Here is a 51,156-nt window from a genome sequence, read left to right on the forward strand (position 1 = left end):
GAACGCCCACCATGACCCCACCGCCCAGCCATGACTCCCAGCCCAAGCCGGGTGAGAGCGCCGTCTACATCGTCAAGGACAGTGGCGTGCGCTGCTTCGCCCCGCCCTGCCCCACCTACAACGCCTTCCCCGTGGACAAGCCGGACGCGGAGCCCATCCCCGTGCACGAGCTGGAGCTGTCGGCGGTGACGAAGGGCTCGGACGAGCAGACGGAGGCGTTGATCCGAAAGACGCTGGACGGCACCGGGCTCAAGATTCAGGGCACCTTGGAGACGCGGCCCAACGCGGGCCCCGCGGGCGCGGCCACGGTCCTGCGCGCCAGCAAGGTCGAAAACTGAAGCCACCCTTCCGGGCGGGCCTCAGATGTGGAGGCCCACCTGGATGCCGGGCCAGTGCTGGAGGCGTTGATCCGGCTCCGGGTTGCTCTCCCGGAAGGACAGCCGGGTGATGGAGTCGAAGTCCGACTCGCCCCAGGAGAACCACGCGTTGTAGGTGGGCCCGGCGAACACGGCCATGCGGGGCATGAGCTGGAAGCCCAGCATCAAGCGGGCCTGCCCCAGCACATTGCCACCGTCCCCCTCCAGCGGGTTGCGCACCGGCTGGACGGCGCCGCCCGTCACGTCCAGGTCCACCCAGAGCCGCTGGGACAGCGTCATGTGCGCGCCCACGCCCGCCGCGAAGCTGAAGCGCGCGTCGCGGCCCGGCTCCAGGCCCGCCATCAGCGTGAAGTAGACGGCCCCGCCGCCCAGCTTCACCCCCATGTTGGCGACCTGGATGTCGCTCAACCAGAACTCCATGTGGGTGGAGCCCCGGCGCAGCCCTCGCGAGGAGGACTCGGAGACATCGTCCGCCGGCTGCAGGGCGAAGGCCCCCCGCTCACTCATCAGCGAAAGGCGGGGTGCGTACCGGGACTCAGCGGTGGCTGTCCCCGCCCACAGCCCGAATGCGAGGAGCGCAAAGGATTTCATCACTCATGCTTTTCCAGCGTGAGGGAGGCCTGCGTCAAGTTCCCGGGCAACGACAGCGGTGCCGAGGAGGCGTCGGGAGTTCCAGCCAGCGCCTCCGCGGCGGCCAGCACCACCGCCACGTCGAAGGGCGCATCGGACGAAACGAAGAAGAAGCGCTCGAACCCCGGGGCATCGTCCAGTTCGTAGGCGCGCGGCAACACCTGCGTCCCCGACGGCACCAGGGCCATGGACTGGGAGCCCTCGTCCGGCGCGTGGAGGGTGACGGCGCCGTTGCCATCCAGGGACACGATGACGCCATGCGAGCGGCCCGCGGCGATGTACGCCACCTGCACCACGTCACCCGCGGCGGCGGCGGCCCCGTCGGCCAGCCGCTCCGGACGGGCGGTGGACTGCCGGTGGATGACGAGCTGCGGCGCCAGCCCCTTGATGCGCGTGACCTCCCGGGTGTCCTCCGGGGCCACTCCGTGCCCGGTTTCCGAAGAAGGCAGGGCCACCACGACCAGCGCCACCGCGGCGAGCGCCGGTACCAGGCCCCACGCGGGCGACAGGCGGAAGGCCGGGCGGGGCGCGTCCCGCCGGGCCGCGCGCGCTTCCACTTCGCGGACCACCCGGGCGGGCGGCAGCGCCTCCAGCGTGGCGCGCGTGTCGGACTCCAGCGCCGCGAGCCGGGCCAGGCCGTCGGGCTCCTCGGCCAGCCGGGCGCGGGCGGCGGCCAGCTCCGCGGGCGGCAGCTCGCCCAGGGCGATTCGTTCCAGCAACCAATCCGGGGGGCGGTGGTGGGCGGATGTCATGCGGCCTCCAGCTCCAGCTCTTGCAGCACTGCCGTCAGCGCCCGCAGGCGCTTGCGCACGCCGGACACGGACAGCCCCACTTCGCGGGCCGTCTCCTCCAGCGTCATCCCATCCACCAGGTGCAGCACCGCGATGTCCTGACTGGACGCGGGCACCCGGCCGAAGAGGCGGTCCAACAGGCCGCGCGCGGCGGTGCGGGACTCGGTGTCGTCGGCGGAGGCAATCTGCAGCACCAGTTCGTCCTCCCGGTCCTCCGGGCGCCGCTTCGCGCCGCGCAGCCTGTTGAGACACACCGTGGTGGCAATCCGGTGCAACAGGCTGGACGGCGCAGCGTCCTTCAGCGCGCCCTGGTAGCGCAGCAACTGCACGAACACGTCGTGCATGGCGTCCACGGCCTTCTCCTCGTCACGCAAGAGGAAGCGGCAGCGCCGGAGCACCTGGGGGCCATAGCGCCGGTAGTAGGCCTCCACATCGATTGACACCGCTCGCTCGCCTCCCTCGGTTGCCGCGGACAGGGAAACACCGCGGCCCCGGAGAACTGTCACTCGGACTTTTCAGTCCCGTGTTTCCTGGGGACTCTTCGGGAATCGGCGCGGCGTCCTTGTACCCAGGTACAATGCCGCCCCACCGTTCCGGTAAAAGCTACAAGCAAGCAGGCGCGCGAGCGCGTGAAAGAAGGGCCGGTCACTGTCAGGTTGGCGATGAAATCGGGGCCAGTTCGCTGTAACTGAGAAACACAACCCCGCTACGTTGCCTCCTCGCCCTCCCCTCCACGGCGCCCGTGCTCACCTCCAATGACTCCGCCCTGACGGGCCTGCTGAACGCGTATCTCGCAGCGCAGCTCGCCGGGAACCGGCGTGAGGCGTTGCGGCTGCTCGTGGACGAGGGACTGCTCCGGGGCATCCCCCTCCAGACGTTGCACCTGGAGGTCATCCAGCCCGCCCAGTATGAAATCGGCCGGCTGTGGCAGGAGAACGTCATCTCCGTGGCGCAGGAGCACCTGGCGACCGCCGTCTCCCAGCTCGCGCTCGCGCACCTGTACCGGCACCTGCCCAGAGACCCATTCAACGGCAAGGTCGTCCTCGTCTCCTGCGTCCAGGGCGAGCTGCATGAAGTGGGCGCGCGCATGTCCAGCGACTTCCTGGAGATGGCCGGCTTCGACGTGCGCTTCCTGGGCGCCAACGTTCCACCGGAGCACCTGGCCCGCATGACGAACGAGCTTCGTCCGGACCTGGTCGCCCTCTCCGTGACGATGACGTACCACCTGCCCGCGCTCCGCGAAGCCGTGGCGCACGTGCGCAAGACACTCCCGGATGTCCCCATCGCCGTGGGCGGCCTGGCCTTCAACTGGGCCCCCGGACTGGAGGAGGAGCTGGGCGTGAACTTCTTCGGCAAGGACGCGCGGCAGTTCGTCGCGTCCGCCTGCCGGGTCCTGGGAGTCTGAAAGCACCATGGAGAGCGTGAGCAAGAGCGTGGAAGCACGGGCGGACCGGCTGGCCACCGCCTCTCAGGAGGCGCTCTATCAGGACCCCTTCTGGGCCGCCCGTTACGGGCTGGAGCGCGCGCAGCGCTTCGGTGACGAGGACGCGCGCTTCCACGTCCGCTACCTGGTGCAGGCCCTGGACGAGCACCTCCCCTCCGTCCTGGAGGGCTACGCCCGCTGGCTGCGCACCCTGCTGGTGTCGCGCGGCATGTGCTCGCGCCATCTGGACCGGCACTTCGCCGGGCTGGCCGCCGCGCTGGAAGCGGAAGGCTGGGGCCCCGGGAGCGAACCCCACGACTACGTGGGCGCCGCGCGACAGGCCCTTCGCTACCCGGAGGGCCCTGCCCGCCTGCTGGAAGAGGAGGCGCCCGAGCTCGCGCGCGCCGCCACGGCGCGCCTCACGCTGTACATCATCCCCGAGGACCAGCCCCGCCTGGAGGAAGAGCTCCAGTTGCAGCTGTCCTACGTGGCCGACGCGCTCGCCGCCGGGAAGCCCGACCTGCTGGGCGACCATGTGCGCTGGTACGCCGGCTTCTGGCCGCGGCGCGGATTTGGCCTCCTGGCATTTCCCAGCGTGCTGGGCATGTTGAAGTCCGTGCTGGGCTCACGTCACCCCGAAGCACGGACACTCCTCGCCGAAGCGGGGGTGTCCTGGGAGGAGACTCGTTCATGAGGCTTCCCGCCTCCGCCGAGCCGCCGTTCTTCGACGACCTCAGCCGCGAGGTCGCCCTGGCCTGCGACGCGGGCGGCACCCTCACCTGGGTGGACGCCCGCGCCCGGAACGCCCTCGCCGCCGAACCCGGACAGCCGCTGCGGGGGCTGGCGGCCCAGGGTACCGAAGAGAAGGTGGACCGGCTGCTGCTCCAGGCGCGCCAAGAGAAGGTGGAGGGCTGGGAGCTCATCCTCTGCCGGGACCAGGTGCCCACGACCTTCGCCTTCCGCGCACGGCCCCATGACGGAGGCGTGCTGCTGGTGGGCAGCCTGGTGCCGGAGGACTACGGCAGCGCGCTCGAGCGGGTGAGCACCACCCTGAGCGAGCTGTCCGCGCTCCACCGCGAGACGGAGCGCCAGCAGCGCGAGCTCAAGCGCCGCGCGGACGAACTGGCCCGCCTCAACAACGAGCTGGAAGAGTCCAACCGCGGCGTGCGCAGCCTCCACGCCGCGCTGGATGAGAAGGCCGAAAGCCTCCAGCTGGCCGCGGAAATCAAGGGCCGCGTGGTGGCCAACGTCAGCCACGAGTTCCGCACCCCGCTGCACTCCATCCTCGGCCTGTCGAAGGTGCTGCTCAACCCCATCAACGGCCCCCTGAGCGCCGAGCAGGAGAAGCAGGTCCAGTTCATCCGCAACTCCGCGGAGGCCCTCTTCGAGCTGGTGAATGACCTGCTGGACCTCTCCAAGATGGAGGCCGGCAAGGCGGCGCTGCGCCACAGCCGCTTCGTGGTGCACGACGCGCTCAGCGCGCTGCGCGGCATGATGAAACCGCTCTTGCCGCCGGGCGTGCCCGTGGAGCTGCGGTTGGTGGAGCCAGACGCGCCGCTGGAGCTGGAGACGGACGAGTCCCGGCTGAGCCAGGTGCTGCGCAACCTGGTGTCCAACGCGCTGAAGTTCACCGAGTCCGGCCACGTCACGGTGTCAGCGGCGCCCGGCCCCCGGGACACGGTGGTCTTCACCGTGCAGGACACGGGCATTGGCATCGCGCCGGAGCACCACGAGCGCATCTTCGAGGAGTTCTCGCAGGTGGAGAGCCACCTGCAACGCAAGGCGAAGGGCACCGGCCTGGGCCTGCCGCTGGCGCGCCGGCTGACGGAGCTCCTGGGCGGCACGCTCACCGTGAAGAGCGCGCTGGGACAGGGCGCCACGTTCACCGTCACCCTCCCGCGCGTCCACCTGGAGGTCACGGAGATGACCGGCCTGACGGAGCGCAGCGAGCACCTGGACCCCAGCCGGGCCCCGGTGCTGGTGCTGGAGGACGACCGGCAGACGCTCTTCCTCTACGAGAAGTACCTGGCGCGCTCCGGCTTCCAGGTGCTGCCGGTGCGCAGCACGGATGAGGCCCGGCGCGTGCTGGAGCGCGTGCGCCCCGCCGCCATGGTGCTGGACGTCATGCTGGAGGGCGAGACGAGCTGGGGCTTCCTGGCGGACATGAAGAACAACGAGGCCACCCGCGACATCCCCATCCTGGTGGTGACGGTGACGGACCGCGAGCAGAAGGCCCGCGCGCTGGGCGCCGACGAGTTCTGGCTCAAGCCGGTGGACGAGCTGCGGCTGCAACGCAAGCTGCAGGCCATGGCCCGCACCGGTCCGGTGGAGCGCATCCTCATCATCGACGACGATGATGTGCACCGCTACCTGCTCAAGCAGCTCCTCAAGGACATGCCCTACGTCCTGCTGGAGGCGGCTGGCGGCAAGGAAGGCGTCCAACTGGCGCGGGAGAAGTCCCCGCACCTCATCTTCCTGGACTTCGTGCTGCCGGACATCACCGCCTTCGACGTGCTGGACGAGCTGAAGGCGGACCCGCGCACGCGTGAGGTCCCCGTCATCCTCCACACCTCGCACGAGCTGAAGGAGGCCGAGCGCTCGCGGCTGGCGAAGGAGACGGCCGCCATCCTCGCCAAGCACACGCTGAGCCGCGAGGTGGCCATCACCCGCATCCGGGACGCACTGTCCAAGGCCGGCCTGGGCTCCCAAGCGCTGCCGCAGGAGGCAAGCCGCCGTGGTTGAGCCCCGTCTGGCCACCGTCCTCAACGTCAACGACGACGACGCCAACCGCTACCTCGTCAACCGGCTGCTGTCGCTGGCGGGCTACAACGTGCTGGAGGCGGCCACCGGCATGGGCGCGTTGCTGATGGCGCAGCAACACCGCCCGGACGTCGTCATCCTCGACGTGAAGCTTCCGGACATCAGCGGCTACGAGGTCTGCGAGCGGCTGCGCGCCAATCCCCAGACCGCGGCCATGGCGGTGCTGCACACCTCCGCCACCTTCGTCACCTCCGACAAGAAGGTGCGCGGCCTGGACGGCGGCGCGGACGCCTACCTCACCCAGCCCTTCGAGGGCGCGGAGCTCATCGCCACGGTGAAGTCGCTGTTGCGCCTGCGCCACGCGGAGCAGGTGGCGCGCAACCGCGCCAACGAGTTGGCGGAGATGGACCGCCGCAAGGACGAGTTCCTGGCCATGCTGGGGCACGAGCTGCGCAACCCGCTGGCCGCCATCATGACAGCCATTGGCATCCTGGAGCGCAGGCCTACCAGCGATGACAAGGAAGCCCGGATGCGCGGCATCATCCAGCGCCAGACGAACCACCTGGCGCGGCTGGTGGATGACCTGCTCGACGTCAGCCGCATCACCCGCGACAAGGTGGAGCTGCGCCCCGGCAGCGTGGACCTGGTGCCCGTGCTGCGGCAGGTGATTCAAGTCGTGCAGCCCATGGCGGATTCGCGTGGGTTGGGCCTGGACGCCTCGCTGCCTTCCGGCCCGCTCTGGCTGCAGGCGGATGCCACGCGGTTGGAGCAGGTCTTCACCAACCTGCTCGACAACGCCATCAAGTACACCGACGCGGGGGGCGTCCACCTGCATGTGGGACTGGAGGGCGTGGGCGGCTCGGCCCATGCGGTGGTGCGGGTGCAGGACTCTGGCATCGGCATCCCGCCGGAGGTGCTGCCGCACATCTTCGAGCTGTTCGCGCAAGCGGACACCTCGCTGGAGCGCTCGCGCGGCGGCCTGGGTATTGGCCTGACGCTGGTGCGCAAGCTGATCCAGCTCCACGGCGGCGAGGTGACGGCGCGAAGCAACGGCCCCGGCCACGGCAGCGAGTTCGTGGTGAAGCTGCCCCTGGACCCCACGATGGGCGAGTCCGCGCCCGCGCGCGACGCGGTGGCCCTCCGCCGCGGCCGGCGCGTCCTGGTGGTGGAGGACAACTCGGATGCGCGTCAGGCCATGCGCGACCTGCTGGAGCTGTGGGGCCACCAGGTGGCGGTGGCGCCGGACGGCATCCAGGGCGTGGCGCTCGCGGTGGCGCAGTCGCCCGAGCTGGCGCTGGTGGACATCGGCCTGCCAGGGTTGGACGGCTACCGGGTGGCGCAGACGCTGCGCGCCCAGGTGGGCAATGACATCCGGCTGGTGGCCATGACGGGCTACGGCAGCCCCGAGGGACGGGACCAGGCACTGCGCGCCGGGTTCGACCGGCATCTGATCAAGCCCGTGAAGCCTGACGAGCTGAACCGAATCCTCTCTGAGCTGTGAGGGATTGAAGCGGCGCAGGCTCAGCGGCGGTTCAGCGCGTTGGCCACCAGCCCCAACAGCTTCACCTTCGCGGGCTCCAGCGGACGCACGGTGCGCAGCAGGCGCCGAACCTCGGGGCGCTCCTGCGGCGAGGCGGGCGGCTCACCGGGGCGCGCGCCCCCGTTGACGGCGTTCGCGGAGAGCCCCAGGAGCTCATCCGCTGAGACGTGGAGCTCGTGGCACAGCTTCAGCAGCGTCTGCACGCTGGGCAGCATCCCGCCGCGCTCCAAGCGCCCGTAGACCTCGGTGGCCACATCGATACGCTCAGCCACGTCCGCCTGGGTGAGCTCCAGGCGGGTGCGAGCAACGCGCGCGGCAGCTCCGATTGTGGTTGCGAGTTTCTTGTCCATGCCTTACCGACCCGGAACGTTTGGCCGCTGGCATAGGACGTATGGGGGCAGACAGACAGAACTTGCCGGGTCAGTCTCCAATTGTTCACCCATAGGGTTGCTGTGCACGCGGTGGACTTCGCGAGTCCATCCACGACGCGCCGCCGATGCCTTTTCTCGACGGGAAACGTCGAATGAGAGGCCTCCGCGTGCCTTCCGCTCCCTCGCCGTCACCTGGGTGACGGGGAGACCTGATACGTTGTGCGGCGACTTTCCTACGGTTCCGTCGAGTCCTGCACGCTGTCCCGCCCTCTAGGGTTGGTTCATGTTTTCAACGTGCGCAGAAGCGGTTCACCACGCTTCATATCTATCTGGAAATACAGGACTTGAAGAATCGGAGGAGACCTCACCGGGTGTGCGAACCCTCGACAGGACTGATACCGGGGGTATTTCCAGACTCAGGTGAACGAGCGCGGTGACGATGCGGCGGATACGCTGCGAGCCGATGGCGGTCGGCCGGAATTTATTGGTGAAGCTGTGCGTGGCGATGGGCGTGGTGGCGCTGCCGCTGCTCGTCGTCATCCTGGGGTTCGTCTTGCCGCAGCTGCGGGAGCAGCTTCGCGCGGACCGCATCGTGGGACTGAAGCAGGCGGTGGAGACGGCCTACGGCGTGCTGGAGGTCTACGAGGCCCGTGAGCGGTCGGGCGCGCTGACGCGACAGGAGGCCCAGGCGCAGGCCGCGGCGCTGCTGGAGCAGCTGCGCTACTCGCAGGTGGAGTACTTCTGGGTCAACGACCTGGACACGCGGCTCGTCATGCATCCGCACCTGCCGGACATGCTGGGCAAGGACCTGAAGGGCTACCGCGACGTGCGCGGCAAGCCGGTGTTCGTGGACATCGTCACGCTGGCGCGGGCCCAGGGCCAGGGCGCGGTGTCCTACGAAGCCACGCGGCCGGGCTCGCCGGAGGCCATTCCGAAGGAGAGCTACGTGAAGCTCTTCGCGCCCTGGGGCTGGGTGCTGGGCACGGGCGTGTACGTGGAGGACATCGAGCGCGAGGTGGCGGCGGTGCGCCAGCGCATCCTCCTGGCGGTGGGCGGCGCGCTGGCGCTCGCGCTGATGGCCGGCGCATCTCTGTCGCGCCGGGTGGTGCGGCCGGTGCGGGAGCTGGCGCAGGCGGCGCACCGGGTGGCGCGTGGTGATTTGGAGACCCGGGTGGAGGTGCGCTCCTCGGACGAGGTGGGCCAGCTGGCTGCGGCCTTCAACACCATGGTGACGGGACTGCGCGAGGTGGTGGCGGCGCTGGTGGATGCGGCGGGCGCCACGGCGGCGGACGCGGAGCGCATCCGAGCCTCCGCGGAGGCGTTGTCCGTGACGACGCGGGAACAGTCGGACTCGCTCCAGCGCGCGGCGCAGACGGTGCAGGGCATGAGCGCGCGGGTGTCGCAGGGAGCGGAGGCGGCGCGCACCGCGGCGAAGACGGCGGCGGACAACGGGCAGGTGGCGCGCGAGGGTGGCGCGGCGGTGGGCCAGGCGCTGCGGAAGATGGCGGAAATCGTAGAGGTGGTGGAGGGCTCCGCGCGGACGGTGGAGCGGTTGCAGGCCTCTGGCCGGGTGACGGCGGAGATGTTGCGGCTCATCCAGCAGGTGGCGGAGGAGACGCAGTTGTTGGCGGTGAACACCGCGATTGAAGCGGCGCGCGCGGGCCAGCACGGCAAGGGCTTCGCGGTGGTGGCCGGCGAGGTGCGCAAGCTGGCGAACCGGACGCGGGATGCCGCCGGACAGGTGCAGACGCTGCTGAGCCGGAGCGAGGCGGACACGCGGGCGGCGGCGGACCTGATGCGCCAGGGCACCACGGCGGCGCAAGAAGGGCTGGGCTTGTCCACGACGGCAGGAGACGCGCTGTCGCGGTTGCTCGCCGGCGTGAATGAGATTGGCGGCAAGGTGGAGCGGATGGCGGACGAGAACACGCGCCAGTCAGAGTCGGGGGAGCGCATCGCCGGGAGCATCCAGGCGCTCTCGGTGCGCTCGACGGAGTCGGTGACTGGCGTGCAGCAGATTGCCCGCTCCGTGGAAGACCTGCGGGCACGGGCGTCCAAGCTGAAGGACCTGGCTGGACGCTTCACGGCGCGGGGGTGAATTGGCCGCGGCACACATGGCTGCTAGCCTCCCTTGAATGCGCCACAGTCGGTGCTTGCTCCTCGCCAGCCTCTGGTTCGCCGCGTGCGCTGGCACCCCATGGATGCCCCGTGAAGCCGAGCACTATGGCTTCGCGAACGCCACAAGCCGGCGTGTCTGGGTCCGGGGGCCATGGGAGGCGATTTCCCCTTCCGATGACATCGACGTGGTCATCGATCAGCTCTGCCCCGCCATCATGCGGCTACCAGGCGCGACGGACCGCGACCATGGCCAGGAGTACTGCGGGGCGCTCTATTCCCTGGGCGATGGCGTCTACCACGCGAGCTTCCCGTCCCCACTGGGCACGAAACGTCCTGTGGGCCCCAGCAGGCGAAAGACCTGCTATGCCCCCATGAGCGTCCAGGACGCACGCGGCCGGGCATCGGTCATCGCCGACTATCACAGCCACCCCTGGTCGCCGTCCCCCATGTCGGAAGAGGACCGCAGAGCGAACACCCAACGGTACTTCATCCGCATCCAATTCGACGCCCGGTGCATCATCCACAAACTCGTTCCCCATGCGCATGAGGCCCGGCCTGGCGAACTGTACGTCCGGGAGGCCCGGCAATGGAGACTCGTTGGACGCATCCTTCCCGAAGACAAGGCCACCGGCCGCATCACCACGGTGACGGAATGAAGTTCAAGGTCCTCTCATTCTGCATGTTGCTGTCGGGATGTATCCCCCGCTCCGCGACGCTTCCACGCGCCGCACCGGAAGAAGCTGCGTGGTTCAAGTTCCCGGATGCGCTTCCTGCTGACGGCCGACACGAAATTCCTTCGGCAACGGCGGCCGCCATCCAGTTGGCGATGGATGATTTCCGTCCCAGGCACCTTCGCATTCCGGGCAACGCTTCCCCCCTGGAGGTCTGCCTGAACCAGCGACAGACCTATGACGTGAGGACCGCCCCCATGCCAGAAGGCATCCTCCTCGTTCGATTCTCCGTCAGTTCAGGTGCCTGCATGCAAGACGGCCCCGTCACCGACATGGGTGCCACCTATGCGGTGGACACTCGCGCGTGGCGCATCCTGGCGGTGCAGCAGCCATGACGCGCTCTGGGCCGCTTTCTCTCCTCGTGCTCGGAGCCTTGTCCATGGGCTGCGCCACAACCGCGCCGCTCCTTCCCCGTGCGACACCCGAAGAAGCGGCGGGTTTCACCTTCCCACTCGAACTCCCATCGGAAGGGATGCTTCACCTGGAAGGGAACACCGCCGCGGCCATCCAACTCGCCATGGATGACTTCAGGCCACGCGGTGCAGCCATCCCCCCGGGTGTTCGCCCCGACGAGGCATGCCTCTACCTGCCACAGTCCTACGACGTGACTTCCGCACCGGGGCCGGAGGGCGTGGTCCTGGTTGAGTTCCAGCAGAACGACACCGCCTGCCCGCCATCCCCGGCGCTCTCCGTGGAGGCCATCTCCGGCAAGCCGCTTCGAGAGATCACAACCTACGCCGTGGATGTCCGGGCCATGCGAATCCTGGCGGTGGGCGTCCAGACTCGACGCAGGCCCTGACGCACCTCTTCCGTCGTCGGCCAGTTCGACAAAGAGGGCCTTCCGCGCGACCGGCACATGGACGGCCCGGCACGAACGGATGCGCAGCCGCCAGGGACACAAGCCTGGGGAGGACTTGTGGGCAACTCAGGGCGCGCCGTGCGCGGCACCGAGCGCGCGCCGGTCGACCTTGCCGGCGGAGGTCCTCGGCAGGGCATCCACGAAACGAATCGACTTCGGCGTCTTGTAGCGAGCGAGTCGCCCGTCGCAGAAGCGCAGCAGTGCCTCCGCCGAAGGCAAGGTGCCCGGCCGTGCGACGACGAGCGCGCGCGGCGTCTCCCCCCACTTGGGGTCCGCCACGCCGATGACGGCGACCTCGGCCACATCGGGATGCCCCGCGAGGACGCTCTCCACTTCCGACGGGTAGATGTTCTCACCGCCGGAGATGATGAGGTCCTTGCTGCGGCCCACGATGCGGAAGCATCCCTCCGCATCCCGCGTGGCCAGGTCGCCGGTGTGCAGCCAGCCGTCCGCGAAGGTGCGGGCGGTGTCCTCCGGACGGCGCCAGTAGCCCGCGCACAGGTGAGGGCCGCGCAAGAGCAGCTCACCCACGTCGCCCGGCCGCGTCTCACCGTCGATGCGAGCCTCGACGTGGAACAGGGGCACGCCCACCGCCCCCGGCTTGCGGCGCACGTCTTCCGGAGGAAGCCAGAAGTTGTTGGGGCCCGCTTCGGTGAGGCCATACCCCGTCTTGAAGTCCACGCCCCGAGCGAAGAAGCGCTCGAAGACGGGGGCTGGGCAGGGCGCGCCGCCGCTGATGACCAGCTTGAGGCGAGACAGGTCCACGGCATCGAAGCGCGGGTGGCGCTGCATCTCGATGAACATGGTGGGCACGCCGAAGAAGAGACTCACCACGCCCCGCTGCACGAGGTCGAACACGCCCTCCACGTCGAAGCTCCGGCACACCACCGATGCGCCGCCGACGTAGGCCAGCGGCGCGGTGAAGACGCTGAGTCCTCCTGCATGGAACAACGGCGCGTTGAGGAGCGCCACGTCATCGGCGGTCAGGCCCCAGCCCATCACCGTGTTCACCGCGTTGGCGGTGATGGAGCGGTGCGTGAGCACCGCGGCCTTCGGCAGACCGGTGCTTCCGCCCGTGTAGCAGAGCACCCATGGGGCATCCTCCTCCAGCTCCAGCGGAGGAAGGGCCACGTCCGTCTGCGTGTCGCGCTCGGAGAAGGCCCGCTCGCCCGGCCCTGGAGCCGCGAGACTGAGCCAGTGGCGCACGAAGGACGCGCCAGACCGCACGGCCTCCACCTGGGCTCGGAACTCCGGCCCGAAGACGAACACGGATGGCTCGGCATCCGCGAGCAGTCCCCCCAGCTCCGTGGCACTCAGCCGCCAGTTGAGAGGCTGAAGGACGGCGCCCAGCTTCGCGCACGCGAAGAAGAGGTCGAGGAACTCGACGCAGTTGTAGGCGAGCACCGCCACACGGTCCCCTCGCCCCACGCCCAGCGCATGGTGGAGGAAAGCGGCGGTACGCGAAGCCGAATCGTTCCATTCACGAAAGGAGATGCGTCGCTCGCCATGGTCGGCGTCGATGAGGGCGGTACGCTCAGGGGCCAGCGCGGCACGCCGGGCCAGCCAGTCATGGACGATGGGCATGGTATCCACGCTAGCTGAACCCGGCGGCATCGCGCCCGGCACATGAGAGGGAAGCGGGCAAGCACCCCACCCCACCGTCACCTCCCCACGAAGCGCTGCCATCCACGCTGCTGTGCGGAGATGCCCGCGCGGAGACAGACATCCCCGCGGCAGTCTCAAGGCGATGGGTGAACCTTGAGAACGGCACCGTCGCCTCGGCCCGCTCCATAGAAGGCGGCTTTCGAGCAGACCGTCGCGCGTTTGATAGCCTGTCCCGGAACGGACGCCGCACGGCCTGAATGTGCATCATCCCGGGCACACAGGAAGTCGTCACGAACATGCTCGCACACCACCCCCCCCAGCTCGTTGCATTGAGCCCTGCGCCGTCGACGCTCGCCGAGGGCGCCACGCCACCGTGGCCGCCTCCACCGCTGCGCGTTCAGCCGAAGCCGCCCGCGCATTATCAAGGGACCACGAACACCCTCATCATCGGCATCGGCCTTCCGTTACTGGGCGCCTACGCCCTCTACGAAAACGAGCGCGCCGTGGCCATGGTGGGCTTCATCGGTGGACTGGTGGCGTGGCTCTTCGCCGCGCTCCGGTTCAGCCAGGAGAACAAAGCCCGCCAGCACAACCAGGCCGAACACGCTGAGCACGTGCGCCGCGCCATCCTGACGTGGGCGCGCATCACGGATTCGGCCATCGTGGAGCAGGTGCCGGATAGCGACGGCCGCATCACCCACTACCTGCTCGACCTCCACGTCACCCCGTGGCACCCGTCCCACCCAGCGCCGCGAAAGGTCCCCCTCCGGTTGAGAGTCCCGGTGGCGCACGGCCCCCATGTGGTGCCGGGCGCGTACCTCGGCGTGCTCTCCGACCCGGAGGCGGCATGGGTCGTCCCGCAGAGCCTCCTCACCCTGCAGGGCGCGCAGCTCCCCCTCTGAAGCACGCCCTCACGGCACCAACACCAGCTTCCCCACCGTGCCGCCGGACTCCAGGGCCCGGTGCGCATCCGCCACCGCGTCCAACGGAAACGACTTCACCGGTGGCGGCACCAGCGTCCCCTCCTCCAACCAGCCCAGCAGCCGCGCCATGGACGCCTCCAACACGGCGCGCTGCTCGAACAGGTACGACAGGTTGAACGCCAGCACGCTGGTGTTGTCGTTGGTGAGCGTCAGCGGATCGAACCGCGGCGTGCGCAGCCAGTCCCAGGCCAGCTTCGCGTAGTTCGGCCGCCCACCGGTGCGCGGCAACATGGAGTGGAAGCCGTAGATGACGAGCTTCCCCGGCGACGCCAGGTGCTTGTAGCTCTCGCGCAACGTGGACGGCCCGTTCGCATCCAGCACCACGTCATACCCACGGGGCGCCGCCTTCTTGGCCGCGCTCCACAAGTCCTCCCGGCTCTTGTCGATGACGACCTCCGCCCCCTGCGCGCGAGCCGTCTCCACCTTATGCGCCCCGCCCACCACGCCCACCATCCGGCACCCGGCGATGCGGCCCAACTGGAGCAGCGCCCCGCCCACGCCGCCCGCCGCGGAATGCACCAGCACGTTGGCGCCCGGCCGCGGGTGGGCCAGCTCAAAGAGCGCGTAGTACGCGGTGAGGAACACCGTGGGGAACCCCGCGGCCTGCTCCATGCTCAGCCGCGCGGGCAATGTGAACACCTGGTGACGGGGCACCGCGACGTGGGTGGAGTACCCACCAAAGCGCGTCACGCCGAACACTCGCGCGCCGGGGGCCAGGTCCTCCACCCCCTCGCCCACGGCCTCCACGCGGCCGGCGAACTCGAAGCCCGGGGTGATGGGCCACCCCACGTACTCCTTCGCGGAGGCGTACAGCCCCATGCGGATGACGCAGTCCGCATAGTTCACCCCGATGGCTTCGGTGGCCACCCGGACCTCTCCGATTCCAGGTGAAACCTGATTCACCTCTTCAAGGTGGAGCTGTTCGTACCCACCGGCTTTTCGGATGACGACCTTGCGTGCGCGCATACCCCGTTGAGTACCACGCGACGCAGCGCGACAACGTCAGTGCACGTCCAATCGACAGAAGACGCTCGCGTGAGATGTCTCTAGACTCTGTATCGCGCTCGAGGACAGGTCCTGTTCCGGACGCGTCTTCCAAAAACAAACAGAGGAGTCTGCCCATGCGACTGAGGCCTTCGCTGTATCTCGCGAGCACGCTGCTGCTTGGCATCACCACCGGCTGTGGCGAGGACTTCGCGCCGCACGAAGAGGAGCTTGGCGCGGTGGAAGCCGCGGCGGTCTCCACTGCCGGCGCCACCACGCACTTCCAGAACTGGCTCTCGTCCAACGGCTACAACAGCTACGACTTCGTTCGCGCGGACCTCACGGGCGGCAGCTACGGCGGCAAGGCCAGCGCCTCCGACACCGTGACGAAACAGCCCGTCATCTTCATCCACGGCAACTCGGACAAGGCGGTGGGCTCGGTCTTCGGCCAGACGGGCTGGACGAACTCCATCGAGTACTTCCACTCGCGGGGTTACAAGACGAGCGAGCTTTACGCGACGACGTGGGGCCCGGCCAACGCGCTCCAGTCGGCGAACCAGTACCACTCGAAGCAGAACGTGATGAAGGTGCGCAAGTTCATCGAGGCGGTGAAGGCGTACACCGGGGCCTCGAAGGTGGACATCATCGCCCACTCCATGGGCGTGACGCTGGCGCGCAAGGCCATCCTCGGCGGCACGGCCCACGACGCGGCGGACGGCGGCACATACAACGTGGGCGCGCCGCTCACGTCCTCGGTGGACACCTTCGTCGGCATCGCCGGCGCCAACCTGGGCCTGACGTCCTGTTACATGTCCGGCCCGTCGACGCCCACCTGCGGCTCCACCAACGGCCTGTACCCGGGCTACCTCTTCTGGGGCAGCGTCACCGGCCGCTCGGCGTACCTCAATGACTTGCGCTCGACGAGCGGTTACGAGGGCGCCTTCCGCTACACCATCTACTCCACGGCGGATGAAATCATCGGCTACGACGGCATCGTCTACGGTGAGTACACGTCGCGCATCCCCGGGCAGACGGGTGAGAAGCGCTACACCGGCTACCCCTACGGCCACTTCAACTCGAAGGACCTGACGGCCGAGGTTCAGTACGGCATGGTGGTCAACCACACCATCCCGTAGTCATCCGCACCCGGCACCTCCACCCTCGCGAAAGGGTGGAGGTGGACCGGCTCGCCACCCCACTACGGCTCGGGCAGCACGCCCGGCGTCGGCTCGCCTTCCTGGTCCGGCGTGAGCGGCTCGGACACCGGCGCGGGCGGAGACTCCAGCCGCGGCGCCTCCTCCTTCGCGGGAGCGGACGGCACCTCGATGCGCCCCGCCGCCGCGTCGCGGACGAAGGCGAAGGCCGCCTCGTTGAAGCGCTCCGCACAGTCGAGCTGCACGGTGTGCCCACAGCCCTCCAGCGCCACCAGCTTCGCGCCGGGGATGTGGGACGCGCCGTACTCCATGATGCCGCGCGTCTCGCCGCCGTGGAGGAAGGGGCTGGGGATGAGCCGGTCATCCGTGCCGTAGATGATGACTGTGGGCACGGTGACGCGGTGCAGGTTGTCGCGCACGAAGTCGTTGTGGGACAGGCCTCGCACCGTGCGCACGTTGGCGTAGGCGTAGGCGTCGAACTCGGGCGACTTCGCCAGCCGCACGCGCTCTTCAATCAGCCACTCCAGCTCCGGCCGCCAGTGCATGAAGTTGGCCTGGCGCACGCTGCCCCAGATGCTGGCCTCCGGCGCGGACTTGATGAACTCGGAGCTCATCGCCCGCGCGAACCACTCCTTCTCCCGCCAGCTGAACTTCTCGAAGCCGGCGGGCGACGCCAGCACCAGCCCGCTCAGCGACTCCGGGTAGCGGATGGCGAAGGAGAGCGACGTCTGCCCGCCCATGGAGTGACCGGCGAGCACGGGCGTGTCCAGGCCCAGGCCGTCCACCAGCTCCAGCACCGCGTCCGCCATGGCCTCCATGGTGTACGGGAACGTGCCGGGCTTGTCGGACTTGCCGTAGCCGGGCAGGTCCACGGCGATGACGCGGTAGCCCTGCTGCTGGAAGGCGTCCAGCTGCGCCCGCCAGAACTTCAGGTACGAACCCAGGCCGTGGATGAAGACGACGGCCTTCGCGTCCGGGCCACTGCCGGGCATGTCCACGTAGGCCATCTGGGGCACCACGGCCATGCCGTACTGCTTCGCGGTGCGCGGAAGCGGAATCCGTTTCACCGGCCAGGGCTGCTTCGAGCCCTCAGAGGTGTAGTCCAAATCCTGGAAGGAGAGCGCGGGCTGGCGCGCGTACGAGCGCACGCAACCGGCGGAGGAGAGCCCCGCCGCGAGGAGCAGGGCCGTGAATGCGCGGGAGGTGCTCATGGTCAGAACGCGTACCAGGTGAAGGTGGTGAAGACGGAGAAGGGGTTGGTCCGGATGGTGGGCGAGCCGTCGTAGAAGCTGCCCCGGAACAGGTAGCCCGCGTGCAGGCCGGCCGTCATGAGGTAGCGGATGTGGTAGCGCAGCTCCGCGTTGACCTCGGTGCCGATGTACCGGCCGCGCTCGACCTCGGGCGTCCACCGCACGGGCGTCGCGTCGGAGGTGGCGGTGCCCACGCCCAACTTGAGGTTCAGCTTGTTGGGCACCATGTCCCACGCCGCGGTGGCGATGGCGGCGCGCATGCCGTAGCCCTGGTTGGAGATGTCCGTCACCGCGCCCGTGTAGTTGTTCACCGTGCTGGTGAACGGGAACAGGATGAGCATCTTGTGGTTGAACCACACCGCGCCCGGCAGGCCGTACTGGTTGAGCGTGAAGGCACCGGTGTAACGGCTGTCGGCGAGGTCGTCGTCACCGGTGGTGTACATGCCCTCCAGCGTGAGCATGTCCGCGGGCCCGCGGCCCCACTGGTACATCAGCTCCAGGTTGGCGGAGAGGCCGGAGATGTTGAGCTCGGCCAGGGCGGAGCGCTCCGGGTCGTCGCTGACGTACTTGCCGCCGTTGTACATGACGAAGCCGGACGCGCCGAACCGGCCCGTGCGGAAGTCGATGTTGTGGTTGAAGTTGGCGCCCGCCCAGAAGACGTTGCCCGTGGGCCGCGCGATGTCGAAGCGCGCCGTGCCCGTGAAGGTGTTGAGGCCCGTGGAGGACGGACCGCTCTTCACCAGGCCCTCGAAGGCGTAGGCGTCACCCTTCGTCTGGTCGTTGAGGAACCACAGCGACAGGCCCACGTTGGTGTTGGGCCGCACCGGGTAGACGTAGTCACCGGTGATGAGCCAGATGTACTTCAGGCGCGGGTCGTTGCGCGTGCCCTTGTCCGCCTGCGCGGTGCCCAGCGGCATCAGGCTCAGCTTGGCCAGGCCCTTGTAGCCACTGAAGAGGGAGATGCCCGTGGCGTCGCTGCCCAGGAAGCTCATCTTGTAGCCGGTGCGGGTGATGTCCGACAGCGGCGTGCGCGTGGGGTCATAGACGTTGTCGTAGACGGGCTGCGTGCCCACCAGCAACGTCAGCTCACGCGGCTTGCGCGTGGGATACAGCGCGACGTTGACGTTCTTCGTCTGGATGTTGACCTGGTCGGCGTTGAAACCGCCGCCCTCGTTCTGCTGGAGCGCGTTGGCAGACCGGCCCCACATGTAGTCGATTTCGAACTGGGCCCGGAAGGAGGCCAGCCCGTCCACGAAGTGGGGGCTGTACTCCATGACGGGAATCCACCGCTGCTCGATGAAGTACGCGGACAGGCCGGGCTCGGCGCGCACCGCGCTCCCCGCGGGCATGCCAATGGGGCCCAGCGACACGCCGCGAAGGCCGGCCGGGTCGCCCACCTGGTTCTGCACCGAGACGCGCGTGAAGAAGTAGTTGATGAGGCTGAACTGACTCGGCTTCGCGTCCTCGTCGCGGTTCGCCTCGTCGTTCCACTCACCGTAGTAAAGGCCGGGAACCGGCGTGCTCTGCGCCGCCGCCGGGAGCGACACACCCGCCAGCGCCAACGCCAGGGCTCCCGCGGACCGCCGCGCCGCCCTGCGTGCCTCGGACAACCACCACCGTGCCATAAACACCTCGGCCCCACGCCAGGGGGCGCTCCCAGCCTTCCGGCCGGACTGCGAACGTCTGCGTGCTCATTGCGTCCAGGGCCCGCGGACCGCCCTCCTCGCGAGGCCGTGCTCCACCCTGCCTCGCCCGCGCCACACGGCCACCGCCGGGCACGGACCCCAAGCGGAAGGGAGGAGGAGCACGCCTCCCTTCCGGCGGGCTTCACACGGGCTAGCTGCCGCTGATGACGTAGCTCTGCACCGCGTTGCCGCCGAATGGACGGCTCTCGCCCCCGACGACCTGGTTCACCGTGGCCGAGCCCACGCCGCCCGCCGCGCAGTTGGCGCCGGTGGCGCCTCCCTCGAAGAAGAGCTCCAGGTCCAGCCGCCGCTGGTCCGCGGAGAACGAGCCACGGCCCACCTGGCGGAAGCCCGGGAAGGTGAAGGCGACGTCGAAGCACTCGCCGTCCGCCGACACGTTCTCGATGCTCACGACGGTGGAGGTGAAGGTCAGCGCGTTCTGCGGGAGCTCCGGGTTGCAGGTGCCGGACTGGCCCGCCTGCGGCGCGCCCTCGATGGTGCCCGGGATGCTGTCCACCCGGAAGTTGCCGCCCTGCACCGACATGGTGACGCGCTGGTAGCACTGCGAGCTGGCGCCGAAGTTGATGTCCTCGCTGAAGCCGTTCGGATGGGTCGGGATGTCGTCCCCCGTCATCGTCAGCGTCTTTCCTTCCAGGAACGTCAGGATGCCCTGCGGCGTGCTCAGGTCGGGGGTGTTGCCGGGGCCGTTGTCCACCGGGTCGCTCTCACCACAGCCCACCAGGGACAGCGCGGACGTCATCACCGCGGACAGCAGCAGCTTCTTCTTCATGGGTTGCTCCTCTTCCTCCGGCGGGCATCGCCGGGCTGACGCGACAGTCGACAGGCAGCGAGCCACCGTTGGCGTGGCCCGTCCTTCAAGGTGCGTTCACGCTCAATGACGCGAGCTGTCCCGGTCCGCGGCCACGGCCGCGTCGCGAAGCTCACGCTTGAGGATCTTTCCGGCCGCGGAGATGGGCAGGCGCTCCATCAGCTCCACGCGCTTGGGCACCTTGAAACGCGCCACGCGTCCCCGCAGGTGCTCCAACAGCGCCTCCGCCGAAACCTTCCCATCCGGCTTCAACACCACGAAGGCGCGGCCAACCTCGCCCCACTTCTCGTCGGGCACGCCCACCACGGCGCACTGCGCCACCGCGGGGTGCTCGTACAGCGCGGACTCCAGCTCCAGCGGGTAGATGTTCTCTCCGCCGGAGATGAACATGTCCTTCTTGCGCCCGGCGATGGTGAAGAAGCCGTCCGCGTCTACGCGCGCCAGGTCGCCGGTGTGCAGCCACCCGTCGGCGTCAATCGCCTCGCGCGTGGCGGCCTCGTCCTCGAAGTAGCCGGAGCACATGGAGGGGCCCTTGAGGAGCAGCTCACCCACCTCGCCCGTGGGGACCTCCCGGCCGTCGTCATCCACCAGCTTCGCGGCGATGAAGTAGTTGGGCCGGCCAATGGAGCCCGCCTTCGACACCGCGTGCTCCGGCCCCATGCTGAAGAGGCCCGGGCCGAACTCCGTCATGCCGAAGCCCTGCTTGAAGGGCACCGGGTGCACCGCCTGCCACGCCTGGATGAGCGGCACCGGCAGCGCCGCGCCGCCGCTGGTCATGAAGCGCACGGAGGAGAAGTCCGTCGTCTTGAAGCGCGGCGACTCCAGGAGCTGCTGGTACTGCGTGGGCACCGCGAAGAAGAGCGTCACCTTCTCCCGGGGGATGAGGTCCAGCAGCGCCTCCGGCTCCCACCGGCGCATGAGGACGACGGTGCCGCCCACGGTGAGCAGCGGCAGCGTGTACACGAGCAACCCGCCCGTGTGGAACATGGGCGTGTGCGTCACCGTGACGTCGCCGGGCCGCACCTCGTGGACCAACGTGTTGAGGGTGTTCCACGCCACCATGCGGTAGCTGACGCGCGCGCCCTTCGAGCGCCCCGTCGTCCCGCCGGTGAAGATGAGGCAGAGGATGTCCTCCTCGGACACCGCGTCCTGCGTCACCGGCGAGCCCGGCACGTGGGCCAGCGTCGCCGCGTAGGCGTCCGCGCGCGGCAGGCCTTGCGACTCCAGGGACACCAGCCGGGGGCCACCGCCCAGGCGCTCGCGGACGTCCGCCACGGTGTCGCGGAAGTCGTCGCCGAAGAGGAGCACGCCGGGACGGATGGAGCGCACCAGGTCCGCCAGCTCGGCGGCGTGCAGGCGCCAGTTGAAGGGGACGAAGACGGCGCCAATCTTCGCGCAGGCGAACAGCGCGTCCAGGTACTCCACGCCGTTGTGGGCCACGATGCCCACCCGGTCGCCCTTCTTCACGCCGGCCACGTCACGCAGCCAGCCGCCCAGCGCGGTGGCGCGCGTGTTCATCGCGCGGTAGGTGAAGCGGCCCGCGTCACCCCGGGACGGGTCCACCACCGCGACACTGTCGGGCCAGTAGAGGGCACCACGGCCCATCCAGTCACCGATGAACATGCGCGCGCCCTCCGTCATGGCGTGACTCAGGCCGTCCAGCGGTAGAGGGCGGAGGCCATGGCGAGCCCGCCGCCGCTGGCGCACAGGGCCACCAGGTCGCCGCGCCGCACCTTGCCCTGCACCACCGCGTCATCCAGCGTCATCGGGATGCAGGCCGAACCGGTGTAGCCCCACTTGTCCATGGTGTAGTGGGCCTTCTCCATCGGCTGGCCCAGGATCTTCATGGTGGCTTCGATGGTGCGCAGGTTGAGCTGCGTGAAGACGAACTGCTTCACGTCGTCCAGCTTCAGGCTCTGCCGCTTGAGGAGCTGGTCCAGCAGCATGGGCCAGCGCTCGGTGTTGAACGTCGCCGGGAACTTGCGGACGAACTGCACCGCGGGCTTGCCGCCCGTGAGCTCCAGCGACTCCGCGGTGGCCGGGCGGTTGGTGCCGCCGGTGTAGACCCCCAGCGCGTCGTGGTACTCGCCGTTGGCCAGCAGCTTCGCGCCCATGAAGCCGGGCGTGTCACCCGCGCCCAGCACCACCGCGCCCGCGCCGTCCGCGAACAGGGTGGCGGTCTTCTTGTCCTTCCAGTTGATGTAGCGGGACATGCCGTAGGCGCCCACGACGAGGATGCGCTGGTAGCTGTCATCCGCGGCAATCGTCTTGGAGCCCACGTCCAGCGCCGTCACCCAGCCCGCGCACGCGCAGTTGAGGTCGTAGGTGCCGGCGTTCACCGCGCCCAGCTTCGCCTGCACCACGGAGGCCGTGGCGGGGCTGAGGTAGTCCGGGGTGTCGGTGGCGATGATGATGAGGTCCAGCTCCTCCGGCTTCGTGCCCGCGCGCTCCAGCGCCTGGCGGGCGGCGCCCACGCAGAGGTCGGAGGTGGCCTGGTCATCCGCCATCATGTGGCGTTCGCGAATGCCCACGTTCTGCTGGAGCCACTCATCCACCTTCTCACCGAGAATCTTCTCGACGTCAGCGTTGGTGAGGACCTTCTCGGGGACGTAGCGGCCAGTGGAGAGAATCTGGGCGTATCGCATGGGTGTTCGTCAGCTCCGGGCGCCGCGCGCCGGTCGGCGGGCGGGACGCAGGGTGTTCTTCTTCGGGGTCTTCGGTTTGGGCTTCGGCTTCGAAGCGGCGGAGGACTTCACGGTGTTGCGGCCCGTGGACGCACGCGGGTCCAGGCCGTGGGAGATGAGCGCCATCGCGGTGTCGAGGACGCGCTCGAGCCCCGGGTCCTCCTCCCAGAGGACCCAGCGCATGCCGAGGAAATCACTGATGCCCATGAGGCAGTAGGCCAGCGTCTCCGGGTCCATGCGCCGCACCTGGCCCGCCTCCATGGCGCGGGTGAGCCCGCTCACGTAGCCGCGAGCGAAGCGGTCGTAGTAGCGGCGGTAGCAGGCCTCATCCACGAACTCCGCCTGGCGCACCACGCGATAGAGATTGGGGTGCTGCCGCACGAACTGGAAGAAGGTGCGCAGGCCCTGGCGCTCCACGTCGACGCGGTCCTCGCAGGCGGCCACGGACTCGGCGATGAGCCGGCGCAGGCGCGTGCCCAGCTCGTCCACCACTTCGATGAAGATGGATTGCTTGTCGGGGAAGTAGACGTAGAACGTCCCGAGCGCCACGCCCCCCTTGCGCGTGATGTCCGCGATGGAGGCGCGCTCGTAGCCCTTCTCACCGAAGACCGACTCCGCGGCCTTCAACAGCTTCGCACGCGTCTTCTGGCCTCGCGGCGTGACGGGTCCGGAGCGGTCTTGAGAAGATGAAGCCCGATTCATGTTTCACCTAGCGGTAGCACCCGGCAGGGAGGGTGTCAAAGCACGGTCGATGGCTTCGCGCGTCAAACCGCACGTTCGACGCACGGCGTCAGCACTCGTGCGGCGCCGACGTGTGCGAAGCCTACTCTGAATGTTCAGTACACGCGGCCACGCGACGGGAGCCGTTGCGCGTCGGGACTTGCCGCGCCGGAGGCGGCGCGTGCGCGACACGCCCCATCATCCTCGGCCTGAGCGACTGCCGGTGACGCGGACGCGCCCGCCGACCATTCGCTGCCCGGCAGTTGCTTCAAGCAGGCACGAGCCGATGAAGGGCTACCAGCGGCGAAGTCAAAGGCTGGAACGTCGCTCGACGGCGCGGCCACTCCGGCGCAGGTGAAACCTCACGGATGCGCCGCTCCATCGGAACAACCCAGCCCACCTGGGCGCTCCGCGCCGTGAACAGTCAGGCTCCAGCCCTCCGTTCATCCGGACACAATGCGCGGCACCAACGAGCCCCGGACAGGTGCCACCGCGCCTGGCTCGCCCCAGCTTCCAGCCGCCGTCCAGCCGAAGCCCCACCCGGCGGACCGGTACACCTTCCGACCGCCAATACCGGCACAGCAGCTGACGCGACGAGCCGTCACATTCGAGGTTGCACCCTTGGAGCATCAAATATAAATTATCTGCCGTCCCGCAAAAGTGCCTATAAATTCAAGGCAAACGCCCCCCATGTTCCTGGACGAACTAGACCACCGCATCATCGACATGTTGCAGCGCGATGGCCGTGCCACGCAGCTTGAGCTGTCGCGTGCGGTGAAGCTGTCCCAGCCAGCGGTGGCGGAACGGATCCGCAAATTGGAGGAGCGCGGCGTCATCACGGGCTACTCGGCCCGCGTGGACGCGGCGAAGCTCGGCAAGGACATCACGGCCTTCATCGGCGTGAGCATCGAGCACCCGAAGTACTTCGACGAGTTCCTGCAGAAGGTGCTGTTGCTGCCGGATGTCCTGGAGTGCCACCGCGTGGCGGGCCAGGACTCGTACCTTCTCAAGGTGAAGACGGCGAACACCCGTTCGCTCGACTCCCTCCTGGTGGGAACGCTGCGCACCATCGCGGGAGTCACCCGCACGCAGACCACCATCGTCCTGACGTCCATGAAGGAGGACACGCATGTCCGCGTGCCTCCAGACACCCCAAAAGGAGCGTGACGTATGAGCGCCGACGCGATGAGCGCCCCCCTTCCCCCGCCGCCCGTATGGCGGTTGGCCCAGCGGATGTCCCGCATCAAGACGTCCGCGGTGCGCGAAATCCTGAAGGTCGCCGAGCGGCCCGACATCCTCTCCTTCGCGGGAGGCCTGCCAGCCCCGGAGCTCTTCCCGCTGGAGGCCATCGCCGAGGCGCACGCCGAGGCCCTGGCCACCGAGGGCCGCGCCGCGCTCCAGTACAGCACCACCGAGGGCTTCGGCCCGCTGCGTGAGTGGATTTGTGGCCACCTCCAGAAGCGCGGCCGCCAGTCCAACGCGGACCAGGTGCTCATCACCAACGGCTCGCAGCAGGGCATCGACCTGGTGGCCAAGGTGATGCTGGACCCCGGTGACCTCGTCATCGTGGAGAACCCCAGCTACCTGGCGGCGCTGCAGACGTTCGGCGCCTATGAGGCGCGCTTCGCCACGGTGGGCAGCGACGACCAGGGCATGCGCACCGACGACCTGGAGCGCCTGCTGGCCACGCACAAGCCCAAGCTGGTGTACGTGGTCGCCAACTTCCAGAACCCCAAGGGCACCACCCTGTCGCTGGAGCGGCGGCGCGAGCTGGTCCGCCTGGCCCAGCAGTACCGCTTCCTCATCCTGGAGGACGACCCGTACGGCGAGCTGCGCTTCCGCGGCGAGCACGTGCCGTCCCTGTCCGCCTTCGACGACGAGGGCGTCGTCGTGTCGCTGGGCACCTTCTCCAAGACGCTGGCCCCGGGCATGCGCCTGGGCTGGGTGGTGGGCCCGCGCGACTTCGTGCGCAGCCTGGCCATCGCCAAGCAGTCCACCGACCTGCACACGGCCACGTTGGCGCAGCGCGCGGTGGCGAAGCTGCTGGCGCGCTTCGACTACGCGGCCCACCTGGAGTCGCTGCGCCCCGTCTACGGCGAGCGCGCCCAGGCCATGCTGGACGCCCTCCAGGCGCACATGCCCGCCGGCACCCGGTGGACGCACCCCGAAGGCGGCATGTTCCTGTGGGTGGAGCTGCCCGGCGGGCTGGACGCCCAGGCGCTGCTGCCCAAGGCGGTGGAGCAGAAGGTGGCCTTCGTGCCGGGCGCGCCCTTCTTCGCCAACAACCCGCGCCCGGAGTTCATGCGCCTCAACTACTCCAACCGCCCGCCGGATCTGATTGCCGAGGGCATGCGCCGCCTGGGCGCCGTGATTGCCGCCGAGTTGGGTTGAGCCGCTGACGGAGCACCCTTGCCGCGCCGCGTCGGAAACGACGCGGCGCTTTTCGTTTCAGCGAAGTTGAAGATTGATTCAGGTTTCACATCGCTCACCGCTGGCCAGCGCGGTCGGGGTTTCGTACCCTGCGCGGCATTTCGTACCACCCCACCTGCCGGAGAGACACATGCAGCTCAAGGACCTGAAGATCATCGTCACGGGCGGCGCCCAGGGCATGGGCGCTCACTTCGCGCAGCGCCTGCACGAGGCGGGCGCCCAGGTGGCCGTGGGTGACGTGGCCGAGGAGCGCCTCGCCGCGCTGCCCGCCGGCATCCACCGCCGCAAGCTGGACGTGTCCTCCGAGGAGGACATCGTCTCCTTCGTGAACTGGGCGCAGGGCGCCATGGGCGGCCTCAACGGCCTCATCAACAACGCGGGCATCCTCCGTGACGCGCTGCTGGTGAAGAAGGACCGGACCACCGGCGAGGTGAAGAAGCTGTCCACCGCCGACTGGAACGCCGTCATCGGCGTCAACCTCACGGGCGCCACGCTGATGGTGCGCGAGGTGGTGGCGAAGGTCGCCGAGTCCGGCCAGAAGGGCGGCGTGGTCGTCAACATGTCGTCCATTGCCCGCCACGGCAACCGCGGCCAGTCCAACTACGTGTCCGCGAAGGCGGCGCTGGCGGCCAACACCGTCACCTGGTCGCGCGAGTTCAGCCCCTTCGGCGTGCGCGTGGGCGCGGTGGCCCCGGGCATGATTGAGACGCCGATGACGCAGGGCATGAACCAGAAGGCCCGCGACGCGCTGGTCTCCAACATCCCCGTGGGCCGCATCGGCGTGCCCGAGGACATCTGGCTCGCCGTGAAGTTCATCCTGGAGTGCGACTACTTCAACGGCCGCACCATCGACGTGGACGGCGGCCTCAACTTCTGAGTCCCCTCCTCCAGGCGGCACGGCAGCGTGCCGCTTGGAGGCTCCGTTGGGAAGCCGCGCCTCACCGCCGGCTGGCGTCACTGAGGCGCATGTCCCTCAGCAGCGCGGGCTCGTCCGCGTAGAGCAGCTTGTAGGCGCTGTAGCTGCCGAGCACCTTCTTCACGTACTCGCGCGTCTCCTCGAAGCCGATGTGCTCTACCCATTCGTCGAGCTCCGCTTCGGGCAGCGTATGCCGCCAGCGCTCCACCGCGCGCGGCCCGGCGTTGTAGGCCGCCACCGCGTAGGCCACGTTGCCGCCGAAGTGCTTGACCAGTTGTCCCAGGTACGCCGCGCCCAGGCGGATGTTGGTGTGCGGCTGGAGCAACGCGGACTCCCCCGGCATCGGCATGTCCAGTGAGTCCGCCACCTGTCGCGCCGTGGCCGGCATCAGCTGCGCCAGGCCCAGCGCGCCCGTTGCCGAGCGCGCGCGGGCATTGAAGCGGCTCTCCTCGCGGATGAGGCCCTGGAGCAAGTCGGGGTCCACGCGGTGGGCCCGCGCGTAACGGGCAATGGACGAGCGGTACGCCAGCGGCCAGGTGGCCTCCCAGATGGGACGGGACGCGGCGCTCAGCGGACCGTGCACCTCCTGCTTCAGCGAGGTGCGCGCCACCTGCCGCGCCGCCCGATTGCGGCCGGTGCGCTTCAGCGTCTGATACAGCAGCCGCGCCGGAGCCTCGGGCAGCGCGCGCGCATCCACGGCGAGGAACTCCTCCACCGCGCCGGGCAGCCCCAGGCGCATCAGCTCCACGCCCGCGTTGAAGCGCGCGTCCTTCGCCAGCGCGCCGGGCGGCAGCGGCCAGATCTCCTCGGACTCGCCCACCTCCTCCACCGCTTCGTCCGCCGGGGCGTCATCGCGGCCAGAGCCACCGGTGCCCTCCATGGCCTCGGGAGGCACGGGCTTGGGGTACAGCCGCGCCACGCGCTCCGGTGAGAGCAGCGCGAGCCGTGAGCGGGCCAGCATCCCGTACCAGGCCGCGGGGCGCTCGGCGGCGATGTGCGCGTACGCATCGAGCGCCGCCTGCGCCGACGCGCCGGACTCCTGCATGCGCGCACGCCAGTACCGTGAGCGCCACAGCGCCTCGTCCGTGCGCGCCGCCTCGGGCAGGTTCTCCACCGCCTTCAGCGCGGCCAGGGCCGCCGGGGCGTTGGCCTTGCGGGAGTGCAGCCAGAAGGCACGGAAGAGCGACTCCGACGCGAAGTTCCCCGCCGGGTAGCGCCGCGCGGCCTCTTCGTAGCGCGCCAGGGCCGTCTCCACGTCGCCCGTGCGCTGGAGCAACCACGCCTCGAAGAAGAGCGCGTCATCCGCGTAGCCATGCTCCGGGTAGTCCCGGGCGAGCGTGGCGTAGGTGGTGACGGCCGCCTTCGGCTCCACCACCGACTGGGAGTAGCCCAGGATGTAGAGCGCCTGCGGCCGCTGCTCGGACGCGGTGCAGCCCGCCACCATGGGCTCCAGCACGTCGATGGCCCGGCGGTGCTTGCGCTCCTTGCGCAGCGCACGGCCGTAGGTGAGGTGCGCGCGGCAGGCCAGCTCATCCGGCATCTCCAGGTGCGGCAGCACCTTGTCCAGCAGCGCCATGCCGGCATGGTTGCGGTGCAGCTCCACCAGCGCCTCCGCGCGGCGCACCCGCCACTTGAGGGGCAGCGGCAGCCCCTTCAGCCGCTTCTCGGCGCGGCGCGCCTCGTTCGACAGCGGGCTGGTGGCCCACACCTCCAGCAGCGCGCGGTGCTCGGCGTTGTACTGCCCCTGCGCGCGCGCCAGGTCGCAGATGGCCAGCAGCGCCTTCATCCGGAGCGCGTCCGGCCCTCGCGACTGGCGGCTGTCGATGAGCTCCTGGAGCGCCGTCAACGCGCCCGGAATGTCCCCCCGCCGCTGGAGCACCCGCGACAGGCTGAAGCGCGCCTCCGGGTACAGCGGCGAGCCTGGGCTCACGCCGCGGTACTGCCCGGCCGCCGTGTCCAGCTTGCGCCGCCGCTCGTTGGCCTGGGCGGCCCGCAGCAGGCTGTGGTCGCGCAGCGCGCCGTAGCCGTCCGCCAGCGCGGCGAACTCTTCCGCCGCCACCGCGTGGTTGCGCGCCAGCAGCGCGCTCTGCGCCATGAGGAAGCGGACTTGCGGCGTGGCCTCCTCCTGGGCCAGCAGGCTCCGCGCCCGCGCGTAGCGCCCGCGCCGGAACTCCGCGTGGGCCTTCGCCAGGGTGCCTTCCGCGAAGTACGGCGCCAGTTGCTCGGGCCCGAAGGCCGCGGTGGACAGCTCACCGTCGGACGGCTGCGCCACGGGTGAGTCGAGCAGCGCTTCCAACTGGTCCTCGGAAAGCACCTCGCCGGGCTCTTCCTCCAGGGGCGCCTGCGCCCAGGAAGGACCTGCTCCCAGCATGCCCGCGCACGCCAGGAACACCACGGCACCTGCTCGAAGTCCGTCCATGACTGCCCTCGTTTTGAATCCAGGGGCGGCAATGCATCGGCACTCGGAGTGCGATTGGGACGGGTACCTCACATGACTTTCCGCGCGCTCGTCATCCAGCGGATACAGCGCGACCCGCGGTGCGACACCGGATGCTCGATACCCAACGGCGGCGCGCGCACGCACGTAGGACGCCCTGCGGACAGGTGGCGGTTTGCACCACCCGGGCCCGCGCGCTCCGGCAGCGGCGAATCTGGCACCAAAGACACTACTGCAACACGGTTGCGCAACTTGATTACACGTGAGATACGGCCAGACGTGCTGAAGCAGCCTGAGCGCTTCGCGCGATTCCACCCATGTGCCGGGAGCCGTGATGCATCCTCGACCTCTTCGACTGGCCCTCCTGGCCGCGACGGCGATTCTCTTCGCCGCATGCGGCTCTTCTGATTCCGACTCCGACGAAATCGAGTGTGGAGGATATGGACACCTCCATGGCGACCACTGCCACTGCGACGACGGCTATGTCGCGGACGGCCTCACCTGTGTCGTCGCCGAGGAGCCCGTCGAGGAATGTGGGGGCCACGGACACCTGCACGGTGACCACTGCCACTGCGACGAGGGCTACACCGAGCAGAACGGCACCTGCGTCGTCGCCGAGGAGCCCACGCTCGATTGCGGCGAGCACGGCCATGCCCATGGCGACCACTGCCACTGTGACGCGGGTTACGTGGAGCAGGACGGCACGTGTGTCGCGGAGACGCCAGTGCTGGACTGCGGCGAGCACGGCCATGCTCATGGCGATCACTGCCACTGTGACGCGGGTTACGTGGAGCAGAACGGCACGTGCGTCCCGGCTCCCGCACCGTGAGGCGCCCCTGAGTTCACGCTCATGAGCCAGTGACGGGCCCTCGTGTGGGATGACGAGGACCCGTTTTCATGAAGGCGCGGCTCAGCCCTCCAGGACCTTGAGACCCTTGCGGATGGGCGTCGGCTGGCCGCTCATCCGCTGGAAGAAGTTCCGGTTGTCCGAGCCCTGGTCGAACATGCTCAGGTTGCTGTCGCCGCGGCTGTTGCCCGGGCGCATGGCTGAAGAGTCCTGGTGCAGCGGCGCGCGTCTTGTTGTCGCTGGGCGTCCAGCTCTTGGGCGGGTGTCAGGCGCGAAGCGTTGGGCCTGGCCGAGGTTTTCGTCTTCTGCGTCTTGCGGGTGTCCACCTTCAGGGGCGTGCTATTGGAGCGGGAGGTAGGCGACTCCCTGACACCAGGGCTTCTCCTCCGCCTACCGCAGCGCGCGCCAGGGCCCGCTGCGAAACGACGTGATTTCAGTGGGTTACGCCTGTCTCTAAGGCATGAGGGGACAGGCGCCCCCGTGACGCCGCTCACCGATGGCTGATTGGCGTCACCCGTCACCACCACTGCCGCGTCTGGCGGCGGATCCGCTCCACGCGGCTCCGGACGCTGCGGTGGCCCGAGGCCAGGCACCCGCACCGCCTGCCGGCCACACACCGCGCCGCGACGCTGGCGTGGGAGCTGGCCTTCGGAGCGCTGGAGGTAGCGGGCGGGCGGGACACCCGAGGGGAGCGCCTGCGTCGGCAGCAGCGGCACGAGCTACCTGGATTCCAGGCCGTCATCGCGCCACCTCCAGGTGAGAAAGGCTGCACGCACCTCGTGAGGGCTTCATCGCCAGTTGCATGGATGGACTCCGGGGCTCGCGTCCAACAACCGCGAAAGGCAACCTTCATGCCTTTCAACGGACAGACGCAGGTCCCTGGTTTTCCTGGCGGTACCGGAACGAGCTGACTGTGCGCGTGTGCAATGGACGTCACACCGCGTGACGCGGGTGCCAGAGCGACACGGCGACAATGGGAGACATTCACTGCTCACCGCGTCGTCGCGCGCACAGCCTCACACGCGATGCGCTTCACCCTGTCCACGAGCCGACGTCATCCCTCGACTCGCGGACGACTGGCAGGACGACGGGCTAATCACGAGATTCCAAGCTATTCAGGAAGAAGCGGCGGAGCCGTCGGTTCTCAGTAGCGGAAACGAGGGCTCGGCCACATCTTCGGGAAAGGCGGAAACATGCGCCTTTCCAGGTGGCGGAAGGGCCACCCGGGCAGCCCTCTTCAGACAGGGAGGGAGTCCCAGACCAGGGGTGCGAGGCGAGGGGCACCCACCGCTAGATGAGGTCGAGGGGCATCATCGTGCCCGCTTCGAACTCCGGGGCACGGCGCAGCTGGTCCAGCACCCGCGGCGCGCAGCGCAGGTGAAGCATGGGCATGGAGCCCGGCTCACTCACCGAGCGCACCGCGCCCAGGAGGTGGTGTGCCTCCAGCCAGCGCATGAGGCTCTGGTGGAACTGCGCGCTTTCGGCCAGGCCCGACTGGTGCACTTCCGCTCGGGAGCGGACGGGCGGCCGTGGAGACGCGCGTCCACGCGACGCCGCCGCCGGCTCCTCGCGGGGCATCACCGTCACGTCAATCCAGTCGGGCTGCGTGTCTGTACCCGCGGCGCCCGGCAATGGGCGCACGCGCGCGGACAGACCCGGGACGCCGCCGACCCGGACGTCCCCCCACTCGCCATTTTTCCTGCCCATGGCCCTCATCCTCTCCCGGGTCCGGCGCTCTCATGGCGCCGACCCCGGCTTCAACCACCACCGTCACCTGAATACGGCCAGGCCCTTGCCTGTCTTGTGCGTTCCCGACCGAGGGAGCTTCACCGCATTCGACAGGATCAAATCCCTCACCTCGAGCGCCGTCAAGTCAGGGGCACGGCAACGGTACAGCGCCGCGATACCCGCTACATAAGGCGCTGCCATGCTCGTGCCACTCATTCGCTCGTAGAACGCCTGGTTGTTACAACGACGCTCCGTGCTGGAATAGACATTCACCCCATACCCCATGATGTCCGGCACGACGCGCCTACCCACGGTGCCACTCGCGGAGAATGTGGCCACGTTACGCGCGAAGTCGACCGCGCCGACAGCCAGTGATTCTGGAAAGGCGGCTGGATAACCAACCGTGTCGGGTCCACTGTTACCTGCCGCCACAACCGGCAGGACATTGCTGTCGAGCAGGCGACGAATCATCGTCTGCAGCGCGCGCAGGTTGAGGTTGTAGTCCGCCTCCGAGATGCCGGGCGGCGGCATCAGCGGGAAGCCGAGCGACAGGTTGACCACCGCGGGCCGCGTCGAGTTCTCCGGGCGGCTGAACTGGTGCAGCAGCCACTCCATGCCCGCGGCCACGCGGCCCAGGCTGGTGCGGATGGTCTCCGATTCGATGACGGACGCGACGTAGAGGTCCACCTCCGGGGCGACGCCGTGGTGCACACCGGCGGCGATGCCGCACACGTGCGTACCGTGGCCGTCCGGGTCGAAGCCGCGGATGTCACGCGCCGGATTGTGCGGCGAGTTGGGGAACAGCGACACGTAGCGGAACTGGATGACGCGCGCCGCGTGCTCGGGGTGGTCCGCGTCCACACCGGTGTCGAGGATGCCCAGCATGACGCCGGCGCCGCGGATGCCCTGGGCGTGGGCCAGGGGAACGCCGCACTCGTCGGGCCACTCGCGCTCGGCCAGCGAGGACATGCCCCGGTTGCGCGGTCCGGGTTGTCCCGCCGACACCGGGCCGGGGAAGGACAACGGGACGACGTCGGGGATGAACTCGAAGTCGCGCTCCAGCGCGCCGCGGGCTTCCTTCTCCGTATGGTCTTCGTAGAAGTGCGCCATGGTGGCACCGATGAGCGGCATGTACCGGTAGCTGCCGGGCTCCGCGCCGGTCTGCTCGGCCACCGTCGCGCCCGGCATGGGCGGCGTGGAGGAGTCCGAGCCGCGCGTGCCCGTGCGCGCCGACTTCGCGCCCTTGCCCTTCCGACGGCGCTCTTCCTGTCCACTGACGGGCGGACGCGGACCGGGCAGCGTGGCCGACCGCAGCCCGAGCGCGAACAACGCGTCGGGCGCCTTGTTCGCCACCGCGAAGCGCAGCGCCGTCGTGCGTGACAGCACGCGCTCACCCTGCTCCGTGCCGCGAGGCCCCACACGAGCCTGCGTCTCGATGGACTCCTTTGGAACCAACAGGTAGGACTTCATGAGTTGTGTGCTCCTTGAACCACCGTGCTACGCCGGACGCATGAGGCGAGGTCATCCGGCATCAGGTCAGCACCCGTCGCGTGCGGAGCCTCGCGCGTGCGACAGGGGCAATGGGGCCGCGCTCGTGGCCGCGCGCCCGGCCCGACGTGACAGTCTGCTCGCGACGTCATGCCTGTCCCCCTTCCTCCAGAGAGGCCCTGCGTTCCCGTTCGATTGGACAGGAAGGGCCTGACAAAAAACCACGGATTTCCCGTAGTACACGCACGAATGGATTAATTCGGTTCTAACTGGCCTTGCGCGAACGTCCGGAAGTGGGAGTGATTCCCTCCCGGGTACGAGCGAGGTGCCCGGAGGCACACAGGAGCGGTGTCCTCCACCCGACCTCCAAGAAGACGAGGCCGGGAAAGACTCCGTTCCGACAATTGTTCGCCCACATCCCTCCGCCCGGATTAAGGGTGGGACGTTCGCATCCCCTGGAGCCGCCTGACGTGATTCCCTATTGGCACGCCCCCTCGATTGAGCTGGGGCCCCTGAAAATCGAGCCCTTCGGCATCTTCGTCGCGGTGGGCATCCTGCTGGCCGCTCGCCTGCTTGGCCGCAACGCCGAGCGCGAAGGCCTGAACCCGGAGCCGCTCGCGGACTTCGCGCCCTGGGGCGTGGGTGTCGGCGTCGTCGTGGGCCACTGGGTGCACCTGTTTTTCTACCACCCGGAGGAGCTGTCCAAGAGCCCGTTCCAGATTTTGAAGGTCTGGGATGGCCTGTCCTCGTTCGGCGGCCTCCTGGGCGGCATCCTCGCCGCCGTCGTGTTCTTCAAGGTCCGCAAGCTGCGCTTCTCGGACTACGCGGACTCGTTCGCCCTGGGCGTGGCGCCTGGCTGGGCGGTGGCGCGGCTGGGCTGCTTCGCCGTGCATGACCACCCGGGCGTGCCCACGGACTTCTTCCTGGCGGTGGCCTTCCCCGGCGGTCCCCGGCACGACCTGGGCATGTACGACGCCATGGCGCTCTTCGCCATCAGCGGCGTGCTGTACGCCCTGCGCAACGCGGGGAAGCTGAAGGGGCGCCTGCTGCCGCTGCTGGCGGTGCTGTACGCGGTGTGCCGCTTCTTCTTCGACTTCCTGCGCGCCACGGACATGGCCTACGTGGACGCCCGCTACTTCGGACTGACGCCCGCGCAGTACGGCTGCATCGCGCTGATGCTCTACGGCATCTGGGGCGTCCTGCGGCCCCAGGCGCCGGGCGCGGCCACCTCGCCGCCGCCGTCGTCGCCGAAGAGCCCGGGAACGGCGGGCGCGCGGTAGGCTCGCAACGTCCGCTGCCCTGCTCGCGGCGGCCTGGCGTCTCATGGGCCCGGAGTTCCGGCGCATCCGCGGCGGGCTTCCGGGCCCGCGCGTTTCTGACGAGGAGGCTGCTTGCATGAAGGCACTCGCGTACGACGCAGTCATGACGCCCCTGGGCTGGCTGGGCCTCACCGCCGCCCGGCGCAAGCTGGTGCGCGGCCTGTCCGGCCACGTGCTGGAGGTGGGCACCGGCACCGGACTGGCGTTGCCCGGCTACCCGGACACCGTCACCGCCGTCACCGCCATCGACGTGGACGAAGCGGCGCTCGTGCGCGCCCAGCGACGGCGGCCCGACGCGCGGCTGCTGTACGCCAGCGTGGAGTCCCTGCCCTTCCCCGCCGCCTCCTTCGACGCCGTGGTGTCCAGCCTCGTCTTCTGCAGCGTGGAGGCCCCGGCGCGGGCGCTGGCGGAGATTTTCCGGGTCCTGCGCCCGGGCGGCGCGCTGCGCATGCTGGAGCACGTGCGCGCGCCCTCGCCAGCGCTGGCCACCGTGCAGGACTTGCTCACCCCCGCCTGGATGCGGGTGAGCGGCGGGTGCCGGCTGGACCGGGAGACGTTCGACCTGGTGCGGCGCGCGGGCTTCGACATCGAGCGGCGCGTGCAGCGGCTCCAGGGCGTGAGCGAGCTCATCCTCGCCCGGCGCCCGGCGAGCTGACGCGCCGCCGGAGCGCTCAGGCGGGCACGGGCATGCGCAGCCCGGCGAGCTTGCGGTCCGCGAGGATGGAGTGGACCTGGGTGATTCGCCCGTCCGCCGCCAGCTCCACGCGGACCACCATCTGGGTGCCCGCCTGCGGGTCGCGCTGGGGCGGAGGAAACACGGCCACCACCGCAGGCAGGCCGTTGAGCATCCGCAGCTCCACGGCGGAGGGCGCCCCCCGCATCTCCATCAGCCGCCGGTAGAGCAGCAGCACGCGCGATTGTCCCAGCACTGGCACGCGCGCGGCGCGGTACTGGCCACCGCCGTCCGACAGCGCGCACACGTCGCTGGCGAGCAGCGCCTCCGCCGCCGCCACATCCCCCGTCAGCAGCGCGCCCAGGAAGCCCTCCAGCGCGGCGCGGGCGCGAGCCTGGAGCTCCCGCGTCGGCAGGCAGCGGGCGCGGTCGTACGCCGCCATCGCCGCCCGCGCGCGGTGGTGCACCACCTTCACGTTGGACTCGCGCAGGTTCAGCGCCTCGGCCACCTCGCGCACCGAGTAGTCGAACACGTCGCGCAGGAGCAGCACCGCCCGCTGCTTGGGAGACAGCGCCTCCAGCGCGAGCAGGAAGGCGAAGGAGACACTCTCCAGCAGCGCGTAGCGTCCCTCCGTGGAGCCGCCTCCCGGCAGCCGTGCCTCCACGCCAGGGGGCGGCAGCTCCTCCTCTCCGGTGTCCAGCGGCGAGGGCAGCCAGGGCCCCACGTAGCCCTCGCGCTTGCGCCGCCGCAACGTGTCCCGGGCCAGGTTCACCGCCACCCGCGTCAGCCAGGGGCGCAGCGCCTCCGTTCGCGCGGGCGGCGAGGCCAGGGCGCGCGCGAAGGTCTCCTGCACCAGGTCCTCCGCGTCCGCCGACACGCCCGTCATGCGGTAGCAGAGCCCCCACAGGAAGCGCTCGTGCTCGCGCACGGCCTGCGCCAGTCCTTCGCGCGCGGAGCGGTCCATGCGTCAGCGCCCCACTGCCCGGCGTGACGCCACCTGCTGGCCCGGGACGAGCGCGCGCGCCACCGCCTCCGCGCTGGCGAAGGACGCCTCCGCGAGCAAGCCCTCCGGCCCCACCCAATCTCCCACGCGGTACAACCCAGGCACGTGCGGCACCTCCACCGAGGGGCGTCCGCCCAGGCCCCCCGTCCGCGCCGTCGGCAGCCAGTGCGACACCCGCAGGGAGGGCCGGTAACGGCGCGCCACCACGGACGTCCGCCAACCGGGCTGCAGCGCATCCATCACTTCCTCCAAGCGGGCCTCGCTCGCCTCCGGGGCCCTGCCGCCCAGGTATTGCATCACATGCACCATCGCGCCGCCTTCCGGCGCCAGCTTCGCCACCGCGGAGTGCACCGACGCGTACCAGGGGCCATCCGTACCGAGCGCGAACAGCGCGTCCGGACGGGGCAACCGGGACAGCCCCAGCTCCAGCGTGGCCGCCTTCACCGGCACGGCGCGGGCCGCGTCGTGCGCCAGGAGCGCGTCAGCGGGCAGCAGCGCCGCGATGTCCCCCGGCCCGCCCGCCACCACCACCGCGTCCGCCGCGTGCTCCGTCCCATCCGCGAGCCGCACGCCACGAACGCGCGGGCCCGCATCCGCCAGCAGGACCGCGCTCACCCGCGCGGAGAGCTCCAGCCGCGTGCCCGCGTCACGCGCGCTTGTCTCCAACCCGGAGACCAGCGTGCCCCACCCGCCGTCCACGTAGAGCACGGCCGGCTTCGCCTGGAGCTGGGCGACGGCGGCCTGGGCACTCATCGCGTCCACGTCCGCGCAGTAGGTCGTCACCCGCACCAGCGCCAGGATGAAGGCGCGGGCGTCCGCGTTCGTCAGGTGCTGCTCCACCCAGTCGCGCGTGGTGATGTTCGCCAGTGGCGCCAGGTCCACGCGTCCCAGCCCCGCGAGCAGCTTCGCGAGCTCCAGCTTCCCCGGCAGTCCGAGCGCGTCCGTGGTCAGCATGGAGACCAGCCCGCGCGGCATCGTGTGCAGGCGTCCGCCACTCAGCAGATACGAGCCCGCGCCGGGCATGCCGCCCGCGGGCTTCACGCCCAGTTCGCCAAGCACGCGCATCCCCGCGCCCCCCTGGTACAGGGCGTGAGCCCCGAGGTTGAAGCGGAAGCCCTCCACGTCCGACGTCTGTCCCCGGCCTCCCAGGTGCTTCGAGCGCTCGAAGAGCGTCACCGCGCAACCGCCCCGCGCCAGCAGCGCCGCCGCCGACAGGCCACCCAGTCCTCCGCCAATGACCGCCACTCGAGGTGCCTTCATGTGCCGTCCTCCACCGAAATGGCCCGGTGAAACGCCGGGCGTTCAGCGACACCACGAAGGCGGCGGCCGAAAGGTTACGCGGGCCTGTGTTGCACGGCCGTGACAGGCGCGCCGCCCGCGCGAGAACCTTCCGTCCACGGTGCGTTTTGAGCGGGTTCCCGCTGACTCCCAGCTCTGAAAAACGGGTGCGCACCAACCCCGCAAGTCACCTACAGCGAGGCAATGTCAGAGGTAGTCGTAGACTTCTCGATGCACCGACGGAATTTCCCGCCGGAGCGCCTCGAGGCATTCACGCATGAGAAAGCTCCTCGCCGCCCTGCTCGCTCTTCCCGTTCTCGCCGCCTGTGGTCCCGCGCCGGAGTCCGACTCGAATGACATGCGGCTGGCACCCGAGGGCGCCGAGGTGACCTCCACCGAGCAGGAGCTGTTCGGCACGCCCCGTGAGCGCTCCATCCGTCTGCGCACCGGCGTGACGCTGCGCTACGTGGAGCAGGGCCTGCCGCTGGGCCCCGCGGTGGTGTTCCTCCACGGCTTTTCAGATTCCAACCACACGTGGGACCTGAACCTGCGCACCTTCCCGCGCAACCACCACGTCTACGTGCTGGACCAGCGCGGCCACGGGGATTCGACGCGCCCGGCGTGCTGCTACACGCAGCAGTCCTTCGCCGCGGACGTGGACGCCTTCCTGGAAGCGGTGGGCGAGCGCAGCGCCATCCTCGTCGGCCACTCCATGGGCAGCTTCATCGCGCAGCAGGTGGCGTTGGACTTCCCGCGGCGCGTGAAGGGACTGGTGCTCGTCGGCTCGGCGCCCACCGTCGCCGGCAACCCGGTGGCGCTGGAGCTGAAGTCCATCGTGGACACGTTCGAGGGCACGGTGGATCCGGAGTTCATCCGCGCGTTCCAGGAGAGCACCTTCGTGCGCCCTGTTCCGGCGTCGTACATCAACACGATGGTGTCGGAGAGCAGCAAGGTGCCCGCGCGCGTGTGGCAGGACGCGCTGGACGGCCTGCTCGCGGAGGACCACTCGGCGCGGCTGAACCACATCCGCGTGCCGGTGCTCGTCATTGGCGGAGACCAGGACGGCTTCTTCTCCGTCGCGGACCAGCAGGCGCTGGTGGACGCCCTGCCGGACGCCGAGTTCATGCTGTACCCGGGCACCGGCCACGCGCCCCACGCGGAGCAGCCGCGGCGCTTCAACCAGGACGTGCACCGCTTCCTGCGCGAAGTGACGCGCTGGTAGGACGGAGGAAGTCGCGGGCCCGGGACTAACCGGGCACCGCCCCCGGAGCACCCCCTCCCGCGGGCGGCTCCGGGGAGGCGCGGGGCACATCGGCGCGGGCCAGCATCACCGCGGCCCCAAGGATGAGAACGCCTCCCAGGACCTGGCGCGGGGTGAGCCGCTCATCCAGGAAGAGCGCCCCCAGCACCACCGCCGTCAGGGGCTCCAGGTTGGACACCAGCGACGTGTTCACCGGGCCAATGCGCTGGATGCCCACGAAGAAGAGGAGCACCGCGGCCACCGTGGCCACCAGCGCCAACCCCACCACCGCGGCCCAGCCCGTGACGGAGCCGGGGAAGGCAGGGCCACGCACCAGCATGGCCACGCCGAAGGAGAAACCCGCCGAGCAGAGGATGACGGTGCTGGAGGCCAGCGGCCCCGCCCGACCGGACACCCGGCCGCTGGCGACGACATAGACGGTGTAGAACAGCGCGGACAGCAGGCCCAGCAGCACGCCCGGCAGCGTGGCGCCGCCCTGGGACAGGTCGGCTGTCAGCACCGTGCCGCCCACCGACAGGACCACCGCCAGCCACTTCACCCGGCCCAGGTGCTCCTTGAAGACGACACGCTGCACCAGCGCCACCAGCGCGGGGAAGGAGTACAGCAGCAGGGCCACCAGCCCCGCGGGCGCGTGCTGCAGGGCGAAGAAGTAGGCCCCGGACTGGCTGAAGTACCCGGCGGCGCCCAGCAGCACCAGGGCCACCAGCACCCCACCCCGCGGCCACCGCTGGCGGCGCAGCACCATGACACCGGCGAGCACCGCCCCGGCGAGGGAGAAGCGAAGGAAGAGCAGCGTGGCCACGTCCGTGCCCGCCGCATAGGCCAGGCGGCCAAAGAGGCCCAGCGCGCCGAAACACACGCCCGACAACGCCACGATGAGGAAGCCAGCCGTGCGGCTCATGGCCGGAGGGCGAACCCTGCTCCAACCGGGCGCCCGTGTCACCTGCCCCCGGCTGGCTACCAGTTCTTCACGGACTTGAGGTCGAAGACGTCCGGGAAGCCGTTGGCGTGAAGCAGCTGCACGGCCTGGGCGCTGCGGCCACCGGCGGCGCAGTACACCACCACGCGCGTGCCGGGCGGGCCTACCTCGGCCAGCCGGCGAGGCAGCTCCTGCACGGGGATGTTCCGGGCGGGCTCGGGGTGCCCTTCCTGGAATTCCTGCGGCGTGCGCACATCCAGCAGCACCGCGCCTTCGGCGACGAGCTGCCGGGCCTTCTCCGAGAGTTCCTGGGGTGTCATGCCCCCCACTCTAAGCCCGGACGGGCGGGGGGCGACGGGCTGAAAACTGGAGGTGTCCGCCATGGACGCTACAGTTCTGTACCACCCATGCGACTCGACAAGCATGCACTCCTGGGCCAGCTCGCGGACCGCCTCCAGCAGAGCGACCGGCTGGCCCACCGCGCCGAGGCGGAGGCCCGCGAGGCCGCCCGCAGTCTGGCCACGGAGTCCGAGAAGAAAGAGGACGGCCGCGCCGCCCTGGAGTTCGGCAGCCTCGCCACCGGACAGGCCCAGCGAGCCCGCCGGGTCCAGGAGGAGCTCCAGGCGCTGACGAAGTTCGGTCAGGCGGAGTTCCCACGCTTCCCCCGGCAGGGGCCGGTGGCGCTGGGCGCCATCGTGGACGTCAGCACCGAGGACGAGGAGGGCTTCTCCGAGCGGACCTTCTTCGTCCTGCCCGCGGGCGCCGGCACCGAGCTGACGGGGCCGGGCGGCGACGGCTTCCTGTCCGTCATCACCCCCGCGTCCCCCGTGGGGCGCGCCCTCATGGGCCGAAAGGCGGGAGACACAGTGGAAGTGACGCTCGCGGGCGAGGTCCGCGAGTGGACGGTGCTCGAGGTCGCGTGATGTCGAGCCTTCGACGAAAGCCCGGGGGGCACTAGCACCCATGGCGCCCGTCGCGCGTGAATCCGCAAAGATGTCTTCTTCGCCTTCACCGCAAATCCAGGCGCCGTCCCCACCGGCCCCCCTAGCGCTCACCTGGCCCGCCGCCGTCGTCGGCCTGATGTTCGGCGTGCTGATGACCTACGTCCCGTACGAGTTCCGGGTGGCCTCCTTCCGGCCGCTCTACCCGTACGTGCGCATGCTGGGCCTCACGTACCTGACGGGGAGCATCATGCTGATGGGCGCGCTGCTGTACCCGCGCGCGCCGCGCTGGCTGGACGTCACGGGGCGCCTGCTGCTGGGCGCGGCCATGGCGCTGTACTGGTGGGTGCTCAACGTGCTGCCGGGCAGCTTCACGGGCATCATCCTCTACCCGGTGCTCTTCGGCGGCGTGGTGCTGGAGGCCTGGCCCGCCATGCGCCAGCGGCCCGTGCTGCGCACCTTCGCGGCGCTCACCGGCGCGGCGTTCGGCGTGGCCATGCTGGTGGTGCCCGAGCGCTTCCCGCTGTCCGTCTACGCCCACCTCGCGCCCCTCCGGCCCCTGGTGGGCCTGCTCTTCGCCGCGTGCGGCGTGGGCCTGCTGCTGCCTTCCCACCGAATCCACCGCCGGCTGCCGGCCCTGTTCATGGGCGGGCTGGCGGTGCCCTTCGCCCTGCTCGCGTACGCGTTGGGCCGGGGTGCTTCATGGCTGGGCGCCAGCGTGTACGCGGTGCTCACCCTGGCCTGTGTCGCGCAAGCCCTGGACTGGCGGCCGCGCGCGCCTCGCACGGTGGGGTGGAAGCTGCTGCGCGGGCTGGCCTTCGCGGGGCTGGTGCCGCTGCTGGCGCTGGGCGGGTTGGCGGCGTACCTGGCGCAGAACGCGATTGAGCAGCAGGTGCGCGACGACACGCAGCGCGCCGCCGCGGGCGAGGCCGACTTCCTGCGGCGCTACCTGGACGACGCGGGCGAGTCCCTGGCGCTGATGCTGGAGTCCCCGGGCTTCCGCGCCGCCTTCGCCGCGGCCGCGCCGGAGCGGCTGGAGCCCTACCTGGTCAACCTGGCGGCCCAGGAGCGCGCCTTCGACGCGGCGCTCGCGGTGGACACCCAGGGCCACGTCCTGGCCGCGTCTCCCAGCGTGGAGGGGTGGAACCTGGAGCCGCGCGACTTCCTGCCCTCGGGCTTCACCCGGGGCGCCGAGGTGTCTCCGCCCTTCATCCGTCCGCCCGGCCAGCCCCTGGTCGCGGTGACGCAGCCCTTCCGCGAGGACGGCGAGGTGCGGGGCATGCTGGTGGGCCTGCTGTCCCTGGAGCGGCTGAGCCAGGCCACCACGCCCGCGTCGCGGCGCTTCCGCGTGCAGGTGTTGGACCGGCGCGGCCTCAAGGTGCTGCGCGACACCGCGCCCGGCGCGCCGCTGCTGGGCGAAGCCCACCTGCCGGACGCGCTCAGCCTGGAGCTGCTGCGTCCCGGCATCGGCGTGCTGGAGGCCTTCGACGCGGCGGACCGCCGCATGCTCGCCGCCGAGGCCCCCGTGGAAGGCACGGAGTGGAACGTGCTGGTGACGCAGGAGCTGGTGGTGGCCTACGCGGCGATTACGCGCATGAGCGCCGCGGTGGTGGGGCTGGTGCTGCTGGGCGTCCTCATGGCCCTGCTGCTGTCGCAGCTGGTTGCCCGCGACATCATCCGCCGCCTGGCCCATCTGCGCTCCGCAACCGCCGCGCTGACCGCGGGCGACTGGTCACAGCGCGTGGACGTGGAGGAGGACGATGAGCTGGGCGAGCTGGCCCGCGGCTTCAACGAGATGGCGGCCCGCACGGGCGCCACGCAGACGGAGCTGAAGGAGGCGGTGCGCGCGCGCGAGGAGTTCCTCAGCGTGGCCAGCCACGAGCTGCGCACGCCGCTCACCCCGCTCAAGGGCTTCGCCGCGCTCACCCTCCAGCGGTTGGAGAAGAGCGGAGACTTCCCGGAGCGCGAGCGGCTGCTCAAGGCGCTGCGCTCCATGGCCCGGCAGACGGAGCGGCTGACGCGGCTGGTGGATGACCTGCTGGACACCGCGCGCATCCAGGGCGGGCGGCTGGAGCTGGAGCGCAAGCGCCTGGACCTGGTCCCCTTGCTGCGCGAGGTGCTGGAGCGCTTCGAGCTGCGCACCGAGTCCGGCGTCACCTTCGAGCTGGACGTCCCCGCCCACCCGGTGGAGGGCGACTGGGACGCGCTGCGGCTGGAGCAGGTGCTCACCAATCTGGTCAGCAACGCCGTGCGCTATTCCCCCCACGGCGGCGCGGTGCGCATGTCACTGGAGGCCGCGGAGACGCACGTGCTGCTGAGCGTGCGCGACGAGGGCATCGGCATCCCTCCGGAGAACGTGGCGGACCTGTTCCGGCCCTTCGCGCGCGCGTCCAACGCCCAGGCGCGCCACTTCGGCGGCCTGGGGCTGGGCCTCTTCATCTGCCGCGAAATCGTGGAGCGCCACGGCGGCGCCATCTGGGCGGAGAGCCCGGGGCCCCAGCGCGGCAGCAGCTTCCACGTGCGGCTCCCCCGCCGCGCCGAGCCCGCGGCATCCGCGAGCGCGGCCTAGCGCGTCAGGACGACGATGGCTCCGGCGCGCCGTGCGCCGTCAGCCACTCCTCGGGGATGTCGCCGCGCGGCAGCTCCAGCACGAAGAGGGAGCCCTGCCCTGGCTCGCTGGTGGCGCGCACCGTGCCGCCGAAGGCCTCCACAATCTGCCGGGTGATGTAGAGCCCCAGGCCCAGGCCGCCGTAGTGCCTGTCACTCACCGCGCGCTCGAAGCGCTCGAAGATGCGCGGCAAATCCTCCGCGGAGATGCCGATGCCGCCGTCGCGCACCGTCAGGCGGGCCGTGAGCCCCTCCGCCTCCACCACCACGCGTACGGGGTGGCCCGCGCCGTACTTCAGCGCGTTGGACAGCAGGTTGGTCACCACCTGCTCCAGCCGCAGCCGGTCCCACCGGCCCATGACGGGCACCGGCGCGTGCAGCTCCAGCTCACACTTCAGCTGCGAGGCGGAGGGCGCGAAGCGGTAGAGGATTTCCGCCGCCACGCTGGCCAGGTCCATCTCCTCCACTTCCAGCCGCAGGCGGCCCGCGGTGATTCGCGACACGTCGAGCAGGTTGTCCACCAGGCTCGTCAGCTTGCGCACCTGCCGCTGCACCACCTCCAGCGTCTCCGACACGCGCTCGGCGGACACCGGCTGGTTGTGGGCCGCCATCCCATCCACCTGCTTCTGCAGCAATTGCACCTTGAGGTGCAGCGGCGTCAGCGGCGTCTTCAGCTCGTGGCTGGCGATTCCCAGGAACTCATCGCGCAGGCGCACCGCCTCGCGCGCCTCCTTTAGGAGCTGCGCGTTGTCCACGGAGAGCGCGGTGCGGCGGGCCACCTCCTCTGCCAGCCGCAGCTCCTCCGCGCTGAAGTCACGGGCTTCCTCCGCGCGGAAGAGGGCCAGCGTGCCGATGACGCGCTCGCGCGCCACCAGCGGCACGCCCAGGTAGCAGCGCAGGCCCAGCCCCCGCAGCAGCCGCGCGTGGTCCGCGTCCCGCGCGGCGGCCTCCACGTGGGCCTCCGTCACCCGCAACCGCTCCGGCTGGCCGGTGCCGCACAACGGCAGCACGCGCTCGGGCGGCAGCGGGTAGCGGCGCAGCATCTCCTCCAGCAAGCCATGGCGCTCCGGCTCGGCGTGCAGCGCCGTCACCGGGCGCGGCGGCCCGCCGGGCAGGCCCAGGTACAGCACCGCCGCGTCCGCGAGCGCGGGCACCAGCAAGCGGAGCAACCGCGGCGCGGCCTCATCGTCGAACGCGGCGCCCAGCAGCGCACCGGCCTCCGCCAGCAGCCGCGCCGAGCCCACCGCGTCCAGCCCCACGACCGAGGCCACTTCACATGCGCGCAGCAGCGCGCCAGCCGTCGGGCCCGCGTCGTGCTCCAGCGGCACCGCGGAGGCGCGCAGCAGGACGTGCGTCCCATCCGGCCGGCGCACCCGCCAGCGGGCCTCCGCCACCCATTCGCCCGTGAGCGCGCGCGCCAGGGGCGGCACCTCCACCGACATGGACGCATCCTCCGCACGCGCCCATACACAACCGGGCAGCCAACCCTGCTCGGCACGCTCGGGCCGGCTCATGCGGAACTGACGCCCGGCCTCCATGTTGAAAGCAAGCACACGCCCGGTGACATCCACCAACACGAGCGCCTCGCCCGCCTGCTCGAGCAGCAACCGGAGGACGCCTTCCTTCAGCAGGGCGTCCGCCTCTTCGGAGTCCAGATGCGTCATCGAAAGCGGGGCGCTTCCAGAGGCCATGAGGGACTTTCCGCGAGCAGAGGCAACATGGAGGCATGTCTCCTTCCTCGGACGAAGGGCAGCCTCCGTGTTTCCACAGAACAGCAGAAGGGGCGCCGTCCCCATCCCGCGCCTGCCAGGGTCATCGAAGCCCCCTTGCTTGCCTGCCCGGAAATCCAGATTCTCTGTCCCTTTGTAGCGCATCCGGGTGACCCTGCGTCCACCCGCGCGGCCCACTTTCTCGAGTTCCATCATGCAGAAGCCGCACTCCACGCCTGACTGGACCTCCAACGAGCACCGTTACCGAGGCGTCATCGACAGCCTGCGGGAAGTGGTGTTCCAGACAGACCTGGCGGGGACGTGGACCTTTCTCAACCCGGCCTGGACGGACATCACCGGCTTCAGCGTGGAGGAGAGCCTGGGCCGCTCCTTCTCGGAGTTCCTCCACCCGGATGACCGGGACCGCGACCCGGAGCCGCTCCAGAAGCTGTTCGCGGGGGAAGTGGATTTCGTGCGCCATGAGATGCGCTACCTCACGCGCGACGGGAGCTACCGCTGGGTGGAGGTGTTCGCCCGGCTGATGCACGACGACGACGGCGGCATCCTGGGCACGGCGGGCACGCTCAACGACTTCACCGAGCGCAAGGCGGCGGACGGCGCGCTGGCGCGGCGCGAGCGCTACCTCACCGCGCTGGTGGACATGCAGCAGCGGCTGCTGGCCACGCAGGATGGCGGCGACCTCTACGGGCCCGCGCTGGCGCCGCTGGGCCACGCGTCGGGCGCCAGCCGCGTCTACGTGTTCGAGCTGCACCGGGCGCAGGACGGCGCCATCCTGAGCAGCCAGCGCGCGGAGTGGTGCGCGCCCGGCGTGAAGCCCGAAATCGACAACCCGGACCTCCAGAACGTGCCCATGGAGCCCGCGCTGCGGCGCTGGACGGAGACGCTGTCGCGGGGCGACGTCATCGAGGGCCTGGTGGAGAGCTTCCCCGCGTCGGAGCGGGAGCTGCTGGAGCCACAGGGCATCCTGTCCCTGCTGGTGCTGCCCCTGCGCGTGCGCGGCGTGCTGACGGGGTTCGTGGGCTTCGACAACACCTTTGAGGCGCGGCGGTGGGACCGGCTGGAGGTGGACCTGCTGTCTGCGGCGGCGGGCGCCATCTCCATGGCGCTGGAGCGGCGCGAATCAGAGCGGGCGCTGCGCGAGCGCGAGCGGCGCTTCCGTCAGCTGGCGGAGAACGCGTCGGACGTCCTCTACGTGTACCGGCGCGAGGCCCCGCGCGGCTTCGCCTACGTCAGCCGCGTGGCCCACACCAAGCTGGGCTACGGCCCCGTGGCGCACTACGCGGACGCGGAGCTGTGGTACCGGCGCGTACACGAGGAGGACCGCGCGCTGATGGAGCAGTTGCTGGAAGCGCCGGAGCCCTTCCAGGGCGCGCCGGTGGTGGTGCGCTTCCTCCACCCCGACGGGCGGACGCTGTGGCTGGAGCACGTGGTGGCGCCGGTGACGGACGCCTCCGGACGCATGGTGGCGGTGGAGGGCCTGGCGCGCGACATCACCGAGCGCCGGCAGGCGGAAGAAGCCCTGCGGTTGTCGGAGGCGAGCTTCCGCGCGCTGCTGGAGGGCGTGCCGGACGCGGCGGCCATCGAACGGGACAACCAGATTGTCTACGCCAACGCGGCGCTGGTGGCCACGCTGGGCTTCGAGCGCGCGGACCAGCTGGTGGGCCGCCCCCTCACGGAGTTCGTGCGGGACATGCGCAGCCCGGATGCGGTGCGGGCCGGCGCGCTCACCGGCGAGCGGCGGCTGGTGCGCAGGGACGGGCGCACCCGCGTGGCGGAGGTGGTGTCGTTGCCGCTGCGCTTCGACGGCCAGCCCGCGGTGGTGTCCATTGCCCGCGACGTGACGGAGCAGCGCCAGCTCCAGGCGCGGCTGACGCTGGCGGACCGGCTGGCGTCGGTGGGCACGCTGGCGGCGGGCATCGCGCACGAAATCAACAACCCGCTGGCCTTCGTGCTGTCCAACCTGGGCTTCCTGTCCGACGAGTTCAGCCGCAGCCTGCCGCCCGGGGACGGCGCGGCGGCGCTCCAGGCGCGGCTCAAGGGCGAGCCGGACCTGGGGGAATGGCAGGAGGTGCTGCAGGAGGCGTGTGAAGGCGCCGAGCGCGTGCGGCAGATTGTCCGCCAGCTCAAGACGTTCTCCCGGCCGGACGAGGAGCGCGTGTCACCGCTGGACGTGCACGCGGTGCTGGAGTCGGTGGCGATGATGGCGGCCAACGAAATCCGCCACCGCGCGCAGCTGCGGCGCGACTACGGCGACATCCCGCCCGTCATGGCCAACGAGGGCAAGCTCAGCCAGGTGTTCCTCAACCTCGTGGTGAACGCGGCGCAGGCCATTCCGGAAGGCGCCGCGCACCGGCACGAAATCCGGCTGGCCACGCGGGTGGACGGCGCCGGGCGCGTGGTGGTGGAGGTGGCGGACACGGGCGTGGGCATCGCGCGTGAGGTCATCGACCGCATCTTCGACCCCTTCTTCACCACCAAGCCGGTGGGCGTGGGCACGGGGCTGGGCCTGTCCATCTGCCACAGCATCATCAGCGGGCTGGGCGGCGACATCACCGTGGACAGCGAGCCGGAGCGAGGCACCCTCTTCCGGGTGGTGCTGCCCACGCCGGAGACGGTGGAGCGCGCGAAGCCCTCGGAGCCTGATTCGCGGCAAGCACCGCGCGCGCCGCGCGGCCGGGTGCTGGTGGTGGATGACGAGCCCGCGGTGGGCCGGGTGTTGCAGCGCATCCTCCGCGAGCACCAGGTGGACGTGGCGTGCAGCGGGCGCCAGGCGCTGGAGCTGCTGGAGCGCGGGCTGAAACCGGACGCGGTGCTGTGCGACGTGATGATGCCGGACCTGACGGGGCGCGACGTGTACGAGGCCGTGCGGCGCGAGTACGCGGGGCTGGAGCACCGCTTCGTGTTCGTCTCCGGCGGCGCGTTCACCTCAGGCGCGCGGGACTTCCTGGCCAGCATCCCCAACCTGCTGCTGGAGAAGCCCTTCGACGAAGCCCGTGTCCGCGGCGTGGTGGAGGAACTCGTCCGGCAGCGACAGTCGGCGCACGACGCCTGAGCCACGTAGCGGAGGGGTTCCGCAAAGTGTCCGCTCGCGAGTCTGATTCGACTTTCGCCATGCTGCCCCGCCGTTCAGGCCGCGTGAGCCGGCGGCGAGGCAGCAGAGGCCAAGACGCGGTGGAAAGTGGGAGCTGGGCGTCTCCATTCCACGCCGACAAGGGAGTCCTTGGTGCGTCTCAGACTCCTTCATTGGCCGGTGTTGGGTGACCACCGAGGCCACGCACATTGAGTCAGACATCAATCAAGCATCTCAAGGCCTGCCCACTCGCCATTATCATCCGCCTCCCAGCCGCGTCGACGCCATTGACCTTCGCGCCGCTCCACCACCAAGCAGCATTTCCCCTCTTCTGCGACGCGTCGTTTATCAACAAAGAAAAACACAAGCGCCCAAACCAGCACATCGCCATCATCATTTCGGGTCACCAAGAGCTTCACAACAAGCTCGACCACGACCCCTGGATGCCGCGCCCCAACTACCCCCTCTAACGTTGCAGAGGCAGCATCAATCCCAGTGGTTTCACTCCCCTGGACGGTCTGCAGTTGGCAGCCGAGAAATGTCGATAACGACTCGATCCACTTGACGTGTCCCGACCACAGGTCCACATCCATCATCGTTCAACCTCCATTGCGAACAGAAGAAACTCAACGCAACTTCTCATAAGGACCACCATTGGGGAGTGGGTTCGCCGGCTTTCCAGTCCCGCGGATGATTGGACGGCCTCGACTGTCCTTCGTCGCGAGAGCACCAAACGCGGTGATGACGCGCGTCGGCTCTCCCTGCTCGGTGACAACCGTCGTCCCGTCGCGGTGATAGTGGTCAACAGGGCGATTGTTGGCGTTGGTCCCGCGGTAAAGCGTCGACTTCGGGTCGTTGATGATGTTCGCTTGATCTTGTCGGCTAACACCATGAGCGTCAGGATGCCCGGGACGACCTTCAAGTCCATACGGCCGGGCGCCCCTGATGTCCTTGGCATCTACCTTGGCTCCTACATCTGTGCGGCCCGGCAGGGACGTCGCAGCCTCGCGGCCGGGCACCGCGTCGGCCGATACTCCACCTTGAGTATCACGGGCCTGCTTTGAAGCAGGCCCGGCTCGGTCGGAGTTGGCGACGGACAGCATCGCCTGCCGCGCCTTCGGCACGTCGCCCCGCGACGCGTACAGGGCAAGTGCTGCGGCGTCCCCCCATTCCGCAGCCAGGAGTGCGGCCTCCCGGCTCTGCTGGAAATAGCGGGCCAGCTCCCCCACGGCGCTCTCTCCGACTCGCGCCTCCAACCTCTCCAGCACCGCCTTCAGCGCCTCCACGCGGGGCACCACCGCCCGGACCTGAGCCCCCTGGTGCCGCGAGGGGCCTGCGTCACGGAATGCGCGCGCCCCCTTCCCTCCCGCGTACAGGCCCACCATGAGGGCGGCGGGCGCCAACTGCCGCGTGGCCTCCTCGTACTCCCCCTTCGCGAGGGAGGCCCCGCCCTGCGCCGTCCCCGCCGCCAGGTAGTAGAAGCCCAGCGGCACACCGAAGGTGAGATGGTCGAAGGACGCCAGGGCCACGTTGCCCGGCGCGAAGGCCCCCAGGTACTGCGCCTTCTCCACCTCCACGTATGCGGCCCGGTAGGGCGGCGGGAGCCACGGGGGCAGCGCGGACGCGTCCACGCTCCGGCTTCCGCCGACGAGGGGAATGGAGGCCGCGACGTCGTCCACAGCCCGTCCCAGCCCTCGCGCGATGTCACCAGCGCGTAAGTCCCGCTCCGGGAAGTCGGTGAGGGCCATGCCCCGCTGCGTCAGCTCCTCGCGCACCACCTCCATGGCCCCCAGGGCGCGCTTGAGCAGTTTGTCCTCGGCCAACAGGCGCAGCAGCTGCCGCACCTCCTCGTCGTGGGTGGTGTGCAGGACGAAGAGGGCGAGGACTTCCGCCTTGGCCACGCCGTGCTTCTCGACAGCGGTGGAGAGGAAGGCCGCGCGCTTCGTGAGGAGGACCCGGGCGGACTGGGCCTCCACGGGGCCCAGGGCGCCCAGCCGGACGGCGCTCCAATCCGAGAGGGCCTCCACCAGTTGGGGCATGTCCACCTGGCGCTGCAAGGCCAGGAAGGCCGCTGGCGTGGTGCACGCCAGGAAGGGCGCCAGTACCGCCTCGTCCGAGTCCAGGTGCGGCCAGCCCGGGGGGACTTCCCCGCACATGCCTGCCAGGGCGCCTGCCACTCGTAGGGGCCTCGTCTCTCCTCCGCCAGGATTCGGGGGAGACGGCGTGGCCCGGCGGCGGTGCAGAAGCGGTCCGGCCGCGGCCTCCTCGTCGTCGGAGTCCTCGAGCGCGTCGTCCTCGGGGAGACGCGCGACGGCACTCCGTCCCAAGGCAGCCATGGGCGTCGCGCCCGAGACGGCAGCCAGGGCGCCTCCAGGGCCCGCCCGTGAGGGCAGCGAGGCACACCCCGACGACAGCAGGGCCACCAGGGTCAGCACCAGGCCCACTGCGCCGCGCGGCAGTCGCTCAGCGCGCATTGTCCACCCCCAGCCCCACGGCCGCGAAGGCCCACGGCCGCAGCGTCCCCTCCGGCGCGGGAAACAGCAGCGTGCCCCCCTGCCCCAGCGCGTAGAGGTTTCCTCCCAGGAAGCGCCACCGGGCCTCCCCGGAGATGACGTAGCGCGCGCCTGACTGGCCCATGGCCGTCGCCAGCCCACCGACACCCAGGCTCAAGTCCCGGTGGAAGAGTTGCGCCTCCACTCGCCCGTCCACGTCCACCCGGCCCCAGGAGAAGACCTCCACCCCCAAGGAGAGGAAGAGGTGTCGCTGGCGCATGCCACTCAGCCGCACCGCGTCCCAGCTGAGAATCACCTCACCATAAGCGGAGTACCCCTCCGGGAAGGACGCCTCTGCCAGCGGCACGGAGGCCGGGCCCGCCACCTGGAAACGTGCCAACTCGTAGTCCGGGCCGAAGGCGCCCTGACGAAAGCCTCCGCGTTGGAGGCGCCCCTCCAGGCGGGCCCGCATGTCCACCGTCGGCGTCAGCGCATCCACGCCCACGCCCGCCACCGCGCCCCAGGC

The 51,156-nt window shown here is 70.0% G+C and carries 44 protein-coding genes and 1 pseudogene; 21 read left to right on the forward strand and 24 right to left on the reverse strand.

What is annotated here, in order from left to right; genetic code table 11:
• A partial coding sequence (locus tag HNV26_RS18195; protein ID WP_171452841.1) for a DUF6748 domain-containing protein occupies positions 1–338 on the forward strand: 338 nt, incomplete at its 5' end.
• Between the two features lie 21 nt (positions 339–359).
• Here HNV26_RS18195 and HNV26_RS18200 read toward each other — a convergent pair.
• The 3 genes from HNV26_RS18200 to HNV26_RS18210 all read right to left on the reverse strand — a co-directional run bounded on the left by HNV26_RS18200 (position 360) and on the right by HNV26_RS18210 (position 2,241).
• Positions 360–884: a peptidase gene (locus HNV26_RS18200; protein ID WP_253816741.1), complete on the reverse strand. Its 525-nt coding sequence runs from the start codon at positions 882–884 to the stop codon at positions 360–362.
• Positions 885–967: 83 nt separating this feature from the next.
• The gene (locus HNV26_RS18205; RefSeq protein WP_171440460.1) at positions 968–1,759 is read right to left on the reverse strand and encodes an ActD-like protein; all 792 of its coding nucleotides are present in this window, start codon (positions 1,757–1,759) and stop codon (positions 968–970) included.
• On the reverse strand, positions 1,756–2,241 hold the full coding sequence (locus HNV26_RS18210) for an RNA polymerase sigma factor (protein ID WP_026113921.1): 486 nt from the start codon (positions 2,239–2,241) through the stop codon (positions 1,756–1,758). Before HNV26_RS18210 ends, HNV26_RS18205 begins: the two co-directional genes overlap by 4 nt.
• Positions 2,242–2,540: 299 nt before the next feature.
• On the opposite strand from HNV26_RS18210, the gene HNV26_RS18215 reads away from it, so the two are divergent.
• The 4 genes from HNV26_RS18215 to HNV26_RS18230 are packed head-to-tail and all read left to right on the forward strand — an operon-like array spanning position 2,541 to position 7,482.
• Positions 2,541–3,203: a cobalamin B12-binding domain-containing protein gene (locus HNV26_RS18215; protein WP_171440459.1), complete on the forward strand. Its 663-nt coding sequence runs from the start codon at positions 2,541–2,543 to the stop codon at positions 3,201–3,203.
• A 7-nt stretch (positions 3,204–3,210) separates the two neighbouring features.
• The gene (locus HNV26_RS18220; RefSeq protein ID WP_171440458.1) at positions 3,211–3,915 is read left to right on the forward strand and encodes a hypothetical protein; all 705 of its coding nucleotides are present in this window, start codon (positions 3,211–3,213) and stop codon (positions 3,913–3,915) included.
• Positions 3,912–5,963 (forward strand): hybrid sensor histidine kinase/response regulator, encoded by a 2,052-nt coding sequence (locus tag HNV26_RS18225; RefSeq protein ID WP_171440457.1) that lies wholly within the window; start codon positions 3,912–3,914, stop codon positions 5,961–5,963. The genes HNV26_RS18220 and HNV26_RS18225 overlap by 4 nt, the downstream gene beginning before the upstream one ends.
• Positions 5,956–7,482 carry a response regulator gene (locus HNV26_RS18230; RefSeq protein ID WP_171440456.1) on the forward strand — a complete coding sequence of 509 codons (1,527 nt, stop codon included), beginning with the start codon at positions 5,956–5,958 and terminating at the stop codon, positions 7,480–7,482. The genes HNV26_RS18225 and HNV26_RS18230 overlap by 8 nt, the downstream gene beginning before the upstream one ends.
• Before the next feature lie 20 nt (positions 7,483–7,502).
• Here HNV26_RS18230 and HNV26_RS18235 read toward each other — a convergent pair whose 3' ends face one another.
• On the reverse strand, positions 7,503–7,871 hold the full coding sequence (locus HNV26_RS18235) for a helix-turn-helix transcriptional regulator (RefSeq protein ID WP_171440455.1): 369 nt from the start codon (positions 7,869–7,871) through the stop codon (positions 7,503–7,505).
• 484 nt (positions 7,872–8,355) lie between these two features.
• Between HNV26_RS18235 and HNV26_RS18240 the strand changes: the two genes are divergently transcribed.
• The 4 genes from HNV26_RS18240 to HNV26_RS18255 all read left to right on the forward strand — a co-directional run bounded on the left by HNV26_RS18240 (position 8,356) and on the right by HNV26_RS18255 (position 11,537).
• Positions 8,356–9,987 carry a methyl-accepting chemotaxis protein gene (locus HNV26_RS18240; protein ID WP_216612471.1) on the forward strand — a complete coding sequence of 544 codons (1,632 nt, stop codon included), beginning with the start codon at positions 8,356–8,358 and terminating at the stop codon, positions 9,985–9,987.
• A gap of 37 nt (positions 9,988–10,024) precedes the next feature.
• On the forward strand, positions 10,025–10,663 hold the full coding sequence (locus HNV26_RS18245) for a hypothetical protein (protein WP_171440453.1): 639 nt from the start codon (positions 10,025–10,027) through the stop codon (positions 10,661–10,663).
• Positions 10,660–11,073, forward strand: coding sequence for a hypothetical protein (locus tag HNV26_RS18250; protein WP_253816743.1), 414 nt, complete (start codon positions 10,660–10,662; stop codon positions 11,071–11,073). The genes HNV26_RS18245 and HNV26_RS18250 overlap by 4 nt, the downstream gene beginning before the upstream one ends.
• Before the next feature lie 137 nt (positions 11,074–11,210).
• Positions 11,211–11,537 (forward strand): hypothetical protein, encoded by a 327-nt coding sequence (locus tag HNV26_RS18255; protein WP_253816744.1) that lies wholly within the window; start codon positions 11,211–11,213, stop codon positions 11,535–11,537.
• A 126-nt stretch (positions 11,538–11,663) separates the two neighbouring features.
• On the opposite strand, the gene HNV26_RS18260 is transcribed toward HNV26_RS18255, so the two are convergent.
• Positions 11,664–13,181, reverse strand: coding sequence for an acyl-CoA synthetase (locus tag HNV26_RS18260; RefSeq protein ID WP_171440451.1), 1,518 nt, complete (start codon positions 13,179–13,181; stop codon positions 11,664–11,666).
• Between the two features lie 317 nt (positions 13,182–13,498).
• Between HNV26_RS18260 and HNV26_RS18265 the strand changes: the two genes are divergently transcribed.
• The gene (locus HNV26_RS18265; protein ID WP_253816745.1) at positions 13,499–14,104 is read left to right on the forward strand and encodes a hypothetical protein; all 606 of its coding nucleotides are present in this window, start codon (positions 13,499–13,501) and stop codon (positions 14,102–14,104) included.
• A gap of 9 nt (positions 14,105–14,113) precedes the next feature.
• On the opposite strand, the gene HNV26_RS18270 is transcribed toward HNV26_RS18265, so the two are convergent.
• Positions 14,114–15,151 carry a synaptic vesicle VAT-1 family membrane protein gene (locus tag HNV26_RS18270; protein ID WP_171440449.1) on the reverse strand — a complete coding sequence of 346 codons (1,038 nt, stop codon included), beginning with the start codon at positions 15,149–15,151 and terminating at the stop codon, positions 14,114–14,116.
• Positions 15,152–15,306: 155 nt separating this feature from the next.
• Here HNV26_RS18270 and HNV26_RS18275 point away from each other — a divergent pair, with 155 nt between their 5' ends.
• A complete protein-coding gene (locus HNV26_RS18275) occupies positions 15,307–16,305 on the forward strand; it encodes a lipase family protein (protein WP_171440448.1) in 999 nt (332 codons plus the stop codon).
• Positions 16,306–16,367: 62 nt separating this feature from the next.
• Here the strand turns inward: HNV26_RS18275 and HNV26_RS18280 are convergent, their stop codons facing one another.
• The 6 genes from HNV26_RS18280 to HNV26_RS18305 form a co-directional block, all read right to left on the reverse strand.
• Positions 16,368–17,534 carry an alpha/beta fold hydrolase gene (locus HNV26_RS18280; RefSeq protein ID WP_171440447.1) on the reverse strand — a complete coding sequence of 389 codons (1,167 nt, stop codon included), beginning with the start codon at positions 17,532–17,534 and terminating at the stop codon, positions 16,368–16,370.
• Positions 17,535–17,536: 2 nt separating this feature from the next.
• Positions 17,537–19,198 (reverse strand): hypothetical protein, encoded by a 1,662-nt coding sequence (locus tag HNV26_RS18285; protein ID WP_171440446.1) that lies wholly within the window; start codon positions 19,196–19,198, stop codon positions 17,537–17,539.
• 211 nt (positions 19,199–19,409) lie between these two features.
• Positions 19,410–20,048 carry a hypothetical protein gene (locus tag HNV26_RS18290; protein WP_216612472.1) on the reverse strand — a complete coding sequence of 213 codons (639 nt, stop codon included), beginning with the start codon at positions 20,046–20,048 and terminating at the stop codon, positions 19,410–19,412.
• Positions 20,049–20,150: 102 nt separating this feature from the next.
• A complete protein-coding gene (locus tag HNV26_RS18295; RefSeq protein WP_253816746.1) occupies positions 20,151–21,728 on the reverse strand; it encodes an acyl-CoA synthetase in 1,578 nt (525 codons plus the stop codon).
• Between the two features lie 8 nt (positions 21,729–21,736).
• Positions 21,737–22,732 carry a 3-oxoacyl-ACP synthase III family protein gene (locus HNV26_RS18300; protein WP_171440444.1) on the reverse strand — a complete coding sequence of 332 codons (996 nt, stop codon included), beginning with the start codon at positions 22,730–22,732 and terminating at the stop codon, positions 21,737–21,739.
• 9 nt (positions 22,733–22,741) lie between these two features.
• Positions 22,742–23,473: a TetR/AcrR family transcriptional regulator gene (locus HNV26_RS18305; RefSeq protein ID WP_171440443.1), complete on the reverse strand. Its 732-nt coding sequence runs from the start codon at positions 23,471–23,473 to the stop codon at positions 22,742–22,744.
• A gap of 708 nt (positions 23,474–24,181) precedes the next feature.
• Between HNV26_RS18305 and HNV26_RS18310 the strand changes: the two genes are divergently transcribed.
• From HNV26_RS18310 to HNV26_RS18320, 3 genes are all read left to right on the forward strand, one after another.
• The gene (locus HNV26_RS18310) at positions 24,182–24,658 is read left to right on the forward strand and encodes an Lrp/AsnC family transcriptional regulator (protein ID WP_011550359.1); all 477 of its coding nucleotides are present in this window, start codon (positions 24,182–24,184) and stop codon (positions 24,656–24,658) included.
• A gap of 3 nt (positions 24,659–24,661) precedes the next feature.
• The gene (locus HNV26_RS18315) at positions 24,662–25,882 is read left to right on the forward strand and encodes an aminotransferase-like domain-containing protein (protein WP_171440442.1); all 1,221 of its coding nucleotides are present in this window, start codon (positions 24,662–24,664) and stop codon (positions 25,880–25,882) included.
• Positions 25,883–26,051: 169 nt separating this feature from the next.
• On the forward strand, positions 26,052–26,798 hold the full coding sequence (locus HNV26_RS18320) for an SDR family oxidoreductase (protein WP_011550357.1): 747 nt from the start codon (positions 26,052–26,054) through the stop codon (positions 26,796–26,798).
• A gap of 61 nt (positions 26,799–26,859) precedes the next feature.
• Here the strand turns inward: HNV26_RS18320 and HNV26_RS18325 are convergent, their stop codons facing one another.
• The gene (locus HNV26_RS18325; RefSeq protein ID WP_171440441.1) at positions 26,860–29,256 is read right to left on the reverse strand and encodes a lytic transglycosylase domain-containing protein; all 2,397 of its coding nucleotides are present in this window, start codon (positions 29,254–29,256) and stop codon (positions 26,860–26,862) included.
• A 352-nt stretch (positions 29,257–29,608) separates the two neighbouring features.
• Between HNV26_RS18325 and HNV26_RS18330 the strand changes: the two genes are divergently transcribed.
• A complete protein-coding gene (locus tag HNV26_RS18330; protein WP_253816747.1) occupies positions 29,609–30,103 on the forward strand; it encodes a hypothetical protein in 495 nt (164 codons plus the stop codon).
• Between the two features lie 81 nt (positions 30,104–30,184).
• On the opposite strand, the gene HNV26_RS39010 is transcribed toward HNV26_RS18330, so the two are convergent.
• The 3 genes from HNV26_RS39010 to popC all read right to left on the reverse strand — a co-directional run bounded on the left by HNV26_RS39010 (position 30,185) and on the right by popC (position 33,319).
• Positions 30,185–30,319: a hypothetical protein gene (locus HNV26_RS39010; protein ID WP_301338443.1), complete on the reverse strand. Its 135-nt coding sequence runs from the start codon at positions 30,317–30,319 to the stop codon at positions 30,185–30,187.
• 1,092 nt (positions 30,320–31,411) lie between these two features.
• Entirely contained in the window at positions 31,412–31,828 is a 417-nt protein-coding gene (popD, locus tag HNV26_RS18335; RefSeq protein ID WP_171440440.1) for a PopC secretion inhibitor PopD, read from the reverse strand.
• Between the two features lie 63 nt (positions 31,829–31,891).
• Positions 31,892–33,319 (reverse strand): subtilisin-like protease PopC, encoded by a 1,428-nt coding sequence (gene popC, locus HNV26_RS18340; protein ID WP_171440439.1) that lies wholly within the window; start codon positions 33,317–33,319, stop codon positions 31,892–31,894.
• Between the two features lie 488 nt (positions 33,320–33,807).
• Here popC and HNV26_RS18345 point away from each other — a divergent pair, with 488 nt between their 5' ends.
• Positions 33,808–34,617 carry a prolipoprotein diacylglyceryl transferase gene (locus HNV26_RS18345; RefSeq protein WP_171440438.1) on the forward strand — a complete coding sequence of 270 codons (810 nt, stop codon included), beginning with the start codon at positions 33,808–33,810 and terminating at the stop codon, positions 34,615–34,617.
• A 115-nt stretch (positions 34,618–34,732) separates the two neighbouring features.
• Positions 34,733–35,311 carry a class I SAM-dependent methyltransferase gene (locus HNV26_RS18350; protein WP_253816748.1) on the forward strand — a complete coding sequence of 193 codons (579 nt, stop codon included), beginning with the start codon at positions 34,733–34,735 and terminating at the stop codon, positions 35,309–35,311.
• 16 nt (positions 35,312–35,327) lie between these two features.
• Here the strand turns inward: HNV26_RS18350 and HNV26_RS18355 are convergent, their stop codons facing one another.
• Positions 35,328–36,293 (reverse strand): sigma-70 family RNA polymerase sigma factor, encoded by a 966-nt coding sequence (locus HNV26_RS18355; RefSeq protein WP_171440436.1) that lies wholly within the window; start codon positions 36,291–36,293, stop codon positions 35,328–35,330.
• Between the two features lie 3 nt (positions 36,294–36,296).
• Positions 36,297–37,592, reverse strand: a complete 1,296-nt coding sequence (locus HNV26_RS18360; protein WP_171440435.1) for a phytoene desaturase family protein — start codon at positions 37,590–37,592, stop codon at positions 36,297–36,299.
• Positions 37,593–37,887: 295 nt separating this feature from the next.
• Between HNV26_RS18360 and HNV26_RS18365 the strand changes: the two genes are divergently transcribed.
• Positions 37,888–38,832: an alpha/beta fold hydrolase gene (locus tag HNV26_RS18365; protein WP_171440434.1), complete on the forward strand. Its 945-nt coding sequence runs from the start codon at positions 37,888–37,890 to the stop codon at positions 38,830–38,832.
• 25 nt (positions 38,833–38,857) lie between these two features.
• Here HNV26_RS18365 and HNV26_RS18370 read toward each other — a convergent pair whose 3' ends face one another.
• Together HNV26_RS18370 and HNV26_RS18375 are read right to left on the reverse strand one after the other, a co-directional pair.
• Positions 38,858–39,772, reverse strand: coding sequence for a DMT family transporter (locus tag HNV26_RS18370; protein WP_216612473.1), 915 nt, complete (start codon positions 39,770–39,772; stop codon positions 38,858–38,860).
• A gap of 56 nt (positions 39,773–39,828) precedes the next feature.
• Positions 39,829–40,110 (reverse strand): rhodanese-like domain-containing protein, encoded by a 282-nt coding sequence (locus HNV26_RS18375; protein WP_090490980.1) that lies wholly within the window; start codon positions 40,108–40,110, stop codon positions 39,829–39,831.
• An 87-nt stretch (positions 40,111–40,197) separates the two neighbouring features.
• On the opposite strand from HNV26_RS18375, the gene HNV26_RS18380 reads away from it, so the two are divergent.
• Positions 40,198–40,713: a GreA/GreB family elongation factor gene (locus HNV26_RS18380; protein WP_140859943.1), complete on the forward strand. Its 516-nt coding sequence runs from the start codon at positions 40,198–40,200 to the stop codon at positions 40,711–40,713.
• Between the two features lie 70 nt (positions 40,714–40,783).
• Positions 40,784–43,300 (forward strand): ATP-binding protein, encoded by a 2,517-nt coding sequence (locus HNV26_RS18385; RefSeq protein ID WP_253816750.1) that lies wholly within the window; start codon positions 40,784–40,786, stop codon positions 43,298–43,300.
• A 4-nt stretch (positions 43,301–43,304) separates the two neighbouring features.
• Here the strand turns inward: HNV26_RS18385 and HNV26_RS18390 are convergent, their stop codons facing one another.
• On the reverse strand, positions 43,305–45,029 hold the full coding sequence (locus HNV26_RS18390) for a sensor histidine kinase (protein WP_253816752.1): 1,725 nt from the start codon (positions 45,027–45,029) through the stop codon (positions 43,305–43,307).
• A 232-nt stretch (positions 45,030–45,261) separates the two neighbouring features.
• Between HNV26_RS18390 and HNV26_RS18395 the strand changes: the two genes are divergently transcribed.
• Positions 45,262–48,120, forward strand: a complete 2,859-nt coding sequence (locus HNV26_RS18395; protein ID WP_171440431.1) for a PAS domain S-box protein — start codon at positions 45,262–45,264, stop codon at positions 48,118–48,120.
• A 239-nt stretch (positions 48,121–48,359) separates the two neighbouring features.
• On the opposite strand, the gene HNV26_RS18400 is transcribed toward HNV26_RS18395, so the two are convergent.
• The 3 genes and pseudogenes from HNV26_RS18400 to HNV26_RS18410 all read right to left on the reverse strand — a co-directional run.
• Positions 48,360–48,734, reverse strand: a complete 375-nt coding sequence (locus tag HNV26_RS18400; RefSeq protein ID WP_171440430.1) for a hypothetical protein — start codon at positions 48,732–48,734, stop codon at positions 48,360–48,362.
• Between the two features lie 30 nt (positions 48,735–48,764).
• Positions 48,765–50,612, reverse strand: coding sequence for an HNH endonuclease (locus HNV26_RS18405; RefSeq protein ID WP_253816753.1), 1,848 nt, complete (start codon positions 50,610–50,612; stop codon positions 48,765–48,767).
• A pseudogene (locus HNV26_RS18410) lies at positions 50,602–51,156 on the reverse strand (hypothetical protein); the annotation flags it as partial. The pseudogene HNV26_RS18410 and the gene HNV26_RS18405, both read right to left, overlap by 11 nt.

This window comes from Myxococcus xanthus (assembly GCF_013116825.1).
In the GTDB taxonomy this organism is placed as follows: domain Bacteria; phylum Myxococcota; class Myxococcia; order Myxococcales; family Myxococcaceae; genus Myxococcus; species Myxococcus xanthus_B.

Coding starts and splice junctions, on each gene's coding strand:
- HNV26_RS18220 (WP_171440458.1), top strand. CDS start 3,211: ATGGAGAGCGTGAGCAAGAGCGTGGAAGCACGGGCGGACCGGCTGGCC.
- HNV26_RS18325 (WP_171440441.1), bottom strand. CDS start 29,256: ATGGACGGACTTCGAGCAGGTGCCGTGGTGTTCCTGGCGTGCGCGGGC.
- HNV26_RS18200 (WP_253816741.1), bottom strand. CDS start 884: ATGAGTGAGCGGGGGGCCTTCGCCCTGCAGCCGGCGGACGATGTCTCC.
- HNV26_RS18400 (WP_171440430.1), bottom strand. CDS start 48,734: ATGATGGATGTGGACCTGTGGTCGGGACACGTCAAGTGGATCGAGTCG.
- popD (WP_171440440.1), bottom strand. CDS start 31,828: ATGGGCAGGAAAAATGGCGAGTGGGGGGACGTCCGGGTCGGCGGCGTC.
- HNV26_RS18360 (WP_171440435.1), bottom strand. CDS start 37,592: ATGAAGGCACCTCGAGTGGCGGTCATTGGCGGAGGACTGGGTGGCCTG.
- HNV26_RS18275 (WP_171440448.1), top strand. CDS start 15,307: ATGCGACTGAGGCCTTCGCTGTATCTCGCGAGCACGCTGCTGCTTGGC.
- HNV26_RS18375 (WP_090490980.1), bottom strand. CDS start 40,110: ATGACACCCCAGGAACTCTCGGAGAAGGCCCGGCAGCTCGTCGCCGAA.
- HNV26_RS18355 (WP_171440436.1), bottom strand. CDS start 36,293: ATGGACCGCTCCGCGCGCGAAGGACTGGCGCAGGCCGTGCGCGAGCAC.
- HNV26_RS18255 (WP_253816744.1), top strand. CDS start 11,211: ATGCTTCACCTGGAAGGGAACACCGCCGCGGCCATCCAACTCGCCATG.
- HNV26_RS18395 (WP_171440431.1), top strand. CDS start 45,262: ATGCAGAAGCCGCACTCCACGCCTGACTGGACCTCCAACGAGCACCGT.
- HNV26_RS18405 (WP_253816753.1), bottom strand. CDS start 50,612: ATGCGCGCTGAGCGACTGCCGCGCGGCGCAGTGGGCCTGGTGCTGACC.
- HNV26_RS18280 (WP_171440447.1), bottom strand. CDS start 17,534: ATGAGCACCTCCCGCGCATTCACGGCCCTGCTCCTCGCGGCGGGGCTC.
- HNV26_RS18270 (WP_171440449.1), bottom strand. CDS start 15,151: ATGCGCGCACGCAAGGTCGTCATCCGAAAAGCCGGTGGGTACGAACAG.
- HNV26_RS18225 (WP_171440457.1), top strand. CDS start 3,912: ATGAGGCTTCCCGCCTCCGCCGAGCCGCCGTTCTTCGACGACCTCAGC.
- HNV26_RS18260 (WP_171440451.1), bottom strand. CDS start 13,181: ATGCCCATCGTCCATGACTGGCTGGCCCGGCGTGCCGCGCTGGCCCCT.
- HNV26_RS18315 (WP_171440442.1), top strand. CDS start 24,662: ATGAGCGCCGACGCGATGAGCGCCCCCCTTCCCCCGCCGCCCGTATGG.
- HNV26_RS18245 (WP_171440453.1), top strand. CDS start 10,025: ATGCGCCACAGTCGGTGCTTGCTCCTCGCCAGCCTCTGGTTCGCCGCG.
- HNV26_RS18350 (WP_253816748.1), top strand. CDS start 34,733: ATGAAGGCACTCGCGTACGACGCAGTCATGACGCCCCTGGGCTGGCTG.
- HNV26_RS18370 (WP_216612473.1), bottom strand. CDS start 39,772: ATGAGCCGCACGGCTGGCTTCCTCATCGTGGCGTTGTCGGGCGTGTGT.
- HNV26_RS18295 (WP_253816746.1), bottom strand. CDS start 21,728: ATGACGGAGGGCGCGCGCATGTTCATCGGTGACTGGATGGGCCGTGGT.
- popC (WP_171440439.1), bottom strand. CDS start 33,319: ATGAAGTCCTACCTGTTGGTTCCAAAGGAGTCCATCGAGACGCAGGCT.
- HNV26_RS18385 (WP_253816750.1), top strand. CDS start 40,784: ATGTCTTCTTCGCCTTCACCGCAAATCCAGGCGCCGTCCCCACCGGCC.
- HNV26_RS18265 (WP_253816745.1), top strand. CDS start 13,499: ATGCTCGCACACCACCCCCCCCAGCTCGTTGCATTGAGCCCTGCGCCG.
- HNV26_RS18285 (WP_171440446.1), bottom strand. CDS start 19,198: ATGGCACGGTGGTGGTTGTCCGAGGCACGCAGGGCGGCGCGGCGGTCC.
- HNV26_RS18235 (WP_171440455.1), bottom strand. CDS start 7,871: ATGGACAAGAAACTCGCAACCACAATCGGAGCTGCCGCGCGCGTTGCT.
- HNV26_RS18290 (WP_216612472.1), bottom strand. CDS start 20,048: ATGAAGAAGAAGCTGCTGCTGTCCGCGGTGATGACGTCCGCGCTGTCC.
- HNV26_RS18310 (WP_011550359.1), top strand. CDS start 24,182: ATGTTCCTGGACGAACTAGACCACCGCATCATCGACATGTTGCAGCGC.
- HNV26_RS39010 (WP_301338443.1), bottom strand. CDS start 30,319: ATGCGCCCGGGCAACAGCCGCGGCGACAGCAACCTGAGCATGTTCGAC.
- HNV26_RS18380 (WP_140859943.1), top strand. CDS start 40,198: ATGCGACTCGACAAGCATGCACTCCTGGGCCAGCTCGCGGACCGCCTC.
- HNV26_RS18390 (WP_253816752.1), bottom strand. CDS start 45,029: ATGGCCTCTGGAAGCGCCCCGCTTTCGATGACGCATCTGGACTCCGAA.
- HNV26_RS18240 (WP_216612471.1), top strand. CDS start 8,356: ATGGCGGTCGGCCGGAATTTATTGGTGAAGCTGTGCGTGGCGATGGGC.
- HNV26_RS18365 (WP_171440434.1), top strand. CDS start 37,888: ATGAGAAAGCTCCTCGCCGCCCTGCTCGCTCTTCCCGTTCTCGCCGCC.
- HNV26_RS18305 (WP_171440443.1), bottom strand. CDS start 23,473: ATGAATCGGGCTTCATCTTCTCAAGACCGCTCCGGACCCGTCACGCCG.
- HNV26_RS18330 (WP_253816747.1), top strand. CDS start 29,609: ATGCATCCTCGACCTCTTCGACTGGCCCTCCTGGCCGCGACGGCGATT.
- HNV26_RS18320 (WP_011550357.1), top strand. CDS start 26,052: ATGCAGCTCAAGGACCTGAAGATCATCGTCACGGGCGGCGCCCAGGGC.
- HNV26_RS18250 (WP_253816743.1), top strand. CDS start 10,660: ATGAAGTTCAAGGTCCTCTCATTCTGCATGTTGCTGTCGGGATGTATC.
- HNV26_RS18205 (WP_171440460.1), bottom strand. CDS start 1,759: ATGACATCCGCCCACCACCGCCCCCCGGATTGGTTGCTGGAACGAATC.
- HNV26_RS18300 (WP_171440444.1), bottom strand. CDS start 22,732: ATGCGATACGCCCAGATTCTCTCCACTGGCCGCTACGTCCCCGAGAAG.